The sequence below is a fragment of the Paenibacillus tyrphae genome, from assembly GCF_000722545.1.
In the GTDB taxonomy this organism is placed as follows: domain Bacteria; phylum Bacillota; class Bacilli; order Paenibacillales; family NBRC-103111; genus Paenibacillus_G; species Paenibacillus_G tyrfis.
In genome coordinates, this window is sequence record NZ_JNVM01000032.1 from 1 (window position 1) to 57671 (window position 57671).

Consider the following 57671-nt stretch of genomic DNA (forward strand, 5'->3'; position numbering starts at 1 on the left):
TCAGTTTTCAAAGGGCAATTTCATTCGTCATCTTTCGACTTCGTTTTACAACCCGTCGAAAGCGACCTCTTTAATATATCACATCTGCCTAGCTGATTGCAAGCATTATTTTTAATTTCTTTTTTCATGCTCGGCTCTTTCGAGCTCAGCCGCAGAAGCGACAATGACTAATATACCAAACGTCCCTGCACTTTGCAACTGTTATTTTCTCCCTTTTGAATTAACTCTAAAGCAAACAAAAAAACATGCTTCCCCAGAAGGGCGAAGCATGTTTTGCTTATTCGAAATTATTCGCCTTGGCGCTCACGCATCAATGGGAAAAGCAGCACGTCACGAATCGACGGAGCATTCGTAAGCAGCATCACCAGACGGTCGACCCCAATCCCGAGACCTCCGGTCGGCGGCATACCGTATTCGAGAGCGCGTACGAAGTCTTCGTCCATTTCATGCGCTTCGTCGTTCCCCTGTTCCCGCTCCACCAGCTGCGATTCAAACCGTTCCCGCTGATCGATCGGATCGTTCAGCTCGGTAAACGCGTTAGCATGCTCGCGAGCCACGATAAATAGCTCGAAACGGTCCGTGAACCGGGGGTCCTGCTCGTTCTTTTTCGCCAGCGGGGAAATCGCCACCGGATGCCCCGTGATAAATGTAGGCTGAATAAGCGTCTCCTCGACGAACGTCTCAAAGAACTGGTTTACGATATGACCGAAGGTCATCATCGGCTCAGCCGGTACATTGTGTTCTTTGGCCAAGCGATGCGCTTCCTCGTCCGTCATCTGAACGCTGAAATCAACGCCTGTCACTTCTTTAATCGCATCGACCATCGAGACGCGACGCCATGACGGAGCAAGATCGATTTCTTGATCTTGATACGTAATTTTGGTCGTCCCCAGCACTTCCTGAGCAATATGCGCGATCATCTCTTCCGTCAGCTTCATGATGTCTTTATAGTCGGCATACGCTTCGTACAGCTCGATCATCGTAAATTCCGGGTTATGGCGCGTCGAAATACCTTCGTTACGGTAGACCCGGCCGATTTCGTACACTTTCTCCATCCCGCCGACAATCAAACGCTTCAAATGCAGCTCGATCGCAATTCGCATATACAGCTGCATGTCCAGCGCATTATGATGCGTAATGAAAGGACGAGCGGCCGCACCGCCTGCAATGGCATGCAGGGTTGGCGTCTCGACTTCCAAATAGCCACGGGAATCCAGATAGCGGCGCATCGACTGAATGATTTTGGAACGCAAAATGAAGGTCTGCTGCACGTCTTGGTTCATGATCAAGTCCACGTAACGTTGACGATATCGCAGCTCGACGTCTTTGAGACCGTGATATTTCTCCGGCAAAGGCAGCAGCGATTTGGACAGCACTTCCACCGAATTCGCTTTAACGGAAAGCTCGCCCGTTTTCGTCTTGAAGACGGTGCCGCGAACGCCGATCAAATCGCCGATATCGAGCAGTTCGTACGCCTTGTACTTGGCTTCTTCCAACGCATCGGCGCGCACGTAAATTTGAATCTTGCCCGTGATGTCCTGAATATGCGCAAAGCCCGCTTTGCCCATTTCCCGCTTCTGCATAATCCGCCCGGCAATGCTTACTTCGGCGGAAAGCGCTTCAAGCTCTTCCTTGGATTTGTCTTCGTAGGCTTTGAAAATATCGCCGGCATGGTGCGTTCTTTCGAACTTTTGCCCGAACGGATCGACCCCAAGGCCACGCAATTCATCTAATTTGTTGCGCCGAATTTGCAGCAATTCATTCAATTCCAATTCCACAGTCATGTTTCCAGCTCCTTGGTTCGTAAGTAAAGCTTCCCGGCCCTATAGTCAAAAAAGCTTCCTGAGGAAGCTCCTTTTGTTGTCGCCGTTTACTTCTTGATATCGATAATTTCGTACTGAATAACGCCTGCCGGTACGCTGACGTCGACGATTGCCCCTTTGCGCTTGCCGAGAATGGCTTTGCCGACCGGGCTCTCGTTGGAAATTTTGTTTTGGAACGGGTCGGATTCCGCCGTACCCACGATGGAGTATTCGACGATATCCCCGAACTCGAGGTCCTTCAAGATAACGATGGAACCGACGTTCACCGCATCCGTATCGACTTCGTCGTTGTTGATAATCCGCGCGTTGCGCAGCATTTTCTCCAAAGTGATAACACGACCCTCAACGAACGCTTGTTCGTTCTTGGCATCTTCGTATTCCGAGTTCTCGCTGATATCGCCGTAGCCGATCGCCACTTTAATCCGCTCGGCCACCTCGCGGCGCTTCACCGACTTTAAATGCTCCAGCTCTTCCTCGAGCTTTTTCAAACCTTCCTGCGTGAGAATGACTTCTTTTTCCGCCATTACTACCTATCTCCCGTCGTGTGAAAGATTTTCATATTTCGAGCCCAATCGAGTATGAATTCACTGATAATTACTATATGAACGCGACGCTGCTTGATGCCACCAACCGTCGGCCGCAAATGACTATTGACTGATTATATTGCAACCCCATTCAAATGTCAATTGAAGCCAAACGGCCCGGTTTCGCCCATCGAACCGGACTAGTGGACGGTTGCCTCACGCTGATCGAGCGATTCGATAAAGTCGGTGAGAAGCTGAACCATGGCGTCGCGTTTCGTCTGCTCCATAATGGCGTCTTTGATCCGCGCCGCGCCGTGCAGCCCCTTCAAGTACCAGGCCAGATGCTTGCGCATTTCCTTGACCGCTACCGCTTCGCCTTTCAGAGCCGTCAACCGGTCCAAATGCAGCACCGCAATGCGGATTTTCTCTTGCGGGCTCGGATCCGGAGGAAGCTCCCCTTTGGTCAAATATTGGATGGTCCGGTACAGCATCCACGGATTGCCCAGTGCCGCGCGTCCGATCATGACGCCGTCGACACCGGTCTGGTCGAGCATCCGCTTCGCATCCTCGGGGGTAAAAACATCCCCGTTGCCGATCACCGGAATCGAAACAGCTTCCTTGACCTCTTTAATGATGTCCCAGTTCGCATGTCCGGTATACATCTGTACTCTCGTGCGCCCATGAACGGATACGGCTGCGCCGCCGCCGTTCTCTACGGCTTTCGCGTTCCGCACCGCGTAAATATGATCGTCGTCCCAGCCGATCCGCATTTTCACGGTTAGCGGTTTGCTGACGGACCGGCTGACGGTCGAGACCATCTGCTCGATTTTGTCGGGGTCCAGCAGCCAACGCGCCCCCGCGTCGCATTTTGTAATTTTGGGCACAGGACAGCCCATGTTGATATCGATGATGTCCGCATTCGTATGCTGGTCCACATATTTGGCCGCTTCGACGAGCGTTTCGGTGTCGCCGCCGAAAATTTGCAGACTGAGCGGCTTCTCCCGCTCGTCGACGTACAGCATCTCCAGCGTGCGATGATTTCCGTGCAGGATGGCCTTATCGCTGACCATCTCGGCACAGACGAGGCCGCAGCCGAACTCTTTCGCGATCAAGCGAAAAGCCGGATTGCAGACGCCTGCCATCGGGGCCAGGACCACTTTGTTTGGGGCAGTGACATTGCCTATCGTTAACATCGTATCTCTCCTTTCTGAGAAGGGTGGCTTTATTTACCGCTTGCTTGGAAATAAAGCTCTTCCGGCTCAATCCCAAGCGTTTCGCATATTTTACGGACGATTTTCGGGTCTGCCTTGCGCGTTCCCCGCTCAATGGAGCCGAGGACGGCAATGGATACGTCCAATCGTTCCGCCAGTTCGTTTTGGGTAAATCCTTTTAGTTTGCGAAAAGCGCGGATGCGCTGGGCTATTGCATTTTTTTCCAAAGTGTAACGCCTTCCTTTCCTTCCGCACGCTCCAAAAACGCCCGTAAAGGCGCGGCCTGCGGCTGGTGATGAAGCTCCAATACCTCGATAAGAGGGATCAGAACGAATGCCCGCTCATGCATGCGCGGGTGTGGCAGTGTCAATTCGGGCAGCTGACGTCTGACGTCGCCGTACATCAGCATATCAAGGTCAATGGTACGAGGGCCCCAGCGAATATCGCGGACGCGGCCAAGCTGCCGTTCCGTTTCCATCAACTGCTCCAGCAGTTGTTCCGGGGAGAGCGTCGTCGTCACCTCGATTGCCATATTCAAAAAGGGGCCTTGATCTGTATTGCCAACCGGATCGGTTTCATACAAGGACGATTGGCCGGTAACGCGAATCAGCAGGTGCTCCTGAAGCAAACGAACGGCTTCCGTCAGGAAGCGCTCCCTGTCTCCGATATTGGAGCCAAGTCCGATGTAAGCCCGTTCGCAAGCTTCAGCCGGCTGCATATCTCCATCGTTCATCAGCGGGCTTCCCGCTTCCTATGAATTTCGATCGTGAAACCGTCAAAATGAACGGCTACCGGCGGGTGCGGCTTGACGACGCGAACGGTCAATTCATTTATACTAGTATAAGTTCGCAATACCTCGGATGCAATATGCTCGGCCAGCGCCTCGATCAGCTTGAACGTTTTCTGCTCGACGATCGCTTTTATCAAATCATGTACCTCGGCATAATTGACGGTGTCTTCCACCCGGTCGGAGCGGCCCGCCCGGTCCAGCGGAAGGTACAGCTCGACATCTACGTAATAGCGCTGCCCCAGCTTGTTTTCCTCCGGAAAAACGCCGTGGTTTCCGTAAAAGGCCATCCCTTTCAGCATCATTTTATCCAACTTCATCTTCCTCCTTCAAGTTGCGGTCGCGTCATACAAGCAGCCGCTTCATCGGTGCCGCGTTATGGCGTCGGTCATATCGGCAACACGCCGCATGGCTTTCACATCATGCACTCTGACGATTCGGCAGCCTTGGGCAATGCCGAGCGCAACGGTAGCCGCGGTTCCTTCCACCACGTCGTCCGTCGGCAAGTTCAACGCACGGCGGATCATGCTTTTGCGCGATGTGCCGAGCAGCACAGGGTAGCCTAAGGAGACGATCCGGTCCAGATAGTTCATCAGCTGCAAATTATGTTCGTATGTTTTGGCAAATCCGATGCCCGGGTCCAAAATAAGCTGCTCGTCACGAATCCCCGCTTGATGCGCCCGACGAACCGTTTCCCGCAGATCCTCGATCACGTCTTGGATAAAGTTAGCATACACCGCTTCGGTGCGATTATGCATCAGAACGATCGGACAGCCGTATTCCACAGCTACGCGGGCCATGTCCGGCTCCTTCTGCAATCCCCATATATCATTGAGCAGGCTCGCGCCCACGGCCATCGCTTGTCTTGCCGTTTCGGCCTTATACGTGTCGATGGAAATCGGCGTATCGATGCCTGCCTGCCGCAACGCGCGAATGACAGGGATGACCCGTTCCAGCTCTTCTTCCAGCGAGACGGCGGGAGCGCCGGGACGTGTCGATTCGCCGCCCACGTCAATGATTTCGGCTCCCTGCGCAATCATCTCCAGCGCCCGGGCTACAGCAGCGATCGGATCAATATACCGTCCCCCGTCCGAGAAGGAGTCTGGGGTCGCATTGAGAATCCCCATAACGATCGTCCTCGACCCGCTCAACAACTGCTTGAGCTTGTTAGAATCCGCCACGCTAGCGTTCATGATTTTTCCTCCTTAGCTTGAGCTATTGTACCTAACCAGAACAAGGGTTCCTATACCGGGACAGCAATTTTGCCGTGACAGGACCTGCCGTACCGTCGCCGACGGTGTGCGCAATTCCTTCCCGGTCGAACAGGTTTGTCACCGGAATGATTTCTTGAATGGAATTGGTCAAAAATACTTCGTCCGCTCCAGTAAGATCTTCCCACCTGTAAAGGCCCTCCGATACGGATATTCCCGTCTCTCGCCCCACCGTCATCACATAGCGTCTCGTGATGCCGGGCAGAAGCCCCGTTTCCGCCGAAGGCGTATGCAGCGCTCCGCCGCGCACAAAAAACAAATTGCTGACGATTCCTTCCGACAAGAAGCCTTGGGCATCCAGCAGGAGACCTTCCGCCTGAGCCGCCCAAGGATAGCGCCGGAGTTCTTGTTTCGCCAAAATATTGTTCATATAATGCAGCGATTTGTGTCGAATCGTACCTTCCGGCGAATTTCGACGGGATTCGAGGAGCTGCAGCGGTTTCCCGTTCATATAAACCGACGAATCGATCGGCGGCAGCGATTTTACATAAAGAATTTCCGAAGGGTGCTTGTACGATTCGGCTGGAAGACCGAGAATGTCCGTGCCCGCCGTAACCGTGAAACGGAAGTAGGCGTCCGCCAATTCGTTCACTTCAAGCAGTCTGCGAATCCGGGCCTGCAAGCCGTCCGGATCGGGAACGTAGCGGATGTCCAGCTCCCGGCAGCCTGCGGCCAGCCGCTCCAAATGCCATTCCAGCAAAAAGGGACGCCCGCCATAAGTGCGGAACGTCTCGAATAAGCCCATACCGTAAAGAAAACCGTGGTCGTATACGGAGACCACGGCCTTTTGTTCCTCTATGACGTTTCCGTTTAAATCGATTTTCACGCTTGGCCCACAGCCGTTTCGTTCAAGAAATTGCGCAGCATTTGATGTCCATGATCGGTAATAATCGACTCGGGATGGAATTGAACGCCTTCAATCGGGTATTCTTTATGGCGCAGACCCATAATTTCGCCCTCGGCCGTTTCGGCTGTGATCACGAAGCAATCAGGCAGCGTTTCTCTTTTTACGATTAACGAATGATACCTCGTTGCCGTAAACGGAGACGGCATATCCTTAAAGATCCCTTGACCGTCATGGAATATTTCCGAGGTCTTCCCGTGCATCAGCCGTTCTGCGCGAATGACTTCGCCGCCAAATGCCTGACCGATCGATTGATGGCCGAGACAGACGCCGAGAATGGGAATTCGGCCTTTGAAGCGTTCGATCAGCGCCAGGCTAATTCCCGCTTCGTTGGGCGTGCAAGGCCCCGGAGAGATCAGAATATGGTCCGGCTTTAACGCTTCGATCCCCTCCAGATCGATCTCGTCATTGCGGCGCACCTCGATCTTTTCGCCCAATTCCCCCAAATACTGCACCAAATTGTACGTAAACGAATCGTAGTTGTCGATGACCAAAATCATGATTTTCTACCTCCCGCGGGACATGGATTTTTTCGTTCGCTATATTGGATTGCTTTCCACATGGCTTTTGCTTTGTTAATCGATTCTGTGTATTCCTTCTCCGGAATCGAGTCGATGACAATCCCCGCCCCGGCTTGCACGTATCCTCTGCCGCCTGTTGCGATGAGCGTGCGTATGATTATATTAAATTCCATATCGCCATTATAGTCAATCCAACCGATAGACCCGGTATATGGTCCTCTTCTTACCGGCTCCAGTTCCTCGATAATCTCCATGGTGCGGATTTTTGGAGCGCCGGTTATCGTGCCGCCCGGGAATGTCGCGGCAATGACGTCAAAGGCATCGCGCCCCTCGGCCAGCTTTCCTTCAACTTCCGACACGATATGCATCACATGGGAATAGTACTCAATGACCATAAAGTCTTTGACCTTTACAGTCCCGTATGTCGAAATTCGTCCGAGATCGTTACGCTCCAAATCGACAAGCATGATATGCTCGGCCCGTTCTTTCTCGTGATGGATCAGTTCATCCGCCAGCTGCTGGTCTTCTTCCGGGCTCATGCCGCGAGGACGGGTGCCTGCGATCGGACGGGTACGGACGGTTCCTCGTTCAAGCTGGACCAGCAGCTCCGGAGAGCCCGATACAAGCTGAAAATCGCGGAAACGCATCAGTCCCATATAAGGGGAAGGGTTAACCAGCCGCAGCCACTCATAGATCTCTTCAGGCGAGGCCTCAAGCCGTTTGTTCTGGCGCACCGCCAGATTAACCTGAAACACGTCTCCGGCACTGATATACTCGCGAATTTTGCGCACCGCATCCATATAGGCTTCTCTCGGAAAATCGGCAGCTATCCCTTCAATGGCATCAACGTCCACCTGCAGGCGGTCTTCTTCCATAAGCGCCCGCTTCCGGACCGCTTCTTCCTGCAAGAGCGGATTGGCGGCAGCCTCCGTCAATCGATCCCACAAACCTTTCATCCGGGCTGCGGTCTGCTCCGCTTCCTTATACCGGGCTTCAAGCCAACCCGGCTCCTCTGCTTGCTGCGGCGAAAGCTCCGTATGGACTGCACAAAACAGTTGATTGGTTTCATGGTCGATAATCCAAAGCTCGTCCACTCGAACAAAAGCATAATCGGGCACGGCCAAATCGGCTTTTGCCCGGACCGGCAGCCGTTCAATGGTTCGGATCACATCGTAGCCCCAAAATCCGACACATCCGCCTATCCACTTCGGGGCCCCCTCTACAACCGGCGAGCGGAAAGGGGCAAGCCAACTTTTGACCAGCTCCAGCGGCACTCCATGCCGCTTCTCTTCGCGGCCATCCTGCTGCGTGACCGTCGCCTCGTAGCCTGTTCCCTGAATAGCCGAAGCGGGCCGAATGCCAAAAAAACTGTAGCGGCCGCCCTTGCCGCTCTCCAACACGAAGGAACCGGGAGCCGCTTCCTCCCAAATAAGCGCCCAGGAAAGCGGGCGGCTTTGCTCTAACGAAAACCGGATAACATATGGAAGCACGGTATAGTCCTGAGCCCACTGCTGCCATTGATGATAGGATGTCAGGAGCATGTTCCGTCCTCCTTTTGCGTTCGTCGTTTAATGTTGGGATTAGTATACTTGAAATTGCGGACGAATAAAAGGGCGGCGAAATAGGGGAAGGGAGTCGGAGATGAATCGGGAGAGCCCGGGCCCCTTGCGCAGTCTGCGGAAAAATCGCGTTTCGCTTTAGCTCAGACACCTTTTGCTCCATCTCCCTAGAATTTTATGGAAGTAGAAGGGGATGGAGCAAAAAAACTCGCCGCGAAACGCGATTTCTCCTCCGACTAACCCACGAACAACAACAACTCCCTTCCCAATTTCATGGGAAAGGTAGAAAAATAAAAGCCCACTCAACCTTTGCAGGATGAGCAGGCTTAGATTCCTTTAAAAGGCTTAGTCCTCGAATTGATATAGCGGCGTGGACAAGTATCGCTCGCCATTGCTTGGAACGACAGCGATGACGCGCTTGCCGGGGCCAAGTTCCTTGGCGATCTTCAGTGCGGCAAAGATGGCCGCTCCGGACGAAATGCCACCCAGGATGCCTTCTTCTTTCGCTACGCGACGGGACGTTTCGAACGCTTCCTCGTTCTCTACCGCAATGATCCCGTCATAAATGCCGGTGTCTAGGATATCCGGCACAAAGCCGGCTCCGATCCCTTGAATGCGGTGTGGACCCGGTTTGCCCCCGGACAATACCGGAGAAGCCGAAGGCTCGATAGCGTAAAGTTTAATGTTAGGGAAGTGTTCCTTGAGCACCGAACCGGCGCCTGTAATCGTTCCGCCCGTTCCGACCCCGGCAATGAATGCGTCCAGCTTGCCGTCATGCCCGTTGATCGCTTCAACGATTTCCGGACCGGTCGTTTCGCGGTGAATTTTGACGTTCGCTTGGTTCTTGAACTGCTGAGGCATGAAGTAACCCGGATTTTCGGCCAAGATTTCTTCCGCACGCTTGATGGCGCCCTTCATCCCTTCCGCACCCGGCGTCAGCTCCAGCTGCGCACCGTAAGCGCGAAGCAGATTGCGGCGTTCCATGGACATCGTCTCCGGCATGACCAAAATCGCCTTATAGCCTTTGGCCGCGGCGACCATCGCCAGACCGATCCCCGTATTTCCGCTCGTCGGCTCGACGATCGTATCGCCCGGTTTGATACGGCCTTCTTGCTCGGCCACTTCAATCATGCTGATGGCAATCCGGTCTTTTACGCTGGCGCCCGGGTTTTGGAATTCCAGCTTCACGTAGATCTCCGCACTGCCCTCCGGTACGACACGGTTTAATTTGACCAATGGCGTGTCCCCGATCAATTGCGTAACGCTTTGCACTAATCTGGCCATTCCGTTCTCCTCCTCAAGTTCACGTCAAAATATCCGAGTAATTTAGTGGGTATTATATTGTAATCTTATCAACCCCTACGGTGGTTGTCAATACAATTCCCTGCCGTTTCCTAGAAATTTACCCGGATCGATACTTTCCACTTATCTCGGAGCGTACGCAGCATCTCCTTCATTGGAGGAGCTTCCCGAAGGGCGAGATCTTTGCGGACCCGCTCCCGAACCACTGCAGGCTCTTCCGTGGAAGTTTCTTTACGCTCTCTCAGTTTAACGATTATATATTTGCCGTCGACTTCCACGGGTTTACCAACTTCCCCTTGCTTTAGCTGCTTGGCAGTCTTCATGATCGGGGCGGAAACGAACGGATCGCTCTCTTCCAGCCAGCCCAAGTCTCCCCCGCTGTCGCGCGTCGCATCATCAAGGGAACGCTCCTTGGCTACTTGGGCAAAATCGGCGCCTTTGGACAAGTCGTTCAATGCTCGCTGGGCCTGCTCCTTGCTGGCCGTCACGATCTGCTGAAGGCGGAGCTCTACGCGTGTCCGGAATTCGTCCGGATGCGCCGCAATATACGCCTGCACTTCTTCATCGGTAATCCGGATGTTGCGAATGGCAACTTTATCGGCCAACAGCTTGTGGTAAACGTCCTCTTTGAGCGTATCGGGAGTTAAACCCAGCTGATTTTTCATCGTTTCTAAAAATGCTTGCTCGCTTTCGTACCCCTGCTTCATCCGCTTCATTTCCTGCTGCACTTCGCTGTCGCCGATTTCGACGCCTAAGGCCTTCGCCTCCAAGCGTACCACTTCCCGGTCGATCATTCGGTCCAAGAGCTCGCGTCCGTGCGCGGCCAGCAGTTGCGTTTCCAATTCGGCTAACGTAATCTTTTTCTCTCCGATCGTGGCCAAAATTTGCGCCTCTCCGTCCTGCTTCTGGGGGTCCGGATGTTTATCGGTAGGGGATGGGTATAAGGAGTGGGCCATTAATACGGAGGATAGGATGATTACCGCGACCAGCAACACAGCGATCACGCCCCATAATACTTTAATGTTTCGCATACCCTATCTCCTCGTATAATCACTCTCTATATCGACTGGCGGCTCTTCGCCATCCTGTCGTTTTATATGGACTTGAGAATCGCTTCAAGGTCTTCCCCGCTGAAACGATAGGCTTCGTTGCAAAAGTGGCACACGATTTCCGCTTTGCCGTCTTCTTCCACAATTTGCTGTAATTCGTCCCGCCCTAGACTTATTAAAGTCTGCTCGACGCGCTCGCGCGAGCATTTGCACTGAAAACGTATGTCGTCGCGTCTCTCCAGCACTTCAGCCCCGGGAAGCAGCGTAGCGAGGATGTCCTCCAGACGGTCTCCGCGGTCAAGCAAGGACGTAATCGACGGAAGAGCCGCCAGCTCCTTTTCAATCTGTGAAATCTCGTCATCCGTTAATCCCGGCAGCAATTGAATGATGAATCCGCCGGCAGTTTTCACGGTATAATCCACGTCGACCAGCACGCCCAAAGCGACAGCCGAAGGCGTTTGTTCGGATTTGGCAAAATAGTACGTAAAATCTTCGCCGAGCTCGCCGGAAACGATCGGGATGCTGCCGCGGTAAGGTTCTTTGAGCCCGAGGTCCTTAATGACATACAAAAAACCGTCGGTACCGACAGCACCGGCCACGTCCAGTTTTCCGATCTGATTCAAAGGCAAATCGACAGCCGGATTGTCCACATACCCGCGTACTTCTCCGTGAGCATTGGAATCTGCGACGATCTGGCCGATCGGCCCGCCGCCCTTGACTTGAACGGTCAGCTTTTCTTCGCCTTTAAGCATGATGCCCATCATCAGCGCAGCTGTTGCCGTACGTCCCAAAGCAGCGGTCGCGGTAGGCGTGGTTTGATGACGGCGGCGCAGTTCTTCAACAATGCCGGTGGTGCGGACAGCAAAGGCGCGTACTTTTCCTTCATAGGCCGTGGCCCTGATTAAATAATCTTGCATGACAAAGCTCCTTCTGTTCTAATGACGCTACAGGCCAGGGTCCGGGAAGCCGGATTAAGGGGTCCTGCTTGCTGCGAATATTCAGACCCCCTAGCTGATATTGCGTTCATATATAATTTGTAATCCCTGCAGCGTGAGAAGCGGATCGATCAAATCGATCGTGCGCGATTCCCCTGCAATGAGCTCTGCCAGCCCGCCCGTAGCAATAACTTTCGGCTCAACCCGGAACTCCTGCTTAATCCGGTCCACGATTCCATCCACTTGACCGGCGAAGCCGAAAATAATCCCAGCTTGCATCGATGCGACCGTATTGCGGCCAACGACGCTTTTCGGCTTCACCAGCTCAATTCGGGGCAGCTTTGCCGCTCGTTGATACAGAGCTTCGGTGGAAATGCTAATTCCAGGCGCCACGGCCCCGCCTATGAATTGGCCCCTCTCGTCGATATAGTCGAACGTCGTAGCCGTTCCAAAATCGACCACAATACAAGGCGAGCCGTACAGTTCGATGGCAGCGACTGCATTCACGATCCGGTCTGCGCCGACTTCCTTCGGGTTCTCGTAACGGATATTCAGCCCGGTCTTGATTCCAGGTCCTACAATCAATGGCGCTTTCTTCAAATAATTTAAACACAATTGTTCTAACACAAACATTAGAGGCGGCACGACGGAAGAAAGAATGACGCCATCGACCTGATCCAGGCCGATTCCCGCATGCTGGAATAGGTTGTACATGGTCATTCCGTACTCGTCCGAAGTGGCCGACCGGTTAGTACTTAGCCGCCAGTGGTGCAGCAGTTGCTTCCCGTCGTAAATCCCGAGCACGATGTTAGTATTCCCTACATCCACCACTAAGATCATGACCGGCCCGCCTTTTCTCCCGCGGAACCTTTCTGTTCGTTCAGATCCAAGCTGATATCAAGCGACTGAACGGAATAGGTCAGCCGACCGACGGAAATGACGTCCACCCCGCTCTGGGCAATGCCGCGGACAGTATCCAGCGTAACGTTTCCCGACGCTTCTACCATGATATGCGGAGCCTGATTTTTCATGCGCTGTACGGCTTGCGACATTTGCTCCGGCGACATGTTGTCGAGCATGACGATATCGGGACCGGCCGCTAACGCTTCTTCAAGCTGCTCGAAGGTCTCCACTTCGACTTCAATCTTCATCGTATGCGGAATTTGAGAGCGGGCCGCCACGATAGCTTCGCGGATCCCTCCTGCTCCCTTAATATGATTGTCTTTGATCATGACAGCATCATACAGTCCGAACCGGTGATTATGTCCTCCCCCGACACGAACCGCATATTTCTCCAGCATCCGGTGGCCTGGTGTTGTTTTGCGCGTATCCACGAGACGAACCGGCAGTCCTTCCAGCCGGTCCACGAACTGGCGCGTACGTGTAGCAATGCCGGACATGCGCTGCAGCAAATTCAGCGCGAGCCGCTCCCCGAGTAAGATGCTGCGGGTGCTGCCGGATACCTCCGCGATCACGGTGCCGTACCGGGCCGCTGCACCGTCATTCACCTTCGCTTCGAACCGAAGCTGTGGATCAACCAATGCAAAGACCGCTTCGGCTACCGAGAGCCCGGCGATAATGCCCTCGTCTTTGACGTGAATAATGCCTTTGGCTTGTGATTCTGCTGGAATCGTCGTCATCGTCGTGACGTCGCCCATCCCGATGTCTTCCTCAAGCCAAGCCCGCAAGCTTCGTTCCAAATTCGACCGGTTCAACTCAAACATCATCAATCCGTCCTTCCGTAATGCCGTTGGCACGATTAAACACGGTATGCTTGCGCCAAACCACGTCATCCTTGTCCGGGAAGTCCTCCCGGTAGTGTCCCCCGCGGCTTTCCTGCCTAATCAACGCGGCCTGCGTCGTCAGAAGTGCGCAAATAAGCAGATTGGCAAATTCATATTCTTCCCGCTTGGCCAAACAGCTGTCGAAGATCGATACGTGCCGCTTCAGCTCGTCGTAACCTTTTTCCAATCCTTGAGCGTGCCGCTTGAGCCCTGCATACCGAAGCATTACCTTTTGCAGCTTCAGCTTCTTTTCGACAACGGGCTGAATGGCGTTATCCTTGGACCGCTGCTCCTCTTGAATGTGGGGAAGCTCCGCGATCGGCGACAAGCGGTCGATCCGCTCGACAATCCGCCGCCCGAACACAATCGCTTCGGAAAGCGAGTTGCTTGCCAACCGGTTGGCCCCATGTACACCCGTAGAGGACACTTCCCCGCACGCAAACAGCCGTTTAACACTCGTTTCTCCGTGCAGGTCAGTTTCTACCCCGCCCATCATGTAATGAGCGGCCGGAGCTACCGGGATCCAATCGGACGATAAATCGAGTCCGTAGGACAGGCAGTATTCGTAAATCGTCGGAAACCGGTGCTTCACCGTTTCTTCCGATTCGTGCGTGAAATCAATGTAGACGAAGGTCGACTTGGTGTTCTCCATTTCGCTGACGATCGCCCGGGCGACAATATCCCGCGGAGCAAGCTCCAGCTGCGGATGGTACCGTTCCATGAACCGCTCGCCGTTAATATTGCGCAGTATGGCCCCTTCCCCGCGTACCGCTTCAGAGATAAGAAACCTTGGGGCTCCCGGATAGCACAAAGCCGTCGGATGGAACTGAATAAACTCCACGTCCCGGATATTCGCCCCTGCCCGGTAGGCAATCGCAATGCCGTCTCCGGTGGCGATATCGGGATTGGTCGTATAGCGGAACAATTGCCCCGCTCCGCCGGTACATAGGATGGTCGCCTTCGCATGAACGATCACCCGGCTGCCGTCCGGTTTTTGAACCAAGGCGCCATAGCATTCGCCGTTATCCGTAATTAAATCGATTACAAAATGGTCATCCCAAATCTCGATATTCGGATCCTGCTTCGTTTTCTCGGACAACGCACGCACGATTTCCGCACCGGTAGCGTCCCCTTGTGCATGAAGAATGCGCCTTTGGCTGTGCGCCCCCTCTTTCGTCAGCGCATAGCGTCCGTCCTCCATATCGAATTCGGTTCCCATCCGGATTAAATCCGTAACCCCGGCGGGTCCTTCATGGGCAAGAACGTCCACGGCCGCAGAAGAGCAAAGTCCGGCTCCCGCGATCAGCGTATCCTGCCGGTGATAGGCCGGCGAGTCTTCATCCGAGATGACTGCCGCGATTCCCCCCTGGGCGTACCGGGTGTTGCTATCCAGCAGCGACTTTTTGGTGACCATCAGCACTTTATGGTTCTCAGCGGAACGTAGTGCCGTGAAAAGACCGGCGATTCCTGCGCCGATCACAATGACGTCGGTATGTACCTGCGGCAGCTGCCGCACATCGAAATTAACCAAATAACGAGGTATCATCAGCTCTCACCCGTTCAACAAGGAAGTAGCGCATGCTACTTGACCTGCAGCATGCGCTCCAAGGATGTTCTGGCTTTGTCGGCCACTTGCGGCGGAACATAAATTTGAGGTTGGTTCGTCTCCAAACATTTGACCACTTTTTTCAAGTTGTTTACCTTCATATTCGGGCAAACCAAATATTTGGTGGCAAAATGGAACGTTTTGTTTGGGCTGTCGAGCCGGAGCTGATACCCCGTACCATCTTCCGTGCCGACGATAAACTCCTGACAATCGGATTCCCTGCAATATTTGATGATGGCTGTTGTACTGCCGACAAAATCACCGAGCTTGACGACCTCCGGGCGGCATTCGGGATGAACGACGAATTGCGCGTTCGGATATTGAGCTTTCATCTCTTCAACATCTTTGACGGTCAGCATGTCGTGAGTGTTGCAATAACCTTCCCAAATAATCATTTTCTTATCGGTAAATTTGGAAACGTAATCACCCAGGTTTTTATCGGGTACCCAGATGATTTCATCGGAGTCGACCGAGTTGATGACTTTGATGGCATTGGCCGACGTACAGCAAATGTCGGTCTCGGATTTGACGTCCGCCGACGTATTAATGTAGGCCACGACATTGGCGTTCGGATGCTTCTGCTTGAGTGCCCGCAGACCGTCGACATTGACCATGTCGGCCATCGGACAGCCGGCCCGCTCATCCGGGATGAGTACCGTTTTGTTCGGGGCCAATATTTTTGCGCTTTCACCCATAAAGTGCACGCCGCAGAATACGATCACATCGGCGTCGGTGGAAGCGGCTTTTTGAGCCAGCAGGAACGAATCCCCGCGAAAATCGGCTACCTCTTGAATCTCGTCACGCTGATAATAATGAGCAAGTATAATGGCATTCCGTTCTTTCTTCAGCTGGGCGATCCGCTCTTTCAGCTCTTTTTGCTGTTCCGCTTTACGCTCCAACGCTAATGCTTCCATGACGCACCATCCTTTTTTTCGTATGACCACCCTGATGTTTCCAAATCATATCTCTCTGGAACGTGCTGCAATAGCTGGTGAAAATGTTCACAAAGTGTTTAAAGATTTACACTTAATTTACACAACAGACCGGGCGGTGTCAATGCTGAAATAAGTACAAAAAGGCCGGAAAATTCCGGTCTCGTCTTATGGGCCGATCCGCTCCCTTTCCTAAGGCTAGTTTCTCGATCAACGTTCCGTTTTAGCCTAAAAGGAAAAACCGGCGCTTTGCGGCACCGGTTTTGTTTGCAAAATTATTTATTTTCCTCTTTGTCGCCATCCGATTCGTTTTTCTCGAAATCAAGCTTGTTGGCTTCGGATTCTTGATGCTGCCCCTGGATGTTCACTTTCACATCATCCGGCTTCACTTCCCCGTCTTCTTTCACGGGTCCGAGCTTGCCGGTCTCGATCAGCTCGCGAATCTGTTCCTTCTCCAGCGTTTCTTTCTCGATCAACGTTTCAGCTATCAAGCGCACTTGGTCGCTATACTTGGTCAAAATGTCTTTGGCCCGGTCATAGCAGGCGCGCATAATCGATTGCATCTCTTGGTCGATCTCGTAAGCGATAGCATCGCTGTAGTTCTGTTCGTGTCCGATATCGCGGCCCAAGAATACTTGACCCTGCGTTGCCCCGAACTGCATCGGACCGAGCTTGTCACTCATTCCGTACTCCATAATCATGCGGCGTACGATGCCTGTGGCTCGTTGGAAGTCGCTGTAAGCCCCCGTTCCGATTTGACCGATGAACAGTTCCTCGGAGACGCGTCCTGCAAGAAGTCCGGTGACTTTGTCAAGCAGCTCATTCTTTGTCTGCATCATCCGGTCTTCGCCTTCCTTCGGCAGCATCATGACGTAACCACCAGCGCGGCCGCGCGGAATGATCGTTACCTTGTGCACAACGTCAGCGTCCTCGACATGAACACCGACAATCGTATGGCCGGCTTCGTGGAAAGCGACCATTCTTTTCTCGCGATCGCTGATGACGCGGCTCTTCTTCTGCGTTCCGACAATCACGCGGTCGAACGCCTCGTCGATCTCGTCCATCGAAATGTCTTTCCGGTTGCGGCGGGCTGCAATAAGCGCCGCTTCGTTCAACAGGTTTTCAAGGTCCGCACCGGTAAATCCGGTTGTGTAACGGGAAAGCTGATCCAGCTTCACATCTTTAGCCAGCGGCTTGTTGCGTGCATGCACCTTCAGCACCGCTTCGCGGCCTTTCACATCCGGACGGTCAACGGTAATTTGACGGTCGAAGCGTCCCGGACGCAGCAAGGCAGGGTCCAAAATGTCCGGACGGTTCGTTGCGGCCACGATGATGATTCCTTCGTTGGCGCCAAAGCCGTCCATCTCAACCAGCAACTGGTTGAGCGTCTGCTCGCGCTCGTCGTGCCCGCCGCCTAATCCGGCGCCGCGCTGACGGCCGACAGCATCGATTTCATCTATAAATATGATACAAGGGGCGTTTTTCTTAGCATTTTCGAACAAATCGCGTACACGGGAAGCACCGACACCTACGAACATTTCCACGAAGTCGGAACCGCTGATACTAAAGAACGGCACACCGGCTTCACCGGCTACGGCTCTGGCAAGCAGCGTTTTACCGGTACCCGGAGGACCGACCAACAGAACCCCTTTCGGGATACGGGCGCCTACGGCTGCGAATTTGCGCGGGTCTTTCAAAAATTCGACCACTTCAACCAGCTCTTGCTTCTCCTCATCGGCTCCGGCAACGTCCTCGAACGTTACGCGCTTCTTCTCTTCATTATAGAGCCTTGCCCGGCTTTTGCCGAAGTTCATGACTTTTCCGCCGCCACCCTGCGCCTGATTCAACAGGAAGAAAAACAGGATGAAGATGATCACAAACGGGATAATGGAGGTAAGGAAGCTGATCCAAACATTGTCCCCTTCCATTTTCTCGATGTAAACGTTCCCTTGGGGAATGTCGCTGTTTTCGATCAAACGGAAGATTTGCGGGTCATAAGGCGCACGAGATTCGAAATTTTTCTTATCCGTAGAAGCGTTCTTATATTTCCCCCGAACCAGATACGTTTGAGCATCGTATTTTACGATGATGGATTCGACATTCTTTTCGACTAAGGCCACGCGGAGCTTATCGTAGCTGATGGTGTCTTTCTGTTCATTCTGTGTACTGATAAAATGAACGATTCCGACGGTGACCAAAAAAATGAGCAGATAAAAGCCTGTATTGCGAATAATGCGATTCATCCCCTACCTCCTCTCAACAACGGCAACTTTGTATATTGTACCACAGCAAGTCTTGGCATCTCAAGAAATGCTATTGGGAGTAAACTTCGGGCTTCAGCACGCCGACATACGGCAGGTTCCGGTATTTCTCCGCATAGTCCAAGCCGTATCCCACCACGAACGCGTCCGGGATCACGAAGCCTTTATAGTCTGCGTCCAACTCTGCCGATCTACGCGCCGGTTTGTCGAATAACGCGGCGACGGTAATGGAAAGGGCGTTGCGGCGTTCCAGCACGTCGATCAAATAGCTCAGCGTCAAGCCGCTGTCGATAATGTCCTCGACGATCACAATGTGGCGTCCCTCTACGGAAATATCGAGGTCCTTAATGATTTTGACCACACCCGACGATTTCGTCGATGCGCCATAGCTGGATACGGCCATGAAATCGAGCTCAAGCGGAATCGTAATCTGCTTGACCAAATCGGCCATAAAGATGAACGCGCCCTTCAGTACGCAAATGACCAACGGGTTGCGTCCTTCGAAATCGCGGCTGATCTGCTCGCCCATTTCTTTGATTTTGTCTTGAATTTGCTGCTCGCTGTACAGTACTTCTTGAATGTCGTTTTGCAAGAGAGGTCCTCCCACTTTAATAAAAATCTTTGCCATGAATTTCCACTTGAATATGTAGCATTCGCTTCGTTCGACCGGTTATCGAAGCGGCCGAAGACCGCCGAACGCCCGGTAGCCAAAGCACGCTGCCGCCGGCGTCCGCAAGGATCGGAATCGTCTCGCGCAAGGTAGGAGGCACTTTCGCATCGATGAACATATCTTTTACCTTTTTCGTCCCGTTTAGTCCGAGCGGCTTCATCCGGTCTCCCGGAAGGCGGCTTCGGACCGTGAGAGGCATGGCAAGTTCCTCCGCATCGAAACAGGCGGTCCAGGCATCGGTACATTCTGGGTGCTCCTCTTCGCTGTCCAAGAGGCGGAGCTTGAGGCGGACTCCCGTCTCGGGAATCGCAAGCTCCGTCTGGCCTTCGCGCAGCATGTACGCGTAAGGGAGAGGTCGTAACACCATAGTATGAACCGCAATACGATCATATTCCCTGCTGAGCGCGATGTTCTGCCCGATTTCCAATCGAAAATTGGACGGTCGTTCACGCAGAACAGCCGTCCGAAATTGTTCGACTTTCAGGAAATCCATGGAATCCGGGTCGGAAGCAAGATAATTTAATATTAGTTTAATCAACCGCCTTTGTAAAGCAACATGTACCCCTGTATACCATTTTGCGGAAAAGCTGTAACAAGCGTTTTTTCGGGTTACGTGCCGCTCGCAGATCCGCCGGACTTCCCGGTCCATAAAATCGTCTTCTCCGGCCATCGTCTCCGCCAGCCGGTTCAACGCCGCGGGCAGCTGTTCGTTATAGCGGGACAGAAAGGGGAGCACATCCATTCGCACCTGATTGCGAACGTACTTTCTCTCCAAATTGCTGCTGTCCGTACAATACGGCAGCCCCTCCGCTTCGCAGTACCGGATAATATCCGCTTTGTATATACGCAGCAAGGGACGTATGAGTTCCAAACCATTTTCTACCATTCTGCGCACCGGAATGCCCGACAATCCCGAAGGCCCCGTTCCGCGCAGCAGCCGCATCAGCACCGTCTCCGCCTGATCGTCCGCATGGTGGGCGAGCGCGATTCGCCGCGAACCCGTTCGCCTCGCCACGTCGAACAAAAACTCGTACCGCTTGTCCCGGGCGGCGGCTTGGGGGTTCCGACCCGTTTCTTCTATAATACGGGGCATGTCGATGAAGATCGTTTCCACAGGAAGGCCCCATCGCTCGGCGAGGGACTTCACCAGCTCCGCCTCCCGGTCCGCTTCGGCGCCCCGGAAGCCGTGATTCACATGAGCGACGGTAAGCCGGAAACGATAACGGCCGGATAACGCAAAAAGGAGGTGCAGCAGCCCGACGGAATCGGGTCCGCCCGATACCGCCACGACCACGCCGTCCCCCGGTTCGATCAACGCTTCGTCTTGTATAAAGCGCTCCACTTGCAAAGATAATGTTTCCGCCGTCTCCATGAATGAACAACCTCTCGTCTGACGAACCTTCTCGTTTGACTATTACCCGATCCGGGCCGTCTTGAATTGCCTTTGTCTGCATTTTATTGCAATACGAAATAAATGGCCGCGCCGAACATCAGCAAAGAAGCGGCGAAGCACAGCTTGATCCAGCCCCCTTTAACCGGCTTCTTGCGCACCGGGCGGTAAGCCGAGCCGCGGGCGCGCCAGTCGGCCAGCGCTTGCTTGGAGCTCGTGTAGCGGCCCGTCAGCGCTTTGCGCAGCACCGGAGCCGACGGCGCGAGCAGCGCATTGCCCTTCAGCATATCGAGCAGCCACTCGACGTTGCGGTTCTGGGGCAGCAGCGAATTCACAGAGTGAAACCGGCGTTCCCGGTCCGTCACGCTTAGCACCAGTACCGCGAAGGCGAACAGATCGTACGCGTCGTCCGCCATCCGTGTACCGGCATTCCAGAAGCCGCGGTCGTACACCTCCGTAAACTGTTTTACCGCGCGTCCTTTGGCCGTTACGCCGCCGAAATCGATCAAGGCCACGTCGCCATAGCCCGATATGATCATATTCTCGGCCTTCAAGTCACCGAAGACGAAGCCGCTCGCATGCAGCTCGGACAGCTTCCGCAGCAGGTTCAACCCGATGAGATGAATCCAATCGCTGCCGTACTGCTTCATGTATTCCGTCAAGGACTTTCCTTTGATATACTTTGTGACGCAAAAAGGATAATCCGTGCCTTCCCATGAAAAATCGTCGACATCAATCAACGTCTGCTGAAACGATGTGGACGATTGGGACAACGCCTTCAGCGCATTGACCTCGGACTGATGGTCCACGGCGTCGAAGCCGACCTTAAGCGCGTAATACCGCTTCCCCCGGGAGACCAGATATACTTTGCCGTTGGCTCCTTCGCCAAGCAGCCGCTCCACACGGTACGCGTTATGATTCCATTTGCCGTTTACGAGGGTTCCCGCCGAAAAAGCGGGCCTAAACGACGTAGTCACCGAATATCCCATCCTCGCTTGATCTCATGCGGCTGTCGGCCGTCGGCCGATCCCCCGCTGCATTATGCTTGCTTCTATATGTATCATCGGCCGAGCCGTTCATAAATTCAACGACTTTGAGCAGCGCCGGTCCTGTCGGCGTCGTACCCTTCATGTTTAATTTATAAAACAACCGGTTCAAATTTGCAAGGTCGCGGGTCCAGCCGAAGTCCATCTCGACCTCCTGATCGCCCGATACGTTACCCGGAAAATGAAAAACGGACAGCAGACTCTCGCCCATTCTCGATTGCAGGCTGAGCTGCAGATCGTAGATCGCTTCCTTGACGGCCGGCAGCTTCGGCTTCATGCTGGCGCTGGCGTCGATCAGCAAAGCGACCTTCAGATCCGCCGTTTCCGTCAAATCGTCAATGACCCGCACCACTTCGGACCGCTGCTCCGGCGGCAAAGCTTCCAGCTTCGTCGTCTGGCCCAGAATGCTCCGCAGCTCTTGCCCGACCACCTGTTGAATCGATTGGACGACTGTTTTACGCGTCATCATCTGCATCGTCTGCGAAAGCTGCGACGGCTGCACGGTCCGGCTCATGCCGCCACCCGCTGCGGCAATCTCGTCAATCTCGGAAGCGCCTAGCTCGCCGATCTCGCCAGCGTCGAGCACCCCGATGACGTGAACGATAATACCATTCGTTTTCGCTTCGGCCGCCGCGACGACCGGGCTAATTCCGACATTGGAGCAGCCGTCGGTCATAAGTATGATCTGCTTCATCTGTTCATCCTCCCATCTATCTATTACCCAGTTTTTCCAGTTGGGAGAATTCTAAACTTGCCCTCCAGTGTGACATTTCGAACAATGCAGAAACAAAAAAATCCGACCTCGCTTAAGGAGTAAGCGGATCGGATTCATTTTTCAGGTTCAGACTGGCCCCTGTTCAGCAATCCTTGCTCAGCCATGCTGCAATACTTCCCATCGCCTGTAATAATATGGTCGAGCACTTCGATCATCATCAGATTGCCGGCTTCGACAATCCTCTGCGTGATTTCGATATCCTCCTCGCTTGGCATCGGATCGCCGGAAGGGTGGTTATGGAACAGCACGATACTGGCTGCATTGTTCAAAATGGCCGCTTTGAAAACTTCCCTTGGATGAATTAGCACTGCATTCAACGTGCCGATGGCGAGGACATGAATACCCGCCACAACATTGCGTGAGTCCAGCGTCAGAATGCCAAACTTCTCAACCGCTTCGTTATTCAAATCGAGAACGGTCTGAATAATCTGGTTTGCATCTTCCGGAGAGCTTATTTTTTTACTATTCAAATGATATAACCCACTTTTTTCTTTGACTTGCTTAACCGAATAGAAGTTTATTCTTTCCATCTTCAGGCTCCTTTCGGAATCCAACCTACCTTATTGTACTGGATTCCACACCCTTCCAGCAAACTCCTATCGGTTTATAAATTTTATGTATCCGTAACAGCCGCAGCTCCCCCTGTTACTGCGGCTGATTTTGCACCCGCTTTCATACCCGCATTAACTTACCGTCTTCGGACGATCCACACGCTGCATGCCGGGCCAACGGAACGTAGCCCACTCCGGCTGGAACTTCACGATCCGCGCGACGACTACCGTCATATCGTCATAAATGTCCCCATGATGATACCGCACCACCCTTTCCAATAAAATGTCGGCAAAATCCTGCGGGCTGTCCGCCTCGATCTCGCTGATCATCCGTTTCATCCACAGCTCCTTATTCACCGCATGGCCCGGCGCGTCGTAGATGCCGTCCGTCATCATGATCAATATATCGTCATGCCGCAAAGGCACGCTGACCAGATCGACGTCAATGTCGTGCACGATCCCTACGGGCAAATTGTTGGCGGTTACCGGGATTACCTCATCTCCTCTCTTGATAAAGCTAGGCGTCGAGCCGATCTTCAGAAAGGTGGTCTGCGCGTTGTACAAGTCGACAAGTGCCACATCGACCGTCGCAAACATCTCGTCCGACGAGCGCAGCATCAGCACCGAATTGACGGATTTGATCGCCAGCTTCTCGTCCATGCCGGATTGCAGCAGCTGCTGCAAAATCGACAGCGCCGTGCTGCTCTCTGCCCGGGCACGCTCGCCATTGCCCATGCCGTCGCTCAGCGCAACCGCAAACTTGCCGTTGCCAAGCTCCACGGTACTGAAGCTGTCGCCCGACAGCAAATCGCCTCCTTTGGCCGCTGCGGCCACCCCGGTTTCCACCTCGTATTCCTTCGCCGAACCGAACAGCACCGTGCTGTAGCCTTCCTTCCGCTCCATCGCCTGCTCGTTCTTGACGGCAATGTTCTCCCCGACAATTTCGGAAAGCAGCGGCGCGATGATTTTGCGGCATTCGTCAAAGCCTCTCGTATATTGATGAACGATTTCGATCTCGACATTGCCTTCGTCCAAGCTGATGACATCGATGCTATGTATGGAGAGCCCCAGCTCTTCCAGCGCGCTGCGGATCTGCTCTTCCTGCATGAAGAGCTCCTGTCCTTCCCGTTTAATTTCTTTCGCCAGGTCCTCCATCACCTGGGATACTCCGGACAATTGATCCGCTACGATCTGGCGGCTGTCGACGATCTGCTTCTTCCAATGCTGATCGTGCTTGTACAATTGATACTGCTGCTTCATCACCTCCAAGACTTGATCCGGCTTAATGCACTGCTTCTTCCACTGCGGCCGGACATCCTTGCGCGACATATTTTCTCGAAGCTCCACCTCCGTCATCATATCGGTCATAAATTTATAGGTCTGATAAAACTTGCCGTCCCAGCACTGCTTCTTCTTCCAGCAGTTCGTGCACGACTTCTCCGCCACCGAATTCATGAAATGGCCGACTTCCTCCTCCTTGCGCGCCGGCTGCGCATCGACGGTCACCTGCTTGAAGCTGCGGGAGAGCTGCTTGAACACCTCGGAAAACTGCTCGACGCGGCTCGCGGTCACATCCCGCACCCGCTTGGCGTAGTCGTGCTGCGATTTTAGATTTTCCTGCGTTCCCGGCACGTATTTGGCCAGCATCTGAATGACTCCCTTCGGCGTCATCAGGAACATCGAGACCGCGACCACCGACTCCCATGTGGAATGAATCACCTCCGACGAATTTCCTAAATAAAAGGAAAGAATGGAAGAACCGATCAGCATGCCAAGCGCTACCGCCATTTTGTTGCCTTCACGCAGCAGCCCGGCAAGCATCCCCGCAAACGCCAGCAAGCTCATCTGATAAATGGCGCTTGCATTCGCAAGGCTTAGAATAAGCCCGGAGATAACCCCCACGGAAGCTCCGAGCGGCGCCCCGCCAACGAGCGCAAACAGCAGGATCAGGTAACGCGACATCACGTGCTCCAGCGTAACCGGCCCGATAAGCCAACCGACGGTTCCCGTCATCACCGAAGCAAGGAGAATGATCAGACAGATAACTTCTTCGTTTTTTAAATTGAAATTTTTGCGGGTTAACGTAAACACGGGAATCGCTTGCAGGAATATATGCGTCAGAATGAGACTAAGCGTCGATTCGATGCCCGTCATCATCAGCGTATACCAGCTCAGTTCCGCAGAGGCCAAATGGGAGAACAGCTGAACGAAAAACGTGGCGGCGAATACGATTCCCGGGGCATATGAGATGTCAGACCGCTCGAACCGCTCTACGCCTTTTTGAATCAGCAAGAAGACTAGCATCTGCGCGACCAGGTATCCCGTATGCTTCGGATCGATGGAGAACAGACTGCCCGCAGCCAGAAATACGCCGGACCAATAGAGCAGCTCCCTCCGCAAAAAATACATGACCGCGAAAAAGGCGACCGCGAACGGCGCGAGCTGATCGAGGATCATCGCCCGGCCCAGCAAAAACGCCATCAGCAGCAGCAATATCGACCATTTCTTGGCGACGAACCACTGCACCAACCGGTTTTTCACGACCAACGCAATGATGCCTTGCTTGATCCGAAGCACCCATCCCGACGCTGCCGTTCCCATTGCATTCATACTTTGACGTTTTTGCATATTTTCATCACACCACCCATAGACTATTAGTGGTCTTAGTATATAAGCTGTCCATCGGAAAGTTTGTCAGAATGCGGGGGCTGGTCCAAAGTTTTTTCCGACAAAATGAGTTGCTGCCGCAAATCGCCCTGAATCAGCGGATTAACAGAAAATGAAAGCGCTATCAAAAGAATCCGGTTTCATGCACTTCACTTTATGTTCGTGACTTGTTCGCAGCGGACCTTTGTCCTTTACGTTACAACCTGTCGATTCGCCGGGGCCTCCCGAAAGATACGACAAAAAAAGTCCGGTCCGGTCCGACTTGTGACAAAGTCATGGCTTTCCCGCCAACCAGGCGAAAAAACGGCAAACAAAAAACCTGATCGTCTGACGATTCTCACCGCCCGACTTCAGGTTTATTCGCTTTGCCTCTTCCATTATAGCGGCAGAGGGGATCGAACCCCCGACCTTACGGGTATGAACCGTACGCTCTAGCCAGCTGAGCTACGCCGCCGCAACAAGCATGAGTATATAACAGCGGGGAAGGGCTTGTCAAGTACTCGCAAAAAAACCGAATGAGTCTCGACCCATCCGGTTCCGTCTATTTATTAGTCACGACGCGCGCCGCGTCCGCCTCTTTTGCCCTCGGTATTTTTCTTCAAGGAAGAGATGCGATCCTCGCTATCTTTCAGAAAGCGCGCCATTTTATCTTCGAAGGTAACGTGCTTGTTAGCGGGAGGTCTGCCACCACCACGGCCTCCACGGTCCCCTCGGCCGAAGCCGCCGCGGTCGCCTTGTCTTTCAAAACGAGCGGGCCTTGTCGGAGCGGCATCCACCGGGCGATCGACCGCTTGCTTGATCGATAATCCGATTTTGCCGTCTTTGTCGACATTAATCACTTTTACGGTTACGATATCGTTAAGCTTCAGATGATCATTGACATCCTTGACATAGTTGTCCGCAATCTCCGAGATGTGCACAAGGCCAGTAACCCCCTCAGATAGCTCAACGAACGCCCCAAAGTGAGTAATGCCTGTCACTTTTCCTTGCAGCTTGCTGCCCACTTCAATTGCCATAAAGTAAACTAATCCTCCCTTAAATAGTTAAGAAACAAAGAGAAATTGAAGCTATGCCGATTATAACTTACGGAGAAAATACGGTCAACACAAGGCTGTGCCCATCTTTTGCCGAGTTACTTCTGGGTCGGTTTCGGGGCATAAAATAACGTCTCCCCTTGCTTGACATAGTGCAGCTCTTTGCGAATTTTTTGCTCTACGTACTCGGGGTCGTTCAGACGCGCGATCTCACGCTGTAAAGTTTCGTTCTGCTGCTGCGCTTCCGCTGCTTTCTGCTGCACCGCGCTAAGCTTCTGGTTACGCTCGCTGATTTTACCGACCTGATTCCAAAGTGTGACACCAGCCCAACTCAAAAAACAAGCCAGCATCAGCATGACCAAACGGCGTCGGCGAAAGGAGCCTTTGTTATGCGGTTGCATCGGATTGGTTTTCGAGACTGCCTGCATGTACCTGAAATCCTCCTACGTACGATCAAAAGAGTCGACGGAGCCATGCCGCGATGCTTTGACCGGTTTTCAGAACCCATGCGGGGACGGAAACGCGAAAACGGATCCATCGACCGAAAGGCTTGAGAAGCCATAACAGCAATTTCCACACAGGATAAAGCAATTGTAACACAATTTTGTACAGGAATATAGCTGTCGCGGCCAAAAATCCCAAAAAGATCACAACGATGCGGTACATCACCAGGGCCGGCTTTATAATCAACAGCTGAACCGTCCGCTTGCCGAACCGGATCGTAGCCAGCACGACACGGATCATAAACCGTATTACCCGGATCATCGTCCGGCTAAACACCAAAAAGTAAAAAATAATCCCGATCCCGAGGCCCAAAAATATAAACGGGCGCACTTCGCCCCAATTGCTCTCGTACAGCAGTACGAACACCAGGAGCGTGCCGATGAACCAATAGAGAAGATCCAGAATCGCCCGGAGCCATGCCCGTACTTTCAGCTGGCCGGAAAGCACCCGGTACACGTCATACAATCCCCCGAGCGCCAGACCTCCCGCATACATCATCCCCAGGGTGATGAATTGGATGTGCAGCGTCACTTGAACAGCTTACTCAGGAATCCCTTGGTTTTCCCTTGGGAGTTTGCGTCAACATAGGCCAGCTCGTTCACGTACCCTTCGATGGCAACGAGACCCTGCTCCAGGCTCAAGTTTTTGATATGTAAATTTTGCCCCTTGATCATCAAATATCCGCATTCGGTTTCAAGCAAAAATTCTTCGCTGTCGAAGCTCTCCACATTCAACACGCCGGATACCTCGAGCAGCTTGCGGTTGAGCATCTTGATCTCCTGCCGTTTCACCTTCCCCGGCTGTTCTACCATGGCTTGGTTCATCCTCCTTGGACGCTTTGGCGCAGCTTGGGCTTCACCCATGCGCTGACGCTTCGAGTTGTGCTCATGGCCTACGGCCGCTCTTGAAAACGGGTTATCTTCATATTGAATTTCAGAGGAAATAACCCGTTTTCAAAGGCGGCACGTAAACTCTCCGGCCATGACACAACTCTGCGCTGCGCTATATGAAAAGACAACGTGCGCACAAAGCTTGTTTACTTAAAAATATGGAGGTCGTCCGAGGTTTAGAACCACCAATAGTAGGGAGAAGGAATCCGCCTCGAATGGAAGGTAAAACCGGAGGTCTAGAAAAAAACTTTTTATAGAGTCGCGAGGGATCGATGGTTTTACAAATAGAGGAACTTTAAGTGTGTTATTGCATCCAAATTAGCCCGACCGGACAAAATAGAGAACCTGACGTGCGTTAACAGCCTTATATCGGGGGATATGAACCTTTTTCGACACGGTTAAAGAACCCTGGTTCCGCTAAGTCCAATGAATATCTCACAAGCTCGACTTAACACATCATGGTTCCTTTATTTGTACAGCGGGACCGGGTACCTTTCCGACTCCGGTGACAGATCATTCTTGAGGTACGGGTTTCACGGTCCCGGCCACGGAGTTAGACTAAAAAAAGACCGGAAAGCTCCGGTCTCTTTGGCGGGCCTTTAAAATAAAGGCTCGGGTTTATTCATTTCTTCTTTGAGCAGCGTGTACATCTTGGCCGCGTCTTCCTTGCGGGTCGACTCGGACAGCAGTTCCACGCGCACGGTCACCAGCTTTTGCCCGAACTGAATGGTCAGCTCGTCACCCACTTTCACCGCGCTGCTCGGTTTTGCCTCCCGTCCGTTGATCCAGACGCGGCCCTGTTCGGACACGTCCTTCGCAACAGTGCGCCGCTTGATCAGGCGGGAGAGCTTGAGAAACTTGTCAAGCCGCATTACTTCACCGCTTCTTTAAGCTTGTTACCTGCTTTGAATGCAGGAACCTTGGACTCAGGAATGGTGATTTCTTTGCCCGTTTGCGGGTTACGACCTGTACGGCCGGAGCGTTTGCGGGTTTCGAACGTACCGAAGCCGATCAATTGTACTTTGTCACCGTTGGACAATGCTTCCGTAACTTCGCCAAGGAAGCTGTTCAATACGGATTCCACGTCTTTTTTAGTCAAGCCGCTTTTTTCTGCGATGTTGTTGATAAGATCGGTTTTGTTCATGAGTTTAATATCCTCCTCTTAAAAGTGACGCTGAACTAAAGTATTCTTTGTTCGTTAGGAAAATCCTGCAAAGCATCTTATTTTTTCAGAACTTTTTTTGCTTCCTGCCACAAAGATTCCATCTCTTGCAAATCAGTTTGGTCAAATGATTTGCCCTTTAAACGCAACTGCGCTTCGATATACCCGAAACGGTCAAAAAATTTGCGGTTGGCGTCCGCCATCGCTTCTTCGGGGTCCACCTTGAGAAACCGCGCCAGATTGACGACGGCAAAGAGCAGGTCGCCCAGCTCTTCCTGCTGCTCCGCTTTGCCGAAGCGCTCGATCGCCTCTTTCACTTCGGCCAGCTCGGACTCGACGACCGGCAGCACTTCTTCCTTGGTGCCCCAATCAAAGCCGACCGAAGCGGCTTTCTTCTGCAGCTTGTACGCCTTCATCAGTCCCGGCAGCTCGCGAGGGACGCCGGAGAGAAGCGGCAGTTCGTCGGGATTGATCCCCTTCTTCCGCTTCTCCTCCTCCTTGATCTGCTGCCAGTTGCCCAGCGCCTCGTCGGCATCTTCCGCCTGTGCCGTCCCAAAGACGTGCGGATGACGACGAACCAGCTTCTCGTTGAGCTCCCGGATGACGTCGAAGACGGTAAACATCCCGTCCTCCGCTTCAATCTGTGAATGCAGCATGATCTGCAGCAGCAGATCGCCGAGCTCCTCGCGCATATGGTCGGGATCGTCCTCGTCGATCGTTTCCAACACTTCATACGCTTCTTCGATCAGGTTTTTGCGCAGCGATTGATGCGTCTGCTCGCGGTCCCACGGACAGCCCTCGGGACTGCGGAGAATAGCCACAATCTCATGCAGCCGCGTAAAGGTGCGGCTCCGCACGTCCTCGCGGTCGGTGCGAGGCACCCAGACCAAGGATAAATTGCCGTAGCCCTCCACCCGGTCCAGCTCATAGAGCGGCACCTCGCGCACGCGCTCTTCTCCGGCCACGCCAAGCGCATGGCCGACGACGACGGGATAGTCGTCCGGATACAGCTCCATCAGCGTCAGCTTCACGTCAGACGCCGTGTAGACGTCGTACACCTGCCCGATCAGCGTATGCAGCTGCGGATTGAGTCCGCTCGCCGTCAGCGAAGTTCCATCTAAGAGTTGAAAGCCTTCGATCGGATCGAAGCCGAGCCGAAGGAACGCTTGATCCAGGAAGCTTTCGCCGCCCATCAGGGTGAGCAGCACGCCCTCGGCCGGACAACGCTCGCGCAGCAGTTGAACGGTCCGCTCGGCTACCATCGGATGGCCAGGTACGGCGTAGAGCACCTCTCCGCTGTTCGCGCTTTTGGCCCGCTCGATCAATTGCGAAGCGATCTGTTCGTAGACGGCGTCAAAGCCCTCGTGCGCTTCGTAGACCGCATCGAACGTCTCATAGCGAAGGCTGTGATGGTCCAGCATCGCGACCATCGGGTGCTCCCGGGTGCGGAGAAATATCGCCCCGCCTCGCGCGCCGGCGGCTTCGAGCTTGCGCCAGACGCCGAGGGTCAGTTGGTTCTCGTCGCCGGTTCCAAGACCGACGACCGTAATTTGCGGTTGAGTGGACATAGCCCAGAGCCGCCTCCTTCAGTTTGGGGTGCGGCGCTCCGTCAGCGGAGCAGCCGGAATCGGCGCAGCCAGGCGAGGGGCTTCCCCGCCAGCTGCGGCACGAGCGCCAGATCGGCGGCGGTGACGACGCCCAGGCGCAGCAGGGCCACCGCGTAAGCGAGCGCCCCTACGGCGACGCCGCCGAGCGCGATGACCGCGGCCGTGCCCCGTGGGGGCAGGGCTGCGGGCAGCCGCGCGAGCAGCGGCGGAGCGCCGTGCGTCACGGCCAGCAGGCCGAGCGCCATGAAGCCGATGCCGAGCATCGGTTTCATGGCGGCGAGGCCGCCCGCGGCCGGGACCCCGGCGGCGCGCAGCGCGTGCGCGAGCGCGAGGCCGCCGGCGAGCACGTAGGCGGCGAGCGACGCCCAGGCGGCGCCGTCGATGCCGTAGCGCGGCACAAGCGCCACGCTGGCGGCGACTTTCACGGCGGCGGCGAGCAGCAGGTACAGCACCGGCGCACGCACGGCGCCGAGGCCCTGCAGCACGCTTCCCGCGACGATGTTCACCGCCGAGAACAGGGCGGTGAACGCCAACACCGCCATCGCCGCCGTGCCTTCGGCGCTCTTGAAGAACATCACGTTCAGCGGCTCCGCCAGCAAAGCGAGCCCGAACGAAGCGGCAAGCCCGATCAGCCAGGTCAGCCGCAGGGACAAGCCCGCGCGTGCGCGGACCGCATCCGCATCGCCGCGCCGGAGCGCTTCGGCGATCGCCGGAACGAGCGCCGCGGACATCGAGGATGCGATCATTGCGATCAGCTGCACGAGCGGCAGCCCGTGATTGTACAGCCCGAACTGATACAACGCTTCGCTCTCGTCGAAACCGGCTGAGCGAAGCAGCCGGGGCATCGTAAACGAGTCGACGAGCGTGAGGATCGGCATCGCCACAGAGCCGAGACAGAGGGGCAGCGCATAGGCTGCCAACCGTTTCGCCAGCGCCCAGTCGCGCCGCCAGCCGCCGCCGTCCCCCTCACCCGGGATCTGCTCGCGTCTCGGCTCCTTGCGCCAGTACCACAGCATAACAACGAGTCCCGCCAGAGCACCCGTCACCGAGCCGAACGTCGCGCCTGCGGCGATTCGTTCCGGCCCGAAGCCAAGCCGCATCAGCGCCAGCAGCAGAACGACCATCGTCGCCACCCGCACCGTCTGCTCCACCACCTGAGACCAAGCGGTCGGCCGCATGTCCTGATAGCCTTGATAATAGCCGCGCAGCGCAGACATTAGAGGCACGACAAGCAGGGCATACGACACGCTTCGTATCGCCGAAGCCGTTTGCGGCGCAGCCATCCACCGCGCAATCGTCTCCGCCCCGAAATACAGCAGCGAAAAAAAGACGACTCCGGTGACCATTAGCGATAAGGAAGCCACCCGGAGCACGCGCCGGGCCTCATGATACTGCCGTTCGGCAGCATACTCCGACACAAACTTGGATACGACCAGAGGAAATCCGGCCGTGGCCAGCACCAAAATTAATATGTACAACGGATACACGGCATTGTATATGCCAAAGACCGCATCGCCCGCCAGATTTTGCAGCGGAATTTTTTGCAGCGTGCCGATCAGCTTCGAAATAACGGCCGCCAGACCGAGCAGGGCCGCCCCTTGCAGCAGCGCCGAGCCTTTTCCGCCGTCCCGGTCTTTGCTGTTCGCAGCCTCGGGCCCGCTTGCCTCCATCCGCTCCGATCGCTCCTTCATGACGCTTCCCCTTCGTTCCCGCGACCGGTCCCTCATCCGTCCGGCGAGAGACCCATTCGGACAGATTTTGCAGCCCCATTATACCGCAATTCGCAATCCTTTTCCAAAAACGCAAAAAGCTTCCCGATTTCCCTCCAAGGGATTGCTATCAGGAAGCTGCGCATCGCTGTCCATCGGCGGAGCTACTGCTCCATCTGCTTTGCCAGAAAGCCGGCGGCCGTTTCCGCCATCTTCAGTTCCATTTGACCCATTTTCACATTCTCGTCCTTGTTCAGCAAGATCACCGAACCGATCGGATCGCCCCCCGCCACGATCGGCGCAATCACATACGAGCTGTACGTCTCAGTAACGTCCTTGCAGATTTCATAAGAGCCGCCTCCGGTTTCTAGCGTTGCTTTACGGTTTTCCATGCTTTGCTCGACCAGCGAACCGATCTGCTTCTCCAAAAAATCTTTTTTCGAGCCGCCAGCCACGGCAATGATCGTATCGCGGTCGGATATCATCGTGATATGGTTCGTGCTTTCATAGAGCGACTCGGCGTATTCCTTGGCAAAATCTCCAAGTTCACCGATAGGAGAATATTTCTTTAAAATCACTTCCCCATCCCGGTCCACAAAAATTTCAAGCGGATCCCCTTCCCGAATACGCAGGGTGCGGCGTATCTCCTTCGGGATTACGACCCTGCCAAGATCGTCGATACGACGAACGATTCCAGTTGCTTTCATGTTTCTAGATGCCTCGCTTTCCAAGAAGAATGGGATACAGACTGGATGTGACCCTGTATGCAAAATGGAGGGAATTCGACTGACCCTAGTATCCTTCAATTCCCGGAGGCCTATGCATGTCCAACTTCGGTACGATTGCGAACGCGTTGTCGGACGCTTAAGCCGTCGCTGTTTACATTATGTCCAAAAAAATGAAAACAAAACAGGGCACCCCATGGGGTACCCTGGTAATTGTTACTTGCCGCCTTCCGTCTTAGGCGCATCCGTTTTTGGAGCGTCCGTTTTCGGAGCATCGGTTTTAGGCGCATCGGTTTTAGGAGCTTCCGCCGGCTTCTTCTCCTCCGGCTTCGGCAGGTTGTTCGTCTGAATCAGGCCTGGCAATTCTTTCTCCACAAAATCGTATACCTTCGTTTCAGCCGCCGCGGAGCGCAGCTCCGGCTTGACGTCGTCGAGCGTTTTCGTATTGCGGGATTCCACTTTCATCACGTGGTAACCGAACGACGTTTCCACCGGATCGCTGATCTTCCCGATCGGCAGCTCCGCCGCCGCTTTCTTAAACTCGGGTACCCATTGGGAGATGTCTGCGTTCTCGTACTTGCCACCCTTATCTTTCGAGCCCGGATCGTCCGAATATTCTTTTGCCAGCGCGTCAAAGTCGCCGCCCTTGTTCAGTTTGTCTTGTACTTCCTTCGCGCGCTTGAGCGCGTCTTCCTTGGAACGGGTTTCCTTGCCTGTCGCCGGATCGTTGATTCCGATCAAAATATGTCTGACCGTCGCCGTCACATAGGCGGTTTTGTCCTGCTCCAATTTGGTGTTATAAGCCGTTTGAATCTCTTGGTCGGTCACTTTGCTTTCCTCGGAGACAATCGCCGTGATGCTGCGCTTCACGAACTCTTCCACGTCTTTTTGCTCGAGCTTCGCATCCTTGAGCTGTTTCTCCATGCCGCCTTCCTGAGCGTTCAGGAAGCCTTTGATTTGTTCGAACTGGGCATTATACTGCTTTTCCGCTTCCGCCTTGGCTTTGTCGTCCGCGCGGGAGGACAAAATTTTAAAGGTGACAAGCTGCTTCATCATATCTTGTTGAAAGGCAGGGTCGTCTTTGAATTGCGCATATTGCTTATAAAAGAACGCGTTCACGTTCAAAAAGGTATCGAATTCCCCACGCGTGACTTGTCCGTCCTTGTACGTCACAAGCACCTCGCTCGGTTTTCCTTTATCGGCGGCAGCCGTTGCCGCTTCGTCCTTTTTCTTGCCGCAACCTGCAGCGACACCCGCGACCAATACGAGCGCACAAAGAGCCATAAGCCCTTTTCGTAACGGTTTCCGTTTATTTTGCCACATTCTGCAGCTCTCCCTTCGATTTCAACACACGCTTGTATTGTACCAGAAACCTTTCCAGCAAAGCGATGGTTTCTTCTGGCTTCAACCCTTTTCCCTTGAGCTCGATGTGGATCTGCGGTCCGCTGATTAGCTTGATCCGATTCTCGAATTCACCCGACAGCTGGAACAGCTTCTGTCCGTCCAGATTGCCGTTCTGATCGGGGTGAATTTTCAGCTCGTAATCGAGCCCCTTCTGGGAGATGATCTCGATACCGTACAAGGCACCGTACACCTTCAGCCGCGCCGCGGCCAACAGATTTTGCACTGCCTCCGGCAGATCGCCGAAGCGGTCGACCAATTCGTCCTCCAGCTCCATCGCTTCATCCAGAGTCTGAATAGCCGCGACTTTTTTGTAAATCTCGATTTTTTGCACGCTGTCGTAGATGTAGTCGCCGGGAATGTAAGCGTCCAGTTGGATATCGAGCTGCGTCGACCATACTTTCGTCTCCTGCACCGCTTCGCCGCCCAATTCCTTCTTGCGCTTCTGAATTTCCTCGGCCAGCATTTGCGAATACAGATCGAAGCCTACCGACGCGATAAAGCCGTGCTGCTCCGCGCCGAGCAAGTTGCCCGCACCGCGGATGGACAAGTCTCTCATCGCAATTTTAAACCCGGATCCAAGTTCTGTAAACTCTTTTATCGCCTGAAGCCGCTTCTCCGCCACCTCTGTCAGCACCTTATCGCGCTGGTACGTAAAGTAGGCGTAAGCGATCCGGTTGGAGCGCCCGACCCGGCCGCGAAGCTGATACAGCTGGGACAAGCCCATCTTGTCGGCGTCGTGGACGATCAGCGTATTGACGTTCGGGATGTCGACCCCGGTCTCGATGATGCTGGTGCTGACCAACACGTCGTATTCGCCGTCCAGGAAGTCGAGAATGGTCTTCTCCAGCTCCTGCTCGGACATCTGGCCGTGCGCGACTGTCACCCGGGCGTCGGGGACGAGCATCGAGATTTGATCGGCCATCTGGGTAATTCCCTGCACGCGGTTGAACAGGTAATACACCTGGCCTTCGCGCGCCAGTTCCCGTTCGATCGCCTCCCGGACCAGCGAGGCGCTGTATTCGACGACATACGTTTGCACCGGAAAACGGTTTTCCGGCGGCGTCTCGATGACCGACAAGTCCCGTACGCCAAGCATGGACATATGCAGGGTACGGGGAATCGGCGTCGCGGTCAGCGTGAGCACGTCCACGTTCGTCTTCAGCCGCTTCAGCTTTTCCTTGTGCGATACGCCGAAGCGCTGCTCTTCGTCGACGATCAGCAGCCCCAGATCCTTGAACTGCACATCCTTGGACAACAGCCGGTGCGTCCCGATCACCACATCCACGGTGCCGTTCTTGATGCCTTTCATCGTTTCGGTCTGCTCCTTCTTGGAGCGGAACCGGCTGAGCACTTGAATGTTAAACGGATAGCCCGAGAACCGCTCCCGGAACGTCTCATAATGCTGCTGCGCCAAAATGGTCGTCGGCACGAGCACCGCTACCTGCTTGCCGTCAATCGCCGCCTTGAACGCCGCGCGGATCGCCACCTCGGTTTTCCCGTATCCGACGTCGCCGCACAGCAAGCGGTCCATTGGTCTCGACTTCTCCATGTCTTTCTTGATTTCTTCAATGGCCCGAAGCTGGTCCGACGTTTCCTCGTACGGGAACATGCCTTCGAATTCCTGCTGGTAATTCGAATCTTGATTGAAGGCGTAGCCCGCCGTCGCTTGACGATCCGCATACAGCTTGATCAGATCGTCGGCAATATCCTGTACGGACGCGCGAGCCTTGCTTTTCACGCGGTTCCAGTCGGCGCCTCCGAGCTTATAGACCTTCGGTTCTTTGCCTTCTTCCGAGCCGACGTATTTCTGCACATGATCGATCTGGTCGATCGGCACCGACAGCTTGTCGCCGCCGGCGTACATGATGTGTAGATAATCTTTATGAATGCCGCCGACCTCAAGCGTACCGATGCCGACAAATTTACCGATCCCGTGGTTGACGTGGACGACGTAATCGCCGATTTTGAGCTCTTGGTAATTTTTAATCCGCTCGGCGTTTTCGATCTTTTTGTCCACCTTGCGCGCTTTGCGCTGCTTCTGCGTGAACATCTCGCCTTCGGTGATGACGACCAAATGTATGCCCGGCAGCTCGAAGCCGGTCTGCAGATTGCCGTCCACGATCTGCGGCTCTTCGATATGGTAGTCGGCCAGCACGCGCTTGATGCGGTCGACCCGCTCCGCGCCGCTCGCGACCATCATCACCTTCGCGCCGGACTTTTTCCAGCGCTCCATTTCGCTTTTCAACAGGTTCATCTGTCCGTGGAAATTCTGCATCAGGCGGCACATGAAGTTGACGATGTTCTGTGGCGACGTCTGCGGGACCTGCCTGAGAAACAGCGACATGTATAAGGTCGGATACGGTCTGCGGTGCAGCAGCGTCTCGTACGGCTTCGACAACACGAGCTGCGGCAGGCATTTGCCGTCCTGCAGCGACATCGTCATCCATTCGGCCTCGTCCTTCTCAAGCTGCTTTGCCGTCTCGAGCAGCCGGGCCGGTTCGTCTACGATAAGAATGGAATCCTTCGGCATGTAGTCGAGCAGCGTCTGACGCTGCGGGAACAGCAAAGAGACATATTTGAACATCCCTTGAAAATGCTGTCCCTCGCGAAGGAGCTCGATCTCGTGGCCGATGCCTTCGAACAGCCGATCCTTCGCCCCGCGGTCCGACATTTTGCCTATCTGCTCTTGGAGCAGCTCATACGCATGCTGCGCCGCCGATTGTAACCGTTTACGGTCGACTACGATTTCACGACAGGCCGTAATGACAAGCTCGGAGCACTTCTGGATCGATCGCTGATCGGCCGGGTCGAACGTCCGAATGGAGTCCACCTCAATATCAAACAGCTCAATCCGGTACGGGTTCGGCGAAGTGAGCGGATAAAAATCGATAATGCCTCCGCGAACGCTCAGCTCCCCTTTGTTCTCGACACGCTCTACGCGTTCGTAGCCGAGCTCAACCATCCGCCCAATGAACGACTCTAGGTCGAGCGTATCGCCGACGGCGACGCGAAGCTTGGCTTCCGCAATCGACGCCTGGTCCGGCAGCAGCCGCCGCATTCCGGCATACGGCACGATGACGATCCCGCGAAAGCTGTCCGCCAGCTTGGACAGCGCGTCGATCCGCTGCGCCAGCATTTCCGGGCTTGCGATCGCCGCTTCGGCCGCCAGAAGCTCCTGAGCCGGAAACAGTAGAACCTGGCCTTCCGGCAGCAGCTCCACCAAATCTTCGAACATCTTTTGTGCGGAAAACATATTGTGAGTCACGACAAATAGAGGCTGCTGCAGCTCCTCGTAAAGTGAAGCCAGCATCACCTGCCGCGAAGAACCGGTCAACCCGGCTATTAACTGTTCTCTCATCCCCGAACGTAGGCCGGACACGACGCTTTGAAAATCGTTATCCGCGGAGAACGCCTGAATTAAAGCCTGCAAAACAGGACACCCCTCTCAACCGCGTAACACTAAAAAAGCCTAGAAGTCCCGTGAATAAGCAGCAGTGCGGGCGTCATCGCTTCTGAAGCAGCGAATCGGAAGGGCGATCCGCCCGCGCAGCGGCCTCTTATTCACCGGACTTTAGGCCGATCCTTAACCAAAAAGCCGGATAGCCGAAATGCGAACAACCCCTATTGTAGAGGATTCGCGAGGAGCGAGAGCTCCGGATTGGCATCCAGCGCTTCCTTGCAGTAATCGCAAACCACCTTGACGGTGACATCCCCATTCGGGTTATACGATATTATATCTCTCCGCTCCTCGGGGGTCAAGAAATGGAAACCGAGTTGAAACTCGCTTACTTCCCCCTGCCGGATTTCTCCGATTACGGTCTGACAATGACGACAAACATATTTCAGGGCCATTGGACTTCCTCCTCCCGCTTGCCTTGCCAAGCGGCGTTTTTACTTATTATGGCCGGGATGGGAGGAGATTAGCCTCTAGGCTAACGCTTTTTCTTGACGAAATGCATAATACGGCTCAGCCGTTGAATTGGGCCATCGTCTTCTCGAACGGATGCTCCAGAATATGCTCCATGGCATCCACCGTTTTGTCGAGCAGCCCGGGCATCTGCTGAAACTCTTCTTTGCTGAACGGGCTCAGCACGTAATCGGCGATATCTCTGCCAGGCGCGGGCCGCGAAATGCCCATGCGAATGCGCTGAAACGACTGCGTGCCCAAGTGGGCGATGGCCGACTTGATCCCGTTATGCCCGCCCGCGCTTCCTTGATAGCGCAGCCGGATTTGCCCGTAGGGCGTATCCAGATCGTCATAGACGACGATAAGATCCTCGATGGCCGCTTTGTAAAAATCCATAAAGGCGCGGATCGACTCCCCCGACAAGTTCATGTACGTCTGCGGCTTCAGCAAATATACCTTCTGCCCAGCGACATGACCTTCTCCCAGCAGTCCCTTGGATTTGCTTTGCGTAATTTTGATGCCGTGCTTATCGGCAAAACGGTCCAGCGCCATAAAACCGATATTATGCCGCGTCGCTTCGTACTGCCGTCCCGGGTTGCCGAGACCCACAAACCATTTCAACCTGACCTGCCCCTTTCAACTCCATGGGCTGAAACGATACCCTAAACTTATCATAACCGAAAAAAACGTCCCGCGCCAATTTCGCGAGAAGCGGCAGGCATGGCGCCCGCCGGACATAACAGAAAAAGCGTATCGATCCAAGCCGATACGCTCTCTCCAAGTTTATGCTTCTGCCTTCTCCGCCGTCTCGACGGCATTCCCGGCTTGGGCGGCCGGCGCTTCCTCCTCCGGTTCAGCTTCCTTCTGCGGCGTCAGGATCGTGGCGAGCACGTCATGCGCGTCCGTCCTCGCCTCGACGCCCTCCGGCAGCTTGAGCTCGGATACAAGCATGCTTTGTCCGATTTCGAGCCCGCTGACATCGACTTCGATGGAGGCCGGGATACGCTGCGGCAGGCAGCGGATCTCGATTTCGTGGTGCTGAATTTGCAGAATCCCGCCGACCTTAACCCCTTCCGGGTCTCCGATATATTCTAGGCGAACCGTCGTCTGAACCGGTTCGTCCATATTGATCTGATGAAAATCGACATGCAGCAGTTGGCGGCTCAGCGCATCCCGCTGCACTTCGTTGATCATAACCGGCTGCTTGCCAAATTGCGGAATGTCCAAATCGATAACCGCATGCGGATTCGTCTTCAGCAGCGCAAGCAGCTCCTTCTGGTCGATGGCGATCGGCGTCTGCGTCACTTTTTTTCCGTAGACGACGCCGGGGACTTTGCCCTCGGCCCGCAGCCGGTTGCGGTCGCCTTTCGTTCGGCCTGTCCGAGCTTCCGCTTTGAGCGATGTAGCCATAAGAAAACCTCCTTCAATTTGGGTGAAGCCCTAGCTTCTTACTACTTTACCCAATTGAAGGAGGTTCAAAACATCCTGATGCTGGTTCTCTCGCTTAAAGCTTACTTATTCGCCTTCTTCGCCGCAAATTTAGTGCGAAGCTTATCGGCGTAACCGTGCTTGTTTACCTGACGTTCCCGGGCAATCGCCACGTCGCCGTCCCTTACTTCGTGCGTAATGGTAGAACCGGCTACGACATAAGCTCCTTTGCCGATTTTGACCGGAGCGACGAGGTTGACGTTGCTGCCGATAAACGCATCTTCCTCCACTTCGGTCAGCTGCTTGTTGAAGCCGTCATAGTTGACGGTAATCGCTCCGCAGCCAAAGTTGACGTTCCGGCCGATGACCGCATCGCCGACATAGCTTAAATGCGACACTTTCACGTCGTCCGCGAGCTTGGCATTTTTGATTTCGACGAAATCGCCGATTTTTACGTTTTGGCCAAGGTCCGCTCCCGGCCGCAAATAAGCATATGGTCCTACGGACGATCCGTCGCCGACGACCGCTTCCTGCAGCACGGAATGCTTAACGGTGACGCCGCTCCCAATCGTACTATCCGTAATATCCGCTTGCGGTCCGATGACACAGTCTTCGCCGATCACCGTTTTTCCCTGGATCACTGTTCCCGGCAGCAATATCGTATCCGCTCCGATCTGCACGTCCGCTTCAATATAAGTGCTTGCCGGATCGATCATCGTCACGCCGGCGAGCATATGGCGGCGATTAATCCGCTCGCGCATCGTTTGCTCGGCCACAGACAATTGCAGACGGTCGTTGACGCCGAACGACTCCGCCTCGTCTTCCAGCACGTAGCCTTCAACAATCTGCCCCTGACCGACCAGAATGCCGATCACGTCCGTAATGTAGTATTCGTTCTGCGCATTGTCGTTTTTCACAAGCGCCAGCGCTTCGAATAGCTTCCGATTATCGAAGCAATAGGTGCCGACGTTCGTTTCCTTGACCAGGCGCTGCGCCTCGTTGCAGTCCTTTTGCTCCACGATTTGCGTCACATGCCCGCGTTCGTCCCGGATGATCCGCCCGTAGCCGGTAGGATCGTCTACAACCGCCGTCAGCAGCGTGGCCGCCGCTCCCTTCTCCTGGTGCAGCTTGATCATTCCTTCGAGGGTGCTATCCGAAATCAGCGGCGTATCTCCGTAGATGACAATCGTCAAGCCGTCCTCCGCGGCCAGCAAATCTTTGGCCTGAAGCACGGCGTGGCCGGTCCCGAGCTGCTGCTCCTGCAGCGCATACTCGACTCGGTCGCCCAAATACGCCTGAACGGCTTCCGCTCCGTGACCAACGACGACGACTGTACGAGAAGCTTGTATATTTTCCAATGCGGTGACCACATGATCGACCATCGGTTTACCGCATACCTGGTGTAGTACTTTATATAGTTTCGATTTCATTCGTTTCCCCTGACCTGCAGCCAGTACGATCCCCATGATGTTCAAGTTTCGTCCATCCCCTTTGATCCAATGTATTGTTTTCTTTTTATGATACGGTTTCTGTCCGTGAAACGCCAGTCCCAATATATCCTGCCCGGGTATAAAAGAAAAGAGAGCCTTTTGGCCCTCTTCATAGATCGTATTAAGCTCCTTCTTCAATGACTTCCTCTTCCGTTGCGGCACGCTCATATTCCGCTAACACGGCCGCTTGAATTTTCTCGCGGGTTGAAGAGGAAATCGGGTGAGCGATATCTCTGAACTCTCCGTCCGGGGTCCGCTTGCTAGGCATCGCCACGAACATTCCGTTGTTACCGTCAATCACACGAATGTCATGTACTACAAATTCGTTATCGATGGTAATGGAAGCAATGGCTTTCATTCTGCCCTCGGAGTTCACCCTGCGAAGTCTGACGTCTGTAATTTGCACTTCTGATTCACCACCTTTTTCCATCTTGGAGACATGAACTATAAATTCCACATTTTAGGGCAAATTCCTGCTAAATCTCTAAAGTTTTTGAGCAATTTTATAAATACTTTATAAATTTGAAATTATTCGACACTTAACGCCGCAATAAGCTCGATTTCGACAAAAACGTCCTTCGGCAGTCGTGCAACTTCGACAGTTGAACGCGCCGGTTTGTGGTCTCCGAAGTAGGTTGCATAGATTTCATTCACCTGGGCGAACTGATTCATGTCTTTGATGAACACCGTGGCCTTGATTACGCTCTCGAATGTTGCCCCCGCTTCCTCCAATACCGCTTTCAAATTGCGGAAGACTTGGTGCGTCTGCTCGGCGATGCCGCCCTCGACGATTTGGCCTTCGGGATTGAGCGGAATTTGACCGGAGGTAAATAACAGATTGCCGAATTTGATTGCTTGTGAATAAGGACCGATAGCGGCAGGCGCCCGGTCCGTAGAGATACGTTCTAATGTCATATGCATTTGTCACTCCTCATTTAGATTAGAAACCTCTTCTTGAAAATAATTGCCCGGCTCGGCCGTAATCTGCCGTGTCTTCGGGTCGACGGCGGACAGCTTGGCAAGCGAGACGTAATCCTCGACCAAATGCTCCTCGACTTCGCCCGACTCGACGAAGACGCCGACGCCTTTGACCGTGGCTTTAAACTCCTGCAATAAGTCCATCATGCCGTGAATCGTTCCGCCCACCCGCATGAAATCGTCGATGATCAGCACCTTGGCTTCTTCCTTGAGCGCCCGTCTAGATAAAGACATCGTCTGGATGCGTTTGTTCGAGCCGGATACGTAGTTGATGCTGACGGCGGAACCCTCTGTCACTTTATTGTCGCGGCGCACGATGACGACCGGCAGGTTCAAATAAGTAGCCGTGGCGTAGGCCAGCGGAATGCCTTTCGTTTCCACCGTCATCACCACATCGATATCGTTGCCCGAAAAGGCGGAAGCGAACATTTTGCCGACTTCATTCAAAATCATCGGCTGCCCCATAATATCGGACATGTACAAATACCCGCCTGGCAGGATGCGTTCGGGCTGCTCCAACTGGCGGCATAACTGGGTGATGAATTGCAATGAATGCGATTTCGATACTTTCGGTATGAACTTGACACCGCCGGCTGCTCCCGCGAGCGTCTGAAGCTCCCCAAGGCCTTCCTCTTCAAACACTTCTTTAATGATGGCCAAATCTTCGCTGATGGACGATTTGGCGGAATTATATCGGTCTGCAAATGTCGTCAAAGGAATCAGCGTATGGGGGCGGATCAGCAAGTATTGGGTCATTTCGACCAATCTTGCGCTTCTTTTTAATTTTTTCATGAGCGTTCCCCCTACACGTCGGATAAATAGCTATAAATCCGAATAATATATTGTGAATATACCATTTTTATACGTATTTATTCAAGCTGTCCATGCAAAAGATGATGACACAAACGTGGCATTCATTGGCTTCTTTACGTAAGCAGCCGGACAGCGAACACATCCTTGCAAAATCCCCGCAGCCCGTTGTAAATGCGCGGAATTTTCGTTTCCTTGGACACGAGGCCGAACACGGTCGGACCGCTGCCCGACATCAGCACGCCTTCGGCACCCAGCTTGATCATGACTTCCTTCAGCTGGCGCACTTCGGGATACAGGTCCAACGTCACTTCCTCCAGCACGTTGCCCAGCTCGCCGCAGAGAAGATCGAACCGTTTCTCGCGAATCGCCCGAAGGACACCTTCCGTCGACGGATGCTTGCGGATTCCGGCAGCGTTCAGCTTGCCGTATATTTCCGAGGTGGACACATTGATCGGGGGCTTGGCCAAAATGACCCAGCACTGCGGCGGCGATTCGATCGGCTCCAGCTTCTCTCCCCGGCCGCGCGCAATGGCCGTCCCTCCCGTCACGCAAAAGGGTACGTCCGAGCCAAGCTCGGCACCAAGCTTCTGCAGCTCGTCCGTTCCGATCCCGAGCCTCCACAGCCGGTTCAAGCCGCGCAGCGTCGCCGCGGCATCGCTGCTTCCTCCGGCCAGGCCCGCGGCGACGGGAATCTTTTTATCCAAATGAATATATACGCCTTGTTTCACGTCGTACCGGTCTTTAATGAGCCGGGCGGCCTGAAAGGCAAGGTTCTTCTCGTCGAGCGGGATATACCCGGCTTGGCTGGAAATAATGATCGTATCGCGCGGCAGCTCCTGCATCTCGATACGGTCCGCCAAATCGACCATGGTCATCACCATTTCGACCTCATGGTAACCGTCTTCACGCTTATGTAAAACATCCAACGACAAATTGATTTTTGCCGGCGCTTTCTCAAACACTTTCATGTCGACACCTTCTTTGCACCTGTCTGTCATCCCGTTAATCGAAGGCATGATGCCGTTCATCCTAATACTATACCAAAAGCGCTACAAAAAAAAGCTAAAGCTCCATAACGGACGCTCTAGCTTGAGGATTCTCCGGAAATGAAGTTCCGCCCTTACGGCGCAAAGGAGTTGTAGCCCGTTTGAACCGGATTTGGGGCAATCGTATAAGCAGGCGGCATCCCGGCGTAAGGCGGTTGACCGTAAGGTGCGTAGGCTTGTGTAACAACCGGCGCCGGCTGGAAGCTGACCGGTTCACGTACCGGCGCAGCCGCCGATTGCTGGTTCGCCAAAGCCTGCTCGGCGATTTGGATCGCGCGCTTGACCATATTGCCCGCATCCTTCGTACGAATGCCGCCCCAGCCTTCCTGCTGAACCGTCTCGTAGAAGCCCAAATCTTTGGCCAGCTCGTATTTGAATGATTCCGACATGACGCCCCGACTTCTGCGTCCCATATCGCGTCCCCCCTCATAACTATGATGGTATCCGTACGATCTATTATGCGCCTGAAGCAGCAGAATCATACGGTCCGAGTCTTTTTCCAAGGAGAGGAGTCCATTAAAAAAACGGCTGACCGCAAGTACGGCCAACCGTTATGTAGTTATTGATGTATCGTAATCCGTACTTCACCGTCATCGCCATGCACAGTAACTTCGACGGATTCTGTCAGGATATCTGCGTAGCTGTACGAAACACGCTTGAATGCATGCTGTTCCTGATCCAGCTTGACAATAAAAACGGAAGGGTAGGTTTCCTCCAATACACCGGATCGTTCGATTGTCTTACGGCGACCACCATTCGCTTTTAACATAATCTTCTGTCCGACATGAGGTTCCAAACTACGTTTGATCTCCAACAGCGCATTTTTTGCCATTGACCACTACCACCTCTTTCCTTAACAATTATAACGCAACGACAGTAGTATGTCAATTTAAGCCGAATATTATAGCAGCCATACAAACCTGTTGTCAACGGAATTTTTCCTTAACGTGATGCGGTATTCCAAAAAGCCGAGGGCACACCGTTCACAAAGTTGTAAAGGGTTGGTGTGGAAGGCAAAATAAAAAGCACCTTTCGGCGCTTATTTATGACTCGCATATTCAATTCGGGGAACACCCCGGCGATAGCTTCCGCGGGATTCGATACCGCCCAGCCCTTCCAATCCGCTATGTGTCAACCCGATGACATCGACGATATTCACCGTATCCTTAATGGGGGTAAAAGCTACCTTTGCCGCGACGCACAACGGATCGAGGGCGTGAATCAACACGCGGGCCGGCGAACTGGCATAATTGGCCCCAGCCTGCATCAATGCCTCAAAATGCGACTGGCACGCTCCTGCGACGATCGTCAGGGCATCGCGGTTTTTTTCGAACTGACGGGCCACACGAACGGCGTTGACGAAATTATGCGAGTTTTTGTAGCTGGTGAGCTGGGTAATATCTCCGTAGTTTCGCCCCCGCTGCTTCAGAAGGCCGTCGTGACCCGTAATCACAACGATATCCGGCTGCAGCTGGGGCAGCAGGCGGTAAAGCGCATCGGCCATACTCGCCTCCGCTACATAGTAGCCGTCCGCCGGAACGTGGAGCTCGTTGTAGAGAAGCATGCATTTGCGCAAATAGTTTGGGTCCCCGTCCAAATGCAGTACTTTGCCAGGCAGTTCAAAGTAAGCCGGGCGCGGCTTGGAAGATTCCGCAGGCCCCGTATTTTGCCATCCGTCCGATTGTGCCTGTGGAGCTGCTCCGGCTCCTCCCGATCGTCTCATTGCTTCCAGCCATTTGGGACGCACCGCCCCCATCGTTTCAAGGGGATCGATCTGCGAAGCCTTCACCAAATCCCGGATCGGGGCATCCGCCAGCAAGCGAAGTTCCACCCCGCGTAATATGGCCTGCTGCTGCCGGAATTCATGAATTTTGAACACAACGTCTCCGCCATACGACTTCCGAGTGACCAGGTCTCCCTGCTTCATGGCTGCATCGCCTCCTCGACTATCGTATGGCAGATATGGGCAAATGGTGCAGGGACAACCGCCCGCTATCGTCTAGTTCGGCTAGCTATTCCCTTTCAACGCGGCGGCCAAATGCCGGCTCAGCACACTGTACTCTTCGATCGACAGCGTTTCCCCGCGGCGCGACGGCTCGATGCCGGCATTTCGGAGAATTCCCTCCAGCTGTCCTTTCGTCTCTTTCGTAAAATACCTGGCGGCCATATTGTTATAAATCGTCTTGCGGCGCTGCACGAAGCTGGCTTGAACGACATCGAAGAAAAAGCTTTCGTCCTCCACTTCCACCGGCGGCCGCTCACGCACCTTCAGCTTAATCACGGCGGAGTCGACGTTCGGCTGCGGGATAAATACGGTATGAGGCACAATGGTGACGACTTCCGGCTCGCAATAGTACTGTACGGCAATGCTCAAGCTCCCGTAATCCTTGCCTCCGGGCTTCGCCGCCATCCGGTCGGCTACTTCCTTCTGGATCATCACGACGATATGCTCCAGCGGAAGCTTTTCTTCCAGCAGCTTCATCACGATGGGGGTCGTCACGTAATACGGCAGATTTGCCACGACGCTGACCTTCGAGACGTCGCGAAAATGAGCCTCGAACAGCTCGCGAAGATCAGTTTTCAACACATCTCCGTGGACGACGGAAACATGGGGATAAGGCCCAAGCGTTTCTTTCAGCATCGGAAGAAGCCGCTGGTCGATTTCAACCGCTACGACCCGGCCAGCCGTCTTGGCCAGCTGCTGGGTGAGCGCGCCGATCCCCGGTCCGATTTCCAGAGCTCCTTTGCCCGTATCAAGCTCGGCGGCGGAGACGATTTTGGTTAAAATGTTTTGATCGATCAAAAAGTTTTGCCCCAGGCTTTTTTTGAGCGTGAAGCCGTACTTCTGAATAAGCTCCTTGGTCCGCTTCGGCGAAGCGATATCCTCTGTGGCTTGTCCGGACCGTTGTCCGCGATGTTCTGTCGTCATGAGCTCGCACCCTCTTCTTCATCCAAATGACGCCGGGCCGCCTCGAACTCTTCGCGCGAAATTTGAAACATCCGGCATCGATTGTAAAACTGTTTGCCGTTGCAGTACCCGATCCCAAGCCGTTTACCTATTTCGAGCCGCCTGGAAGCCGCTTCCGGATGAACGATGAGTCCGGCTTCGATCAGGTCTTCCCAAGCGATGGCGGATTCGCCCCTCATCCCATCCGTCCGCACGTTCGCCAGCGCCTCGCGAATCGCTTCGACGGAGGCGTTCTCGACACCGATGTCTCCGCGGCTCGTGGCGGCTTCTTGCGTCAGAAAGGCATGCTTGCAGCCCGGTACCTCTTTGGCGATGATTTTACGGATACGCTCGCCTGCATGATCCGGGTCCGTAAATACGATGACGCCGCGCCGCTCCTGAGCAAGCCGAATCCGCTTCAATACGTCTTTGTTAATCGCGGAGCCGCCCGTCTCGATCGTTTCCGCTTCTACCGCCCGCTTAATGGCGACGGTATCGTCCTTGCCTTCCACAACGATGATTTCCTGAATCATTTCTCTTCGCCGTACCTTCTTTCGTAAACAAGGAAAAAGAAGAGGGACATCGCCGTACCTCTTCTTTTCCGTTCTATATATGATGAGTCTGCCCTAATTGCGTATCCTTAATCGACCGACGGCTTTTTCGGCCCGATGACGTACACCGTGTAGCCCTGCTTCGAACCGAAACGGTTGGCATAGTCGCTGCTGTCGAAATACACGTCGATCACATTCCCTTTCACCGCGCTGCCGGTGTCTTCCGCCCGGCGGAAGCCGATTCCTTCGATATATACCCACCAGCCCATCGGGATTACTTTGGGGTCTACGGCAATTGTGCGACCTTCCATTACTTTCGTGCCTGAAGAAGTTACCCCATACTGCGGATGCTCGCTGCTTTTTCCTGTCGAATCCTCATCGGCCGAGTACGCCGTAAGCTTCACATTGTTGATCACTTGCTTGTATCCGAACTTAACCCCGTTTTTGGTCAATTGGTCAACGTTCGGAGAAGAGGCGGATAAAATGACAACCGGATTTTTCGTTCCGACAGCTACGATTTTTTTAGTGCTTTGCGTTTGCACCTGTTGATCGACGACATTCTCGGCGACGAGCGCCCCGTCCTCAAACAACTTTTCCTTTTTCTTGAGCAGTACGCCCTCTTGCCCTTCTTGAACAACCTGTTCTTTGCCCTTGAGCAGCTGCGGCTCGTTCTTCTTCACCGTCTCGAACGGGATCGGTTCTTTTACTTCTTCCGTTTCTTTTTTCACGCGAACCACTTTGATCGGCGCATTGTCCGCCACTTCCGTCGTCAAAGCGGGGGCTACCTTATCGAGCTCGCCAAGTGCGATGCTCAGATCCGCCAGTGCGGTCTCCACCGTTTTCCCTGTCGTATAAACGGTCTTCGTCTCTCCATCTGCTGTCAACTGCACCGGCTTGGCCTTGTCGATCGTAATGCGATCTCCAGACTTTACCGAAGCTTGAAGGGAATGCGACATCCGGTCGTATTCTCCTACAGCGATGCCTTGCTCATCCAGTATGCGCTGTAGAACCCCTTGCCGGGTCTGGAACGTTCGTTCCTGTCCGTCTACAACGACTGATACGCGCTTGGTGGCCGTACCGTGATACATCAGTAAGAACATGAAAGTCATAGCGAATGAAATGAGGGCAATGATCGATATCATACGCAAGTTTTCATGCTTCCATCGCAATGCGAAGGACATGCTGGATGATCGTCTTACATGGGGTTGCTCATGGTTCACAGCGCCCACTTGTTCGGTCCTCCTTAAAGCCCCGCCATCCGAGTGTTATGCATGATTTAATCTGACGCGACTATGGTAAAATGGTTTGATTGCCATTCCAACAATTATCTGCTGCCATCAGAACTTACTTGCCTGCGGCGGCCACCTCCTTCAACTTGTGTTGGTTAAACCGGCTCCGGTTAATATCCCAATGAACGGGAGAACACAAAAAAAGTCAGCGGAGAAGAGGAACCTTCCCGTGACTTTTTCATTTTGGGCAAAATGAAATAAAAGCTCACGACAATCGTTACCTCTCTCTGGACGCTTACGAGGTTAGCTGACGGATTCGGACTTGAGAGTCGCCCTACCCCAGTGCATGTTACCCATGCACAATGAGGATTCACCCCTAAAATAACACCACAACGGTCAAAGCTGCGCCTTAACTGCCGCGATGCGGTTCCCCCGTTTCCCTTTCGGAAACTCAGCGATGTTGGATTTTGGTAATCGTTATGAAGTTATTATTGAGTTTACGATGGGAGGACCAAAGTTGTAAAGTATACAAACTTCGAAAAAAAGGATGGTTTTGGATCGATTCCAGCCGATTGAAGCTAATTCGATCTCAAAAACCATCTTTCTCTTCGCAAGTCGTATGTTTTTATATATTTTTCTTCGATTATCTCGATTCGAAAGAAAATCCGCTCGTCCAAATCTGTGTATTTAATCACGATAAGCCAAAAAGCCGGTTAGCATTCGCCGTGGTGATCTCACACAATTCTTCCAAGGATATCCGTTTAATCTCGGCAGCCGTCTCGGCGACCAGGCGCACATACGAGGTTTCGTTGCGCTTGCCCCGATACGGGTGAGGAGCCAGATAAGGCGCATCGGTTTCGATCAATAAACGGTCGAGCGGCACCTTCTCGAGCACTTCCTTCGGCTGCTTCGCATTCTTGAACGTGACGGGACCGCCGAACGAAATATAGAAGTTCATGTCGAGGCACATTTTTGCCGTCTCCCAGCTGCCCGAGTAGCAATGCATGACCCCTCCGACCTCCGCCGCCTTCTCTTCGCGAAGCGTCTGTACGACGTCATGATGCGCATCGCGGTTATGGATGACGATCGGCAGGCCGATCTTCCTCGCAAGCTGAATTTGCTGCCGAAATACGCGGTCCTGCACGTCTTTGGGAGACGTATCCCAATAATAATCCAGGCCGATTTCCCCAATGGCGACAACTTTCTCGTGGCCGCACAGCGACTCGATCCATTCGAGATCCTCCGGCGTCATGTCCTTCGCATCGGTCGGATGCCAGCCTACGGTCGAATAAATAAAATCGTACTGTTCCGCCAAAGCGATGGAGCTCGGGATCGTCTCGCGGTTAAAACCGACATTAATGATTCGACTGATTCCGCTTGCGCGTGCGCGCTCGATGACCTCCTGTCGATCTTCATCGAACTGCGGCGCATTCAAGTGGGCGTGTGTATCGGTTATCATCTTTTTCTCCTTAATATTATGTTCTGGTTGTAAGAGCAGGTCATGACGGTTAGAGATCGAACAGTTTTCGAAGATTTTTATCTAATTTATCCGCATGGTTCAAAAGCAGCTCTCGTGGGTAATACAAATGGTATTTTCCCATATGAATGCCGCTGATGGAGCGGACAATTTCCGATTTCCGCGATATTTCCGTCAGGGCATCCCGCGAGTCAAGCAGTAGAATAGGCAGCTTCTCATCCTGTTCACCGGGCCTGTACACATCATACGATAGATCGGAAGGAAAATCGATGTCCAGGTAGTAGTCCGGATCGATGCCGAAGCTGCGCATTTGATCCCGCAGCCGCTCGATCTGCCGGGCGTCGATTTTCTCGAGCGTCACATACTTGAACAACCGCCGCTGCAGGAACCGGATACAGAGATCGGATAGCACCGGGTCCTCTTCGAAGGACCATTGCATCAGCGCCGTCTGCATGAACGCCTCGTCCATTAAAAAATGGTCGTGTACCGTCATTTTTTGCCGGAACAGGTTCGGTAGCGGATGTAATAAGAAGCGGAAGGCAAAGCCTTCCTCATGAAGGTGCTTCGCTCTTTGAAAAATGTTGTGAAGCAATACTTCGGCGCTGCGGGTCACCGGATGAAAGTAAACCTGCCAATACATTTGGTACCGGGACATCAAGTAATCCTCCACCGCATGCATGCCGCTTTCCTTCACAACGATATGACCCTGATACGGGCGCATGACGCGCAGGATGCGTTCCAAATCGAATGTGCCGTAATTTACGCCGGTAAAATAGGCATCCCGCAGCAGGTAATCCATCCGATCGGCATCGAGCTGGCTCGATACGAGGCTGACGACGATTTCCTGATTGTACGTTTTAGCGATCACACCGGCCACCTGCTGTGGAAACGTAGGCGATACGCGGCGCAGTACCTGGTTCACTTCCGTGTCTCCGAGAACGATGCGGCAGGACCATTCCTCGTGGTGCGTCCCGAACGTTTTCTCGATCGAATGAGAGAACGGGCCGTGCCCGACATCATGCAGCAGCGAGGCGCAGAGGCACAGCAGCCGCTCCTCCCGCGGCCAGTCCTCGTACTTGTTGCGCTCAAACTGCGAGATGATTTTGCGGGTCACTTCGTAAACACCGAGCGAATGGGAAAACCGGCTGTGCTCCGCGCCGTGGAACGTCAGAAAGCAGGTGCCAAGCTGGCGAACTCGTCTGAGGCGTTGAAATTCCTTGGTGTTGATCAGGTCCCAAATCGTTTGGTCTTGGACGTAGATGTATTTGTGCACGGGATCCTTGAATACTTTCTCTTCTTGAAGGGGAGTGGTCATGAACATCCTCCTATCGGCTCCGGCTATTTTTTCGACAATACTCTCGTAAAAAGAAGTTAAAATTTGTCGAAATATGTCGAATTCGAGCTTCCATTATTGTGTTTTCTTTTTTTATCTATACTTCAATGATCTGGTGACAAACCCTTTCTTAGTGCGGTGTGTCTTATAAAAATCAACGATTTTCTCGTTTTTGAACGTTTGTTTTTACTGAATTTTGCATAACCCCCCTTGTATACCATAAAATAACAAGGAAAACTCATATTTTTTGGTTGACTATTTTGGGAATGGTTGGTATCATATGTGTAAAGAAATGTCGAAACATGACGATTAATCTTTTGGAACACTATACTTCATTCTGTACTTCTTAGAGAGGGGAATTTTTTATGATGAAATCCACCGGTATTGTTAGAAAAGTAGATGAATTGGGTCGGGTCGTTATTCCGATCGAATTGCGCCGTACTTTAGGCATTGGCGAAAAAGACGCTTTGGAAATTTACGTTGACGGCGAGCGCATCATGTTGAAGAAATATGAGCCAGCCTGTATCTTCTGTGGCAATGCTGAGAACGTTTCTTACTTCAAAGGAAAAATTGTTTGCCATGAATGCTTATCTGAAATGCCAATACCTGTGACAAAATAAAAAAAATAGGTTATAATAGAGATAGCACAATTAATTTTGGTAATTCTAACCTTTTTCATATCTCCTCTATATCCCTGATTCGTGGTTGTCCGAATCGGGGATTTTTTTTATGCGGTGGTTTTCCATCGGGCTTCCATCCCCCTAAATCCCCCTTCCTAAGGGGGACCCAGGGGCCGCGCCCCTGGACCCCGCAGGCGCTTCGACTCAGCTTGGGTGCAGGGAGCGCGTCCGTCTTCATGCGAACCCTCCGGGCTCGGCATGAAGACACGCTTCACGGCGGCGCTCTTACGAAGCGGTGCATGCGCATACGGCGGCGATTGGTGTTGGAACGCCCCGCTATGGCCCGCATCGAGGCAAGCCTCGACAGCTTTTGTTCAAGCAAAGCCGAGACGCACTCGACCGCTCGTGCGCCGGAGAGGCTCGCTGCAAGCAGCATCGCGCAAAGGCGCTGGTTACTTGAAAGACAAGCGAGGCCGCAATTACCGAAATTTCAACCAGCGACCATCAGCTGACACGAATGCAAAACCTTTAAACGTTCACCGTTCGTTATAACGTGCACGGACGCTGAACTGCTTCAGGATGCCTACGTTCCCTGCTCATGCGAATCGCGCGTACCTATAAGTCTTATTACCCGATTTCACCTTAGGCCTAACCATCTTGTCTCTTCTATTATATAAGAGGTGCGGCGGTTGTAAACTATTTCCTACTAGCTTCCTTGGTGAAACAGGTTATACAACTCGCGCTTCGGGACACCGCGGTCTTGGGCGGCGCGGCGCAAAGCCTCTTTATGGTCGAGGCCGTCGGCCTCGTAACGGGCAACATGCTCCGCAGGGGATAAAGCGGCCCACCACAGGGCCTCGCCGGATGCCTCGGCTTCCTCTGGGCTGACGCCGTGGAGGATGAGCACATACTCGCCTTGAGGCGGGTGCTCGTTCAGATGGTCCAAGCAGTCGCGGATCGTGCCGCGAACGGCTTCCTCGTATTTTTTGGTCAGCTCGCGGACCAAGCAGATTTCGCGGTTCTCGCCGATGGTTTCGACCATAGCCGTTAGGGTTTTCACCAAGCGGTGCGGGGACTCGTAGCAGATTACCGTGCCCGGCTCCCGCTTCAAAGCGGCCAGCTCCCGCTCCAGGGGCTTTTTGTCGCGCGGCAGGAAGCCGACGAAGGTGAACCGCTCGGTCGGCAGCCCCGACATGATCAGCCCGGACAGCGCGGCGTTGGCCCCAGGAATGGGGATGACGGGGATATCCGCTTCGATGGCGAGGCGGACCAGATCCGCGCCGGGATCGCAGATTGCAGGCAAGCCGGCGTCGCTGACGAGCGCGATGGAATCGCCTTCCTGCATGAGCCGGATCAGCTCGGGGCCGCTGGCTTGCTTGTTGTGCTCATGGTAACTGACGAGCCGGGTCGAAATGTCGAAATGCGTGAGCAGCTTGCGCGTTTGCCGGGTATCCTCGGCGGCAATCCACTGCACTTCGCCAAGCACCCGAACGGCACGGTAGGTCATGTCCTCTAGATTGCCAATCGGAGTGCCTACTAGATAAAGGCTGCCTTGACGGCGGCTATCGTTGGCATAGCTTTTTTGAACGTTCACAGACATCGATTCCTTCTATAATGAAATATTGGACGGATCGGCGAGCGCCGTGCGGCGGCCGTAATAGACTTCCATCAGCTCATCCGTATATTCCGTCTCATTCTTGTACACAATCAGCGGCGGCAGCATCCGAACCTCCGGCTTTCCGTCGCGAAGCGCTTCGATAAGCACCATATTCGCTTCGGCATCGGCCCGGGGATGAACAAACCGGATACGTTTCGGCTCCAGCCGGTACTGACGCATCGTACAGCAAATATCGACTAGACGGCTCGGCCGGTGCACCATGGCGACTTTGCCGCCGCTGCGAACCAGCCGGCTGCTCACCCTTACCACATCGTCCAGCGTGCAGAACAGCTCGTGACGGGCCGCAGCCACGTGCTCATTCACGTTCTGATCCCCATTCGGAACGGGCAAATACGGAGGATTGACCGTCACCAAATCGAAGGCGCCGTTACCCAGCTCGGCAGGCGATTGACGCAAATCTCCATGTCGAATATCGATCCGCTCCTCCAACCCGTTCAGCTGCACGTTCCGCTGGGCCATATCCGCCAATCTGGCTTGAATTTCTACGCCTGTAATGTGCGCTTTCGTCCGGGTGGTCAGCAGCAGCGGAATAACGCCGTTGCCGGAGCACAGATCGACGATGCGCCCTCTCGGCGGCACCGAGCAAAAGCGTGCAATCAGCACCGCATCCATCGAAAAGCTGAATACTTCGTCGCTCTGAATAATTTTTAAATCGTGCGTAAGCAAATCGTCGATTCGCTCCCGCTCGTAGATCGGGACTCGTTCCAAGCGTATTCCTCTTTCTGCCGATTATTATGTACCATAAAGTCAAACTTTCTTTACTCTTCAAAAAAAACCGTAGAAGAGTCATTCTCCTCTACGGTGCATCGTTATTTATTCAAAAATGACATGCAGAACAAGCAGTCGCCTTCCGTACGCAAATGTCCGTAATAGACATTGCAAATGTGAAAGCCTTCGTGATAGATGCGTGCCAAATTGTCGTAGCCCTCACCGGTCGGTTCTTTCATCGAAATAGGGACGCTCGCGCCGGCTGCTTGAAGTATAGGCAGCATCGGTTCGGCATCTTTCTTCAGCAGCTTGCGCAGCTGCTGATTCTCGATACCCAGCCGCTTGTTCTCCTCCAGCAGCTCGATAATCTGCTGCTTGATTTCGCCAAGCTCGGCATAGAGCGTGCCCATCTGTTCTTCCATTTGATCGATTTGTACGAATATATCCCTTTTATCCACGCTTTTCTCTCACCTCAAGCTGCAGAAGCAGCGACTGGCTTTTTTACTGCTGCTCCACTACATCATCCAAAGGAAGATCCATCACTTTTTTCATATCGAAAATTTGCACCTTCGCCGTACGCTCCCCGACATTCAGCGACACCACGCGTCCGTTGCCGAACGACGTAATGACTTCGCTGCCTACGCGGGGAAGATCGTCCTTGGCGCTTTCGTAATTATCATGCTCATATTTGAGGCAGCACATTAATCGTCCGCACAAGCCCGAAATTTTCGTCGGATTGAGCGACAGGTTCTGGTCCTTCGCCATCTTGATCGAAACCGGCTCGAAATCCCCCAGAAAGGAAGAGCAGCAGAGGATACGTCCACAAGGCCCGATGCCCCCAAGCATCTTGGCTTCATCCCGTACGCCGATTTGGCGAAGCTCGATCCGCGTCCGGAAAATGCTGGCCAGATCCTTGACCAATTCCCGGAAATCGACCCGGCCCTCGGCCGTAAAATAAAAGATGATTTTGTTCCGGTCAAATGTATACTCAACGTCTACCAGCTTCATGCGCAGCTGGTGATCCTTAATCTTATCCTGACAAATAGCAAACGCATTTTTGGCCGCTTGCTTGTTATCCTCAACAAGCTGTGCATCCTGCTGGTCCGCAATGCGGATGACCTTCTTCAGCGGAAGCACAACATCCGATTCGCCTACCGTCCTTCGGCCAATAACTACTCGGCCGTACTCGACTCCGCGCGCCGTTTCGACAATGACGGTACTGTCTTGGTCAATCGGCAGATCGCTCGGATCGAAGTAATATACTTTGCCCGCCTTCTTGAAGCGGACACCTACCACGGAGAACAATCTTACACCCCCTTGAGCCGCATTAATATATGTTCCAGCGCGAGCTGGGGATTGGCATGGGATCGCAATCGTTTTTGCGTCTCCACCGCCTGCTCGAGGCAGGCGATCCAGTGCTCCATCGAATAAGACAACGCTTGCTGCGACATCCAGTCCAGTTGATCCGTGTAGATCAATTCTTCGCGGCTGCCGAGCTTGAGCTGCACCATATCCTTGAGCCACAGAATCAGCATATCCATGAAGCGCGGCAATTGTTCGGAGAACTCGCCCTTTGCCAGCTTCTGCTGAGCGGTCAGCATTGCAGATGGCAACCGGGACAAACTCTCCCTAGCTAATTGTATCACCAAATTTCGGAGTTCTGCAAACCCATTTCCTTGAATCAATTCGCGCGCCGCCTCCGGTCCTGCGGCCAAATTCACCGCCGCTTGAACGAGCACGGGCGAATGTCCCTCCTGCAGAAGGAGCTCCTTCATGCTGCTTCGCCCCATTGGCAAAAAAGGAATCCATTGGGAGCGCGACCGGATGGTCGGCAGCAGGGCTTGTCCGTTATCCGTAATCAGAACCGCTACGACCTGCGAAGTCGGTTCCTCCAAAAATTTCAGCAGACTGTTCGCCGCCTGAACGGTCAGCTTATCGGCATCCTCCAATATATACATTTTAATGTTAGAGGCCGAGGCGCGATAAGCAAACTGCTTTTGCAGCTCGCGAATTTGGTCGATTTTGATGGAGGCGCCGTCCGGTACGATCCAATGCAGATCAGGATGGTTTCCATGCTCTACCTTGCGGCAATCCAGACATTCCCCGCAGGCATCGTCCGGCAGCACCTTGCAATAGATAGCTTGGGCGAACGCTCGGGCCATTGCTCTCCGCCCGGTCCCGGGCGCCCCCGTAAATATATACGCGTGCGAAACTTTGTCGGTCCGAAGGCTGTTTTGCAGCATTCGTTTGACTCGCTCCTGCCCTGTAATCGATTGAAAAGACATGACGGTCTGCATTTCCTTTCCAGATCGGCTGCTTCGCTAAAAAAATAAATTAATCAGCATTCCGCGAATTTCACCGATTTTTTGCAGCAGCTCGATGCGTCCCTGTTCGCTTTCCACCAGCTCGTCCGCCAGGCCGAGCAGCTCGGCATCGATTTCCTCAAGCAGCTTGTACCGTTTCGTCCGGCCTCTGCGGTCCCACCCCCGCGTATCGCGAAGCTGAACTCCCCGCCGTGCCGTCTCCTCCAGAAACTGCTTCACGAGCAGCTTATACTGCCGAAGCTCACGTACGGTCATCGACTTGGCCAGCCGTTGGCCTTGCAGGTCAATTTGCTGCAGGATGCGCTGAAGCTGCTCCCGGGTTGCTCTTTCTTCCTGCTGCTGCATCGTATCGGAAAACGACATTTTTTGAAGCTGCTGGGATGACGTATTTTCGCTGCGGACGACCTCATTACCGAAAGGGCGCCAACCCGGGTTGATTTTCACTCGGCTCGACCTCGTTTCTAGAAATGTTCGAACCGCTCGACCGGAAGCACGAATACCGCCGCCCCGCCAACCTGAACTTCGACAGGGAAAGGAAT

The 57671-nt window shown here is 53.8% G+C and carries 58 protein-coding genes, 1 tRNA gene, 1 pseudogene and 1 riboswitch (1 of these 61 running past the window's edge); of the genes and pseudogenes, 1 reads left to right on the top strand and 59 read right to left on the bottom strand.

Going from position 1 to position 57671, the window contains the following annotated elements; all coding sequences use genetic code 11:
* Positions 1-287: 287 nt before the first annotated feature.
* From lysS to ET33_RS29350, 52 genes and pseudogenes are all read right to left on the bottom strand, one after another.
* A complete protein-coding gene (gene lysS / locus ET33_RS29095) occupies positions 288-1784 on the bottom strand; it encodes a lysine--tRNA ligase (protein ID WP_036690392.1) in 1497 nt (498 codons plus the stop codon).
* 86 nt (positions 1785-1870) lie between these two features.
* A complete protein-coding gene (gene greA, locus ET33_RS29100; protein WP_010501503.1) occupies positions 1871-2347 on the bottom strand; it encodes a transcription elongation factor GreA in 477 nt (158 codons plus the stop codon).
* Between the two features lie 200 nt (positions 2348-2547).
* On the bottom strand, positions 2548-3540 hold the full coding sequence (dusB, locus tag ET33_RS29105; protein ID WP_036690394.1) for a tRNA dihydrouridine synthase DusB: 993 nt from the start codon (positions 3538-3540) through the stop codon (positions 2548-2550).
* A gap of 29 nt (positions 3541-3569) precedes the next feature.
* Complete coding sequence (locus ET33_RS29110; protein WP_036690397.1) at positions 3570-3785, bottom strand: helix-turn-helix domain-containing protein; 216 nt, start codon at positions 3783-3785, stop codon at positions 3570-3572.
* Complete coding sequence (gene folK / locus ET33_RS29115; RefSeq protein ID WP_200879244.1) at positions 3767-4291, bottom strand: 2-amino-4-hydroxy-6-hydroxymethyldihydropteridine diphosphokinase; 525 nt, start codon at positions 4289-4291, stop codon at positions 3767-3769. Before folK ends, ET33_RS29110 begins: the two co-directional genes overlap by 19 nt.
* Complete coding sequence (folB, locus tag ET33_RS29120) at positions 4291-4659, bottom strand: dihydroneopterin aldolase (protein WP_036690512.1); 369 nt, start codon at positions 4657-4659, stop codon at positions 4291-4293. The genes folK and folB overlap by 1 nt, the downstream gene beginning before the upstream one ends.
* 48 nt (positions 4660-4707) lie before the next feature.
* Positions 4708-5538, bottom strand: a complete 831-nt coding sequence (gene folP, locus ET33_RS29125; RefSeq protein ID WP_036690400.1) for a dihydropteroate synthase — start codon at positions 5536-5538, stop codon at positions 4708-4710.
* Between the two features lie 31 nt (positions 5539-5569).
* Positions 5570-6442, bottom strand: a complete 873-nt coding sequence (pabC, locus tag ET33_RS29130) for an aminodeoxychorismate lyase (protein WP_036690403.1) — start codon at positions 6440-6442, stop codon at positions 5570-5572.
* On the bottom strand, positions 6439-7020 hold the full coding sequence (gene pabA / locus ET33_RS29135) for an aminodeoxychorismate/anthranilate synthase component II (RefSeq protein WP_036690406.1): 582 nt from the start codon (positions 7018-7020) through the stop codon (positions 6439-6441). The genes pabC and pabA overlap by 4 nt, the downstream gene beginning before the upstream one ends.
* A complete protein-coding gene (locus ET33_RS29140; RefSeq protein ID WP_036690409.1) occupies positions 7017-8582 on the bottom strand; it encodes an anthranilate synthase component I family protein in 1566 nt (521 codons plus the stop codon). The genes pabA and ET33_RS29140 overlap by 4 nt, the downstream gene beginning before the upstream one ends.
* 363 nt (positions 8583-8945) lie before the next feature.
* The gene (gene cysK / locus ET33_RS29145) at positions 8946-9884 is read right to left on the bottom strand and encodes a cysteine synthase A (RefSeq protein WP_036690411.1); all 939 of its coding nucleotides are present in this window, start codon (positions 9882-9884) and stop codon (positions 8946-8948) included.
* A gap of 110 nt (positions 9885-9994) precedes the next feature.
* Positions 9995-10933 (bottom strand): peptidyl-prolyl cis-trans isomerase, encoded by a 939-nt coding sequence (locus ET33_RS29150; RefSeq protein WP_036690414.1) that lies wholly within the window; start codon positions 10931-10933, stop codon positions 9995-9997.
* Positions 10934-10995: 62 nt separating this feature from the next.
* Positions 10996-11868, bottom strand: coding sequence for an Hsp33 family molecular chaperone HslO (hslO, locus tag ET33_RS29155; RefSeq protein ID WP_036690416.1), 873 nt, complete (start codon positions 11866-11868; stop codon positions 10996-10998).
* A gap of 90 nt (positions 11869-11958) precedes the next feature.
* Positions 11959-12726: a type III pantothenate kinase gene (locus tag ET33_RS29160; protein WP_036690418.1), complete on the bottom strand. Its 768-nt coding sequence runs from the start codon at positions 12724-12726 to the stop codon at positions 11959-11961.
* Positions 12723-13610, bottom strand: coding sequence for a carboxylating nicotinate-nucleotide diphosphorylase (gene nadC, locus ET33_RS29165; protein WP_036690515.1), 888 nt, complete (start codon positions 13608-13610; stop codon positions 12723-12725). The genes ET33_RS29160 and nadC overlap by 4 nt, the downstream gene beginning before the upstream one ends.
* Positions 13603-15216, bottom strand: coding sequence for an L-aspartate oxidase (gene nadB / locus ET33_RS29170; RefSeq protein WP_036690420.1), 1614 nt, complete (start codon positions 15214-15216; stop codon positions 13603-13605). The genes nadC and nadB overlap by 8 nt, the downstream gene beginning before the upstream one ends.
* Before the next feature lie 35 nt (positions 15217-15251).
* A complete protein-coding gene (gene nadA, locus ET33_RS29175) occupies positions 15252-16190 on the bottom strand; it encodes a quinolinate synthase NadA (protein WP_036690424.1) in 939 nt (312 codons plus the stop codon).
* Between the two features lie 293 nt (positions 16191-16483).
* Positions 16484-18451, bottom strand: a complete 1968-nt coding sequence (gene ftsH, locus ET33_RS29180) for an ATP-dependent zinc metalloprotease FtsH (RefSeq protein ID WP_036690426.1) — start codon at positions 18449-18451, stop codon at positions 16484-16486.
* Between the two features lie 70 nt (positions 18452-18521).
* Positions 18522-19061, bottom strand: a complete 540-nt coding sequence (hpt, locus tag ET33_RS29185) for a hypoxanthine phosphoribosyltransferase (protein WP_036690429.1) — start codon at positions 19059-19061, stop codon at positions 18522-18524.
* A 16-nt stretch (positions 19062-19077) separates the two neighbouring features.
* The gene (gene tilS / locus ET33_RS29190; RefSeq protein ID WP_036690431.1) at positions 19078-20511 is read right to left on the bottom strand and encodes a tRNA lysidine(34) synthetase TilS; all 1434 of its coding nucleotides are present in this window, start codon (positions 20509-20511) and stop codon (positions 19078-19080) included.
* A gap of 83 nt (positions 20512-20594) precedes the next feature.
* Positions 20595-21506 (bottom strand): protein kinase domain-containing protein, encoded by a 912-nt coding sequence (locus tag ET33_RS29195; protein WP_036690433.1) that lies wholly within the window; start codon positions 21504-21506, stop codon positions 20595-20597.
* Entirely contained in the window at positions 21490-22269 is a 780-nt protein-coding gene (locus tag ET33_RS29200; RefSeq protein ID WP_036690436.1) for a vWA domain-containing protein, read from the bottom strand. The genes ET33_RS29195 and ET33_RS29200 overlap by 17 nt, the downstream gene beginning before the upstream one ends.
* A 134-nt stretch (positions 22270-22403) precedes the next feature.
* Complete coding sequence (locus ET33_RS29205; protein ID WP_036690437.1) at positions 22404-22880, bottom strand: JAB domain-containing protein; 477 nt, start codon at positions 22878-22880, stop codon at positions 22404-22406.
* Between the two features lie 153 nt (positions 22881-23033).
* Positions 23034-25529 carry a stage II sporulation protein E gene (gene spoIIE, locus ET33_RS29210; protein WP_036690439.1) on the bottom strand — a complete coding sequence of 832 codons (2496 nt, stop codon included), beginning with the start codon at positions 25527-25529 and terminating at the stop codon, positions 23034-23036.
* Between the two features lie 419 nt (positions 25530-25948).
* Positions 25949-26022: transfer RNA gene (locus ET33_RS29215), tRNA-Met, on the bottom strand.
* Between the two features lie 94 nt (positions 26023-26116).
* Complete coding sequence (locus ET33_RS29220) at positions 26117-26584, bottom strand: S1 domain-containing RNA-binding protein (protein ID WP_036690441.1); 468 nt, start codon at positions 26582-26584, stop codon at positions 26117-26119.
* Positions 26585-26700: 116 nt separating this feature from the next.
* Positions 26701-27030 carry an FtsB family cell division protein gene (locus ET33_RS29225; protein WP_036690444.1) on the bottom strand — a complete coding sequence of 110 codons (330 nt, stop codon included), beginning with the start codon at positions 27028-27030 and terminating at the stop codon, positions 26701-26703.
* Between the two features lie 25 nt (positions 27031-27055).
* Positions 27056-27637, bottom strand: a complete 582-nt coding sequence (yabQ, locus tag ET33_RS29230) for a spore cortex biosynthesis protein YabQ (RefSeq protein ID WP_036690446.1) — start codon at positions 27635-27637, stop codon at positions 27056-27058.
* On the bottom strand, positions 27634-27918 hold the full coding sequence (yabP, locus tag ET33_RS29235) for a sporulation protein YabP (protein ID WP_025846843.1): 285 nt from the start codon (positions 27916-27918) through the stop codon (positions 27634-27636). Before yabP ends, yabQ begins: the two co-directional genes overlap by 4 nt.
* A gap of 677 nt (positions 27919-28595) precedes the next feature.
* Positions 28596-28868, bottom strand: coding sequence for an RNA-binding S4 domain-containing protein (locus tag ET33_RS29240; RefSeq protein ID WP_010501445.1), 273 nt, complete (start codon positions 28866-28868; stop codon positions 28596-28598).
* Positions 28868-29140, bottom strand: a complete 273-nt coding sequence (locus tag ET33_RS29245; RefSeq protein ID WP_010501443.1) for an HU family DNA-binding protein — start codon at positions 29138-29140, stop codon at positions 28868-28870. Before ET33_RS29245 ends, ET33_RS29240 begins: the two co-directional genes overlap by 1 nt.
* A 77-nt stretch (positions 29141-29217) precedes the next feature.
* On the bottom strand, positions 29218-30726 hold the full coding sequence (gene yabN, locus ET33_RS29250; protein ID WP_036690449.1) for a bifunctional methyltransferase/pyrophosphohydrolase YabN: 1509 nt from the start codon (positions 30724-30726) through the stop codon (positions 29218-29220).
* Positions 30727-30767: 41 nt separating this feature from the next.
* Positions 30768-32492, bottom strand: coding sequence for a putative polysaccharide biosynthesis protein (locus ET33_RS29255; RefSeq protein WP_081890558.1), 1725 nt, complete (start codon positions 32490-32492; stop codon positions 30768-30770).
* 146 nt (positions 32493-32638) lie between these two features.
* Positions 32639-33181, bottom strand: coding sequence for a stage V sporulation protein T (spoVT, locus tag ET33_RS29260; RefSeq protein ID WP_036690452.1), 543 nt, complete (start codon positions 33179-33181; stop codon positions 32639-32641).
* A 234-nt stretch (positions 33182-33415) separates the two neighbouring features.
* Positions 33416-34522 (bottom strand): peptidylprolyl isomerase, encoded by a 1107-nt coding sequence (locus ET33_RS29265; protein WP_036690454.1) that lies wholly within the window; start codon positions 34520-34522, stop codon positions 33416-33418.
* A complete protein-coding gene (gene mfd, locus ET33_RS29270; RefSeq protein WP_036690457.1) occupies positions 34509-38033 on the bottom strand; it encodes a transcription-repair coupling factor in 3525 nt (1174 codons plus the stop codon). Before mfd ends, ET33_RS29265 begins: the two co-directional genes overlap by 14 nt.
* A 191-nt stretch (positions 38034-38224) precedes the next feature.
* A complete protein-coding gene (locus ET33_RS29275) occupies positions 38225-38455 on the bottom strand; it encodes an anti-sigma-F factor Fin family protein (protein ID WP_010501715.1) in 231 nt (76 codons plus the stop codon).
* A gap of 115 nt (positions 38456-38570) precedes the next feature.
* Positions 38571-39131, bottom strand: coding sequence for an aminoacyl-tRNA hydrolase (pth, locus tag ET33_RS29280; RefSeq protein WP_036690461.1), 561 nt, complete (start codon positions 39129-39131; stop codon positions 38571-38573).
* A 162-nt stretch (positions 39132-39293) separates the two neighbouring features.
* Complete coding sequence (locus tag ET33_RS29285) at positions 39294-39920, bottom strand: 50S ribosomal protein L25 (RefSeq protein ID WP_036690463.1); 627 nt, start codon at positions 39918-39920, stop codon at positions 39294-39296.
* Positions 39921-40021: 101 nt separating this feature from the next.
* On the bottom strand, positions 40022-41413 hold the full coding sequence (gene glmU / locus ET33_RS29290; RefSeq protein WP_036690520.1) for a bifunctional UDP-N-acetylglucosamine diphosphorylase/glucosamine-1-phosphate N-acetyltransferase GlmU: 1392 nt from the start codon (positions 41411-41413) through the stop codon (positions 40022-40024).
* A gap of 136 nt (positions 41414-41549) precedes the next feature.
* Positions 41550-41834: a septation regulator SpoVG gene (gene spoVG, locus ET33_RS29295; protein WP_010501706.1), complete on the bottom strand. Its 285-nt coding sequence runs from the start codon at positions 41832-41834 to the stop codon at positions 41550-41552.
* A gap of 122 nt (positions 41835-41956) precedes the next feature.
* Positions 41957-42343 (bottom strand): RidA family protein, encoded by a 387-nt coding sequence (locus tag ET33_RS29300; RefSeq protein WP_036690522.1) that lies wholly within the window; start codon positions 42341-42343, stop codon positions 41957-41959.
* A gap of 9 nt (positions 42344-42352) precedes the next feature.
* Positions 42353-43198: a pur operon repressor gene (purR, locus tag ET33_RS29305; RefSeq protein WP_036690466.1), complete on the bottom strand. Its 846-nt coding sequence runs from the start codon at positions 43196-43198 to the stop codon at positions 42353-42355.
* Positions 43199-43332: 134 nt separating this feature from the next.
* The gene (gene ispE, locus ET33_RS29310; protein ID WP_036690525.1) at positions 43333-44187 is read right to left on the bottom strand and encodes a 4-(cytidine 5'-diphospho)-2-C-methyl-D-erythritol kinase; all 855 of its coding nucleotides are present in this window, start codon (positions 44185-44187) and stop codon (positions 43333-43335) included.
* A gap of 317 nt (positions 44188-44504) precedes the next feature.
* Positions 44505-44678, bottom strand: a pseudogene (locus ET33_RS37075) (small, acid-soluble spore protein, alpha/beta type); the annotation flags it as partial.
* 146 nt (positions 44679-44824) lie between these two features.
* Positions 44825-45097 carry a biofilm formation stimulator Veg gene (gene veg / locus ET33_RS29320; protein WP_010501694.1) on the bottom strand — a complete coding sequence of 91 codons (273 nt, stop codon included), beginning with the start codon at positions 45095-45097 and terminating at the stop codon, positions 44825-44827.
* A gap of 207 nt (positions 45098-45304) precedes the next feature.
* Complete coding sequence (gene yabG, locus ET33_RS29325) at positions 45305-46192, bottom strand: sporulation peptidase YabG (protein WP_036690471.1); 888 nt, start codon at positions 46190-46192, stop codon at positions 45305-45307.
* A gap of 81 nt (positions 46193-46273) precedes the next feature.
* Positions 46274-47194 carry a 16S rRNA (adenine(1518)-N(6)/adenine(1519)-N(6))-dimethyltransferase RsmA gene (gene rsmA / locus ET33_RS29330; RefSeq protein WP_036690474.1) on the bottom strand — a complete coding sequence of 307 codons (921 nt, stop codon included), beginning with the start codon at positions 47192-47194 and terminating at the stop codon, positions 46274-46276.
* Entirely contained in the window at positions 47191-47745 is a 555-nt protein-coding gene (gene rnmV / locus ET33_RS29335; RefSeq protein ID WP_036690476.1) for a ribonuclease M5, read from the bottom strand. The genes rsmA and rnmV overlap by 4 nt, the downstream gene beginning before the upstream one ends.
* A gap of 107 nt (positions 47746-47852) precedes the next feature.
* A complete protein-coding gene (locus ET33_RS29340) occupies positions 47853-48944 on the bottom strand; it encodes a 3D domain-containing protein (RefSeq protein WP_200879245.1) in 1092 nt (363 codons plus the stop codon).
* 324 nt (positions 48945-49268) lie between these two features.
* Positions 49269-49459, bottom strand: a riboswitch (cyclic di-AMP (ydaO/yuaA leader).
* Between the two features lie 224 nt (positions 49460-49683).
* Positions 49684-50451: a TatD family hydrolase gene (locus ET33_RS29345; protein ID WP_036690480.1), complete on the bottom strand. Its 768-nt coding sequence runs from the start codon at positions 50449-50451 to the stop codon at positions 49684-49686.
* A 49-nt stretch (positions 50452-50500) separates the two neighbouring features.
* The gene (locus tag ET33_RS29350) at positions 50501-51784 is read right to left on the bottom strand and encodes an HD domain-containing protein (RefSeq protein WP_036690483.1); all 1284 of its coding nucleotides are present in this window, start codon (positions 51782-51784) and stop codon (positions 50501-50503) included.
* Between the two features lie 383 nt (positions 51785-52167).
* Here ET33_RS29350 and ET33_RS29355 point away from each other — a divergent pair, with 383 nt between their 5' ends.
* Positions 52168-52422 (top strand): AbrB/MazE/SpoVT family DNA-binding domain-containing protein, encoded by a 255-nt coding sequence (locus tag ET33_RS29355; protein ID WP_010501678.1) that lies wholly within the window; start codon positions 52168-52170, stop codon positions 52420-52422.
* A 706-nt stretch (positions 52423-53128) separates the two neighbouring features.
* Here the strand turns inward: ET33_RS29355 and rsmI are convergent.
* The 7 genes from rsmI to ET33_RS29395 form a co-directional block, all read right to left on the bottom strand.
* Positions 53129-54022 (bottom strand): 16S rRNA (cytidine(1402)-2'-O)-methyltransferase, encoded by an 894-nt coding sequence (gene rsmI / locus ET33_RS29365; RefSeq protein ID WP_200879246.1) that lies wholly within the window; start codon positions 54020-54022, stop codon positions 53129-53131.
* Between the two features lie 9 nt (positions 54023-54031).
* Positions 54032-54808 carry a tRNA1(Val) (adenine(37)-N6)-methyltransferase gene (locus ET33_RS29370; protein ID WP_036690487.1) on the bottom strand — a complete coding sequence of 259 codons (777 nt, stop codon included), beginning with the start codon at positions 54806-54808 and terminating at the stop codon, positions 54032-54034.
* A 101-nt stretch (positions 54809-54909) separates the two neighbouring features.
* Positions 54910-55266, bottom strand: coding sequence for a DNA replication initiation control protein YabA (gene yabA / locus ET33_RS29375; protein ID WP_036690489.1), 357 nt, complete (start codon positions 55264-55266; stop codon positions 54910-54912).
* Between the two features lie 43 nt (positions 55267-55309).
* Entirely contained in the window at positions 55310-56113 is an 804-nt protein-coding gene (locus tag ET33_RS29380; RefSeq protein ID WP_036690492.1) for a PSP1 domain-containing protein, read from the bottom strand.
* A gap of 2 nt (positions 56114-56115) precedes the next feature.
* The gene (holB, locus tag ET33_RS29385) at positions 56116-57093 is read right to left on the bottom strand and encodes a DNA polymerase III subunit delta' (protein WP_036690495.1); all 978 of its coding nucleotides are present in this window, start codon (positions 57091-57093) and stop codon (positions 56116-56118) included.
* A gap of 36 nt (positions 57094-57129) precedes the next feature.
* Positions 57130-57576 (bottom strand): YaaR family protein, encoded by a 447-nt coding sequence (locus ET33_RS29390; protein WP_010501663.1) that lies wholly within the window; start codon positions 57574-57576, stop codon positions 57130-57132.
* A 17-nt stretch (positions 57577-57593) separates the two neighbouring features.
* Positions 57594-57671, bottom strand: the end of a protein-coding gene (locus ET33_RS29395) for a cyclic-di-AMP receptor (protein WP_010501661.1). 252 nt of this gene lie beyond the right edge of the window; 78 of the gene's 330 nt are visible here — the last part of the coding sequence; the start codon falls outside the window, past its right edge; the stop codon is at positions 57594-57596.

Excerpts from the sequence above, each read along its gene's own strand:
- lysS (WP_036690392.1), bottom strand. The coding sequence starts at position 1,784 with ATGACTGTGGAATTGGAATTGAATGAATTGCTGCAAATTCGGCGCAAC.
- greA (WP_010501503.1), bottom strand. The coding sequence starts at position 2,347 with ATGGCGGAAAAAGAAGTCATTCTCACGCAGGAAGGTTTGAAAAAGCTC.
- dusB (WP_036690394.1), bottom strand. The coding sequence starts at position 3,540 with ATGTTAACGATAGGCAATGTCACTGCCCCAAACAAAGTGGTCCTGGCC.
- folK (WP_200879244.1), bottom strand. The coding sequence starts at position 4,291 with ATGAACGATGGAGATATGCAGCCGGCTGAAGCTTGCGAACGGGCTTAC.
- folP (WP_036690400.1), bottom strand. The coding sequence starts at position 5,538 with ATGAACGCTAGCGTGGCGGATTCTAACAAGCTCAAGCAGTTGTTGAGC.
- pabA (WP_036690406.1), bottom strand. The coding sequence starts at position 7,020 with ATGATTTTGGTCATCGACAACTACGATTCGTTTACGTACAATTTGGTG.
- ET33_RS29140 (WP_036690409.1), bottom strand. The coding sequence starts at position 8,582 with ATGCTCCTGACATCCTATCATCAATGGCAGCAGTGGGCTCAGGACTAT.
- cysK (WP_036690411.1), bottom strand. The coding sequence starts at position 9,884 with ATGGCCAGATTAGTGCAAAGCGTTACGCAATTGATCGGGGACACGCCA.
- ET33_RS29150 (WP_036690414.1), bottom strand. The coding sequence starts at position 10,933 with ATGCGAAACATTAAAGTATTATGGGGCGTGATCGCTGTGTTGCTGGTC.
- hslO (WP_036690416.1), bottom strand. The coding sequence starts at position 11,868 with ATGCAAGATTATTTAATCAGGGCCACGGCCTATGAAGGAAAAGTACGC.
- ET33_RS29160 (WP_036690418.1), bottom strand. The coding sequence starts at position 12,726 with ATGATCTTAGTGGTGGATGTAGGGAATACTAACATCGTGCTCGGGATT.
- nadC (WP_036690515.1), bottom strand. The coding sequence starts at position 13,610 with ATGTTTGAGTTGAACCGGTCGAATTTGGAACGAAGCTTGCGGGCTTGG.
- nadB (WP_036690420.1), bottom strand. The coding sequence starts at position 15,216 with ATGATACCTCGTTATTTGGTTAATTTCGATGTGCGGCAGCTGCCGCAG.
- nadA (WP_036690424.1), bottom strand. The coding sequence starts at position 16,190 with ATGGAAGCATTAGCGTTGGAGCGTAAAGCGGAACAGCAAAAAGAGCTG.
- ftsH (WP_036690426.1), bottom strand. The coding sequence starts at position 18,451 with ATGAATCGCATTATTCGCAATACAGGCTTTTATCTGCTCATTTTTTTG.
- tilS (WP_036690431.1), bottom strand. The coding sequence starts at position 20,511 with ATGGAGACGGCGGAAACATTATCTTTGCAAGTGGAGCGCTTTATACAA.
- ET33_RS29200 (WP_036690436.1), bottom strand. The coding sequence starts at position 22,269 with ATGAAGCAGATCATACTTATGACCGACGGCTGCTCCAATGTCGGAATT.
- ET33_RS29205 (WP_036690437.1), bottom strand. The coding sequence starts at position 22,880 with ATGGAAAGAATAAACTTCTATTCGGTTAAGCAAGTCAAAGAAAAAAGT.
- spoIIE (WP_036690439.1), bottom strand. The coding sequence starts at position 25,529 with ATGCAAAAACGTCAAAGTATGAATGCAATGGGAACGGCAGCGTCGGGA.
- ET33_RS29220 (WP_036690441.1), bottom strand. The coding sequence starts at position 26,584 with ATGGCAATTGAAGTGGGCAGCAAGCTGCAAGGAAAAGTGACAGGCATT.
- ET33_RS29225 (WP_036690444.1), bottom strand. The coding sequence starts at position 27,030 with ATGCAGGCAGTCTCGAAAACCAATCCGATGCAACCGCATAACAAAGGC.
- yabP (WP_025846843.1), bottom strand. The coding sequence starts at position 27,918 with ATGGTAGAACAGCCGGGGAAGGTGAAACGGCAGGAGATCAAGATGCTC.
- ET33_RS29240 (WP_010501445.1), bottom strand. The coding sequence starts at position 28,868 with ATGCGGCTTGACAAGTTTCTCAAGCTCTCCCGCCTGATCAAGCGGCGC.
- ET33_RS29245 (WP_010501443.1), bottom strand. The coding sequence starts at position 29,140 with ATGAACAAAACCGATCTTATCAACAACATCGCAGAAAAAAGCGGCTTG.
- yabN (WP_036690449.1), bottom strand. The coding sequence starts at position 30,726 with ATGTCCACTCAACCGCAAATTACGGTCGTCGGTCTTGGAACCGGCGAC.
- ET33_RS29255 (WP_081890558.1), bottom strand. The coding sequence starts at position 32,492 with ATGAGGGACCGGTCGCGGGAACGAAGGGGAAGCGTCATGAAGGAGCGA.
- spoVT (WP_036690452.1), bottom strand. The coding sequence starts at position 33,181 with ATGAAAGCAACTGGAATCGTTCGTCGTATCGACGATCTTGGCAGGGTC.
- ET33_RS29265 (WP_036690454.1), bottom strand. The coding sequence starts at position 34,522 with ATGTGGCAAAATAAACGGAAACCGTTACGAAAAGGGCTTATGGCTCTT.
- ET33_RS29275 (WP_010501715.1), bottom strand. The coding sequence starts at position 38,455 with ATGGCCCTGAAATATGTTTGTCGTCATTGTCAGACCGTAATCGGAGAA.
- ET33_RS29285 (WP_036690463.1), bottom strand. The coding sequence starts at position 39,920 with ATGGCTACATCGCTCAAAGCGGAAGCTCGGACAGGCCGAACGAAAGGC.
- ET33_RS29300 (WP_036690522.1), bottom strand. The coding sequence starts at position 42,343 with ATGACATTAGAACGTATCTCTACGGACCGGGCGCCTGCCGCTATCGGT.
- purR (WP_036690466.1), bottom strand. The coding sequence starts at position 43,198 with ATGAAAAAATTAAAAAGAAGCGCAAGATTGGTCGAAATGACCCAATAC.
- ispE (WP_036690525.1), bottom strand. The coding sequence starts at position 44,187 with ATGAAAGTGTTTGAGAAAGCGCCGGCAAAAATCAATTTGTCGTTGGAT.
- veg (WP_010501694.1), bottom strand. The coding sequence starts at position 45,097 with ATGGCAAAAAATGCGCTGTTGGAGATCAAACGTAGTTTGGAACCTCAT.
- yabG (WP_036690471.1), bottom strand. The coding sequence starts at position 46,192 with ATGAAGCAGGGAGACCTGGTCACTCGGAAGTCGTATGGCGGAGACGTT.
- rsmA (WP_036690474.1), bottom strand. The coding sequence starts at position 47,194 with ATGACGACAGAACATCGCGGACAACGGTCCGGACAAGCCACAGAGGAT.
- rnmV (WP_036690476.1), bottom strand. The coding sequence starts at position 47,745 with ATGATTCAGGAAATCATCGTTGTGGAAGGCAAGGACGATACCGTCGCC.
- ET33_RS29340 (WP_200879245.1), bottom strand. The coding sequence starts at position 48,944 with ATGTCCTTCGCATTGCGATGGAAGCATGAAAACTTGCGTATGATATCG.
- ET33_RS29345 (WP_036690480.1), bottom strand. The coding sequence starts at position 50,451 with ATGATAACCGATACACACGCCCACTTGAATGCGCCGCAGTTCGATGAA.
- ET33_RS29350 (WP_036690483.1), bottom strand. The coding sequence starts at position 51,784 with ATGACCACTCCCCTTCAAGAAGAGAAAGTATTCAAGGATCCCGTGCAC.
- ET33_RS29355 (WP_010501678.1), top strand. The coding sequence starts at position 52,168 with ATGATGAAATCCACCGGTATTGTTAGAAAAGTAGATGAATTGGGTCGG.
- rsmI (WP_200879246.1), bottom strand. The coding sequence starts at position 54,022 with ATGTCTGTGAACGTTCAAAAAAGCTATGCCAACGATAGCCGCCGTCAA.
- holB (WP_036690495.1), bottom strand. The coding sequence starts at position 57,093 with ATGTCTTTTCAATCGATTACAGGGCAGGAGCGAGTCAAACGAATGCTG.